The organism is Psychromonas sp., assembly GCF_047632955.1.
Taxonomy (GTDB): Bacteria; Pseudomonadota; Gammaproteobacteria; order Enterobacterales; family Psychromonadaceae; genus Psychromonas.
Genome location: NZ_JBLIED010000023.1, coordinates 1 through 53911, shown reverse-complemented (window position 1 = coordinate 53911; position 53911 = coordinate 1). Strand labels below are relative to the sequence as shown.

47 protein-coding genes are annotated in these 53911 nt (G+C 40.2%); 8 read left to right on the top strand and 39 right to left on the bottom strand.

Annotation, left to right across the window (positions count from 1 at the left end; genetic code table 11):
* Positions 1–1093, bottom strand: a 1093-nt coding sequence (locus tag ACJAZP_RS13585; RefSeq protein WP_415231283.1) for an ethanolamine ammonia-lyase subunit EutB, incomplete at its 3' end; no start/stop codon positions are given.
* A 178-nt stretch (positions 1094–1271) separates the two neighbouring features.
* On the opposite strand from ACJAZP_RS13585, the gene ACJAZP_RS13580 reads away from it, so the two are divergent.
* Positions 1272–2294, top strand: coding sequence for a helix-turn-helix domain-containing protein (locus tag ACJAZP_RS13580; RefSeq protein ID WP_415231282.1), 1023 nt, complete (start codon positions 1272–1274; stop codon positions 2292–2294).
* A 138-nt stretch (positions 2295–2432) separates the two neighbouring features.
* Here the strand turns inward: ACJAZP_RS13580 and ACJAZP_RS13575 are convergent, their stop codons facing one another.
* From ACJAZP_RS13575 to ACJAZP_RS13565, 3 genes are all read right to left on the bottom strand, one after another.
* Complete coding sequence (locus ACJAZP_RS13575; protein ID WP_415231281.1) at positions 2433–2618, bottom strand: hypothetical protein; 186 nt, start codon at positions 2616–2618, stop codon at positions 2433–2435.
* A 451-nt stretch (positions 2619–3069) separates the two neighbouring features.
* A complete protein-coding gene (locus ACJAZP_RS13570) occupies positions 3070–3360 on the bottom strand; it encodes a helix-turn-helix domain-containing protein (RefSeq protein ID WP_415231280.1) in 291 nt (96 codons plus the stop codon).
* Between the two features lie 206 nt (positions 3361–3566).
* Positions 3567–5345: a right-handed parallel beta-helix repeat-containing protein gene (locus ACJAZP_RS13565; RefSeq protein WP_415231279.1), complete on the bottom strand. Its 1779-nt coding sequence runs from the start codon at positions 5343–5345 to the stop codon at positions 3567–3569.
* Positions 5346–5652: 307 nt separating this feature from the next.
* Here ACJAZP_RS13565 and ACJAZP_RS13560 point away from each other — a divergent pair, with 307 nt between their 5' ends.
* Positions 5653–6561, top strand: coding sequence for a DMT family transporter (locus tag ACJAZP_RS13560; protein WP_415231278.1), 909 nt, complete (start codon positions 5653–5655; stop codon positions 6559–6561).
* Between the two features lie 232 nt (positions 6562–6793).
* Here the strand turns inward: ACJAZP_RS13560 and ACJAZP_RS13555 are convergent, their stop codons facing one another.
* The 4 genes from ACJAZP_RS13555 to ACJAZP_RS13540 are packed head-to-tail and all read right to left on the bottom strand — an operon-like array spanning position 6794 to position 9949.
* A complete protein-coding gene (locus tag ACJAZP_RS13555) occupies positions 6794–7600 on the bottom strand; it encodes a hypothetical protein (RefSeq protein ID WP_415231277.1) in 807 nt (268 codons plus the stop codon).
* Positions 7601–7636: 36 nt separating this feature from the next.
* Positions 7637–9088: a PepSY domain-containing protein gene (locus ACJAZP_RS13550; protein ID WP_415231276.1), complete on the bottom strand. Its 1452-nt coding sequence runs from the start codon at positions 9086–9088 to the stop codon at positions 7637–7639.
* A 15-nt stretch (positions 9089–9103) separates the two neighbouring features.
* Positions 9104–9580 (bottom strand): DUF2271 domain-containing protein, encoded by a 477-nt coding sequence (locus ACJAZP_RS13545; RefSeq protein ID WP_415231275.1) that lies wholly within the window; start codon positions 9578–9580, stop codon positions 9104–9106.
* Between the two features lie 21 nt (positions 9581–9601).
* On the bottom strand, positions 9602–9949 hold the full coding sequence (locus ACJAZP_RS13540; RefSeq protein WP_415231274.1) for a PepSY domain-containing protein: 348 nt from the start codon (positions 9947–9949) through the stop codon (positions 9602–9604).
* A 405-nt stretch (positions 9950–10354) separates the two neighbouring features.
* Between ACJAZP_RS13540 and pip the strand changes: the two genes are divergently transcribed.
* On the top strand, positions 10355–11314 hold the full coding sequence (pip, locus tag ACJAZP_RS13535) for a prolyl aminopeptidase (RefSeq protein WP_415231273.1): 960 nt from the start codon (positions 10355–10357) through the stop codon (positions 11312–11314).
* 73 nt (positions 11315–11387) lie between these two features.
* Here the strand turns inward: pip and ACJAZP_RS13530 are convergent, their stop codons facing one another.
* From ACJAZP_RS13530 to ACJAZP_RS13435, 20 genes are all read right to left on the bottom strand, one after another.
* Positions 11388–12110 carry an amino acid ABC transporter ATP-binding protein gene (locus ACJAZP_RS13530; RefSeq protein WP_415231272.1) on the bottom strand — a complete coding sequence of 241 codons (723 nt, stop codon included), beginning with the start codon at positions 12108–12110 and terminating at the stop codon, positions 11388–11390.
* Positions 12107–12757, bottom strand: a complete 651-nt coding sequence (locus tag ACJAZP_RS13525) for an amino acid ABC transporter permease (protein WP_415231271.1) — start codon at positions 12755–12757, stop codon at positions 12107–12109. Before ACJAZP_RS13525 ends, ACJAZP_RS13530 begins: the two co-directional genes overlap by 4 nt.
* Complete coding sequence (locus tag ACJAZP_RS13520) at positions 12757–13428, bottom strand: amino acid ABC transporter permease (protein WP_415231270.1); 672 nt, start codon at positions 13426–13428, stop codon at positions 12757–12759. The genes ACJAZP_RS13525 and ACJAZP_RS13520 overlap by 1 nt, the downstream gene beginning before the upstream one ends.
* 373 nt (positions 13429–13801) lie before the next feature.
* Positions 13802–14629, bottom strand: coding sequence for a transporter substrate-binding domain-containing protein (locus tag ACJAZP_RS13515; RefSeq protein ID WP_415231269.1), 828 nt, complete (start codon positions 14627–14629; stop codon positions 13802–13804).
* 1428 nt (positions 14630–16057) lie between these two features.
* Positions 16058–16744: an exonuclease domain-containing protein gene (locus ACJAZP_RS13510; protein ID WP_415231268.1), complete on the bottom strand. Its 687-nt coding sequence runs from the start codon at positions 16742–16744 to the stop codon at positions 16058–16060.
* Positions 16744–18588, bottom strand: coding sequence for a DUF294 nucleotidyltransferase-like domain-containing protein (locus tag ACJAZP_RS13505; protein WP_415231267.1), 1845 nt, complete (start codon positions 18586–18588; stop codon positions 16744–16746). The genes ACJAZP_RS13510 and ACJAZP_RS13505 overlap by 1 nt, the downstream gene beginning before the upstream one ends.
* A 100-nt stretch (positions 18589–18688) precedes the next feature.
* Positions 18689–20407: a sodium:solute symporter family protein gene (locus ACJAZP_RS13500; protein WP_415231266.1), complete on the bottom strand. Its 1719-nt coding sequence runs from the start codon at positions 20405–20407 to the stop codon at positions 18689–18691.
* A gap of 11 nt (positions 20408–20418) precedes the next feature.
* Positions 20419–20685, bottom strand: coding sequence for a DUF4212 domain-containing protein (locus ACJAZP_RS13495; protein ID WP_415231265.1), 267 nt, complete (start codon positions 20683–20685; stop codon positions 20419–20421).
* Between the two features lie 570 nt (positions 20686–21255).
* Positions 21256–22383, bottom strand: coding sequence for a M14-type cytosolic carboxypeptidase (locus tag ACJAZP_RS13490; RefSeq protein WP_415231264.1), 1128 nt, complete (start codon positions 22381–22383; stop codon positions 21256–21258).
* Between the two features lie 168 nt (positions 22384–22551).
* A complete protein-coding gene (locus ACJAZP_RS13485) occupies positions 22552–23787 on the bottom strand; it encodes an OFA family MFS transporter (RefSeq protein WP_415231263.1) in 1236 nt (411 codons plus the stop codon).
* Positions 23788–23929: 142 nt separating this feature from the next.
* Complete coding sequence (locus ACJAZP_RS13480) at positions 23930–24655, bottom strand: LytR/AlgR family response regulator transcription factor (RefSeq protein WP_415231262.1); 726 nt, start codon at positions 24653–24655, stop codon at positions 23930–23932.
* Positions 24649–26313, bottom strand: coding sequence for a LytS/YhcK type 5TM receptor domain-containing protein (locus ACJAZP_RS13475; RefSeq protein ID WP_415231261.1), 1665 nt, complete (start codon positions 26311–26313; stop codon positions 24649–24651). Before ACJAZP_RS13475 ends, ACJAZP_RS13480 begins: the two co-directional genes overlap by 7 nt.
* A gap of 236 nt (positions 26314–26549) precedes the next feature.
* Positions 26550–26855, bottom strand: coding sequence for a hypothetical protein (locus ACJAZP_RS13470; RefSeq protein WP_415231260.1), 306 nt, complete (start codon positions 26853–26855; stop codon positions 26550–26552).
* 14 nt (positions 26856–26869) lie between these two features.
* Positions 26870–27940 carry a YHYH protein gene (locus ACJAZP_RS13465; RefSeq protein ID WP_415231259.1) on the bottom strand — a complete coding sequence of 357 codons (1071 nt, stop codon included), beginning with the start codon at positions 27938–27940 and terminating at the stop codon, positions 26870–26872.
* Between the two features lie 220 nt (positions 27941–28160).
* Entirely contained in the window at positions 28161–28373 is a 213-nt protein-coding gene (locus ACJAZP_RS13460) for a hypothetical protein (protein WP_415231258.1), read from the bottom strand.
* Positions 28374–28629: 256 nt separating this feature from the next.
* Positions 28630–29109, bottom strand: coding sequence for a hypothetical protein (locus ACJAZP_RS13455; protein ID WP_415231257.1), 480 nt, complete (start codon positions 29107–29109; stop codon positions 28630–28632).
* A 125-nt stretch (positions 29110–29234) separates the two neighbouring features.
* Complete coding sequence (locus ACJAZP_RS13450; protein ID WP_415231256.1) at positions 29235–29555, bottom strand: hypothetical protein; 321 nt, start codon at positions 29553–29555, stop codon at positions 29235–29237.
* Between the two features lie 248 nt (positions 29556–29803).
* On the bottom strand, positions 29804–31213 hold the full coding sequence (locus tag ACJAZP_RS13445) for an amidohydrolase (protein ID WP_415231255.1): 1410 nt from the start codon (positions 31211–31213) through the stop codon (positions 29804–29806).
* 407 nt (positions 31214–31620) lie between these two features.
* Positions 31621–32628 carry a hypothetical protein gene (locus ACJAZP_RS13440; RefSeq protein ID WP_415231254.1) on the bottom strand — a complete coding sequence of 336 codons (1008 nt, stop codon included), beginning with the start codon at positions 32626–32628 and terminating at the stop codon, positions 31621–31623.
* A gap of 416 nt (positions 32629–33044) precedes the next feature.
* Positions 33045–34187, bottom strand: a complete 1143-nt coding sequence (locus tag ACJAZP_RS13435) for an alkene reductase (RefSeq protein WP_415231253.1) — start codon at positions 34185–34187, stop codon at positions 33045–33047.
* A gap of 148 nt (positions 34188–34335) precedes the next feature.
* Here ACJAZP_RS13435 and ACJAZP_RS13430 point away from each other — a divergent pair, with 148 nt between their 5' ends.
* A complete protein-coding gene (locus ACJAZP_RS13430; RefSeq protein WP_415231252.1) occupies positions 34336–35220 on the top strand; it encodes a LysR substrate-binding domain-containing protein in 885 nt (294 codons plus the stop codon).
* 136 nt (positions 35221–35356) lie between these two features.
* Here ACJAZP_RS13430 and ACJAZP_RS13425 read toward each other — a convergent pair whose 3' ends face one another.
* The 3 genes from ACJAZP_RS13425 to ACJAZP_RS13415 all read right to left on the bottom strand — a co-directional run bounded on the left by ACJAZP_RS13425 (position 35357) and on the right by ACJAZP_RS13415 (position 37953).
* The gene (locus tag ACJAZP_RS13425; RefSeq protein ID WP_415231251.1) at positions 35357–35788 is read right to left on the bottom strand and encodes a universal stress protein; all 432 of its coding nucleotides are present in this window, start codon (positions 35786–35788) and stop codon (positions 35357–35359) included.
* Between the two features lie 100 nt (positions 35789–35888).
* A complete protein-coding gene (locus tag ACJAZP_RS13420; protein WP_415231250.1) occupies positions 35889–36617 on the bottom strand; it encodes a c-type cytochrome in 729 nt (242 codons plus the stop codon).
* Between the two features lie 40 nt (positions 36618–36657).
* The gene (locus ACJAZP_RS13415) at positions 36658–37953 is read right to left on the bottom strand and encodes a sulfite oxidase (protein ID WP_415231249.1); all 1296 of its coding nucleotides are present in this window, start codon (positions 37951–37953) and stop codon (positions 36658–36660) included.
* A gap of 1013 nt (positions 37954–38966) precedes the next feature.
* Here ACJAZP_RS13415 and ACJAZP_RS13410 point away from each other — a divergent pair.
* The 4 genes from ACJAZP_RS13410 to ACJAZP_RS13395 all read left to right on the top strand — a co-directional run bounded on the left by ACJAZP_RS13410 (position 38967) and on the right by ACJAZP_RS13395 (position 41785).
* Positions 38967–39272, top strand: a complete 306-nt coding sequence (locus ACJAZP_RS13410) for a type II toxin-antitoxin system RelE/ParE family toxin (RefSeq protein ID WP_415231248.1) — start codon at positions 38967–38969, stop codon at positions 39270–39272.
* 81 nt (positions 39273–39353) lie between these two features.
* Positions 39354–39662 carry a HigA family addiction module antitoxin gene (locus ACJAZP_RS13405; RefSeq protein WP_415231247.1) on the top strand — a complete coding sequence of 103 codons (309 nt, stop codon included), beginning with the start codon at positions 39354–39356 and terminating at the stop codon, positions 39660–39662.
* Between the two features lie 930 nt (positions 39663–40592).
* Positions 40593–40955: a hypothetical protein gene (locus ACJAZP_RS13400; RefSeq protein ID WP_415231246.1), complete on the top strand. Its 363-nt coding sequence runs from the start codon at positions 40593–40595 to the stop codon at positions 40953–40955.
* A gap of 548 nt (positions 40956–41503) precedes the next feature.
* Positions 41504–41785, top strand: a complete 282-nt coding sequence (locus ACJAZP_RS13395; RefSeq protein WP_415231245.1) for a hypothetical protein — start codon at positions 41504–41506, stop codon at positions 41783–41785.
* Positions 41786–42334: 549 nt separating this feature from the next.
* On the opposite strand, the gene ACJAZP_RS13390 is transcribed toward ACJAZP_RS13395, so the two are convergent.
* The 8 genes from ACJAZP_RS13390 to ACJAZP_RS13355 form a co-directional block, all read right to left on the bottom strand.
* Entirely contained in the window at positions 42335–42898 is a 564-nt protein-coding gene (locus ACJAZP_RS13390; RefSeq protein WP_415231244.1) for a histidine phosphatase family protein, read from the bottom strand.
* A gap of 856 nt (positions 42899–43754) precedes the next feature.
* Complete coding sequence (locus ACJAZP_RS13385; RefSeq protein ID WP_415231243.1) at positions 43755–46871, bottom strand: HsdR family type I site-specific deoxyribonuclease; 3117 nt, start codon at positions 46869–46871, stop codon at positions 43755–43757.
* A gap of 2 nt (positions 46872–46873) precedes the next feature.
* Positions 46874–47911, bottom strand: coding sequence for a virulence RhuM family protein (locus tag ACJAZP_RS13380; protein ID WP_415231242.1), 1038 nt, complete (start codon positions 47909–47911; stop codon positions 46874–46876).
* On the bottom strand, positions 47901–49088 hold the full coding sequence (locus ACJAZP_RS13375; RefSeq protein ID WP_415231241.1) for an AAA family ATPase: 1188 nt from the start codon (positions 49086–49088) through the stop codon (positions 47901–47903). Before ACJAZP_RS13375 ends, ACJAZP_RS13380 begins: the two co-directional genes overlap by 11 nt.
* A gap of 1 nt (position 49089) precedes the next feature.
* Positions 49090–50298 carry a restriction endonuclease subunit S gene (locus ACJAZP_RS13370; RefSeq protein WP_415231240.1) on the bottom strand — a complete coding sequence of 403 codons (1209 nt, stop codon included), beginning with the start codon at positions 50296–50298 and terminating at the stop codon, positions 49090–49092.
* Positions 50295–51842, bottom strand: coding sequence for a type I restriction-modification system subunit M (locus ACJAZP_RS13365; RefSeq protein WP_415231239.1), 1548 nt, complete (start codon positions 51840–51842; stop codon positions 50295–50297). Before ACJAZP_RS13365 ends, ACJAZP_RS13370 begins: the two co-directional genes overlap by 4 nt.
* 158 nt (positions 51843–52000) lie before the next feature.
* Entirely contained in the window at positions 52001–52579 is a 579-nt protein-coding gene (locus ACJAZP_RS13360) for a recombinase family protein (protein ID WP_415231238.1), read from the bottom strand.
* Positions 52580–52743: 164 nt separating this feature from the next.
* On the bottom strand, positions 52744–53844 hold the full coding sequence (locus tag ACJAZP_RS13355; RefSeq protein WP_415231237.1) for a tyrosine-type recombinase/integrase: 1101 nt from the start codon (positions 53842–53844) through the stop codon (positions 52744–52746).
* Between the last annotated feature and the right edge of the window lie 67 nt (positions 53845–53911).

The following is a 53911-nucleotide window of genomic DNA, read 5'->3' as shown; positions in this document are numbered from 1 at the left end:
TGTCGCAGCCCATGGGTAAACCGAGTAACTTGCCGCAGAAATGATCTTCCAGGCCGGCGCGAATAATCTGCTTGCCGTCAAACAGATATTCAGGACCAATGAAACCCACCACGGTATTGACCAGTAATGGATTAAACTTACGCGCAACCGCATAGGCACGCGCTTCACAGGTCTGCTGGTCAACACCATGATGGCCATTGGCTGACAGCGCGCTGCCCTGTCCGGTTTCAAAATACATGAGGTTATTACCCACGGTGCCGCGTTTTAATTCCAGTGCGGCCTGGTGCGCTTCATTGAGTATATTAAGGTTGACGCCAAAACCCTGGTTGGCCGCTTCGGTGCCAGCAATAGACTGAAAAACAAGGTCGACGGGAGCACCAAGCTCAATCGCTTCGATGGTATTAGTAATATGGGTTAACACACAGGACTGGGTGGGGATTTCATATTGCTGAATAACATCATCCATTAACTTCATCAGTTTAACCGCCTGCGCTACGCTGTCGGTTGCCGGGTTTATACCGATCACCGCATCACCATTGCCGTACATCAAACCATCAAAAAGTGAGGCTGCGATACCATTGACATCATCGGTCGGATGATTCGGCTGCAGGCGTGTTGAGAGGTGTCCGGACAAACCAATAGTGTTGCGAAATTGGCTGATCACGTGGCATTTTTTAGCCACCAGAATTAAATCTTGATTGCGCATTATTTTACTTACCGCCGCTGCCATCTCCGGAGTAATGCCCGAGCGAATTCGGGTCAGCTCGACTGCAGTGGTTGTTTCTTTTAACAGCCAATTACGAAAGTCGCCAACGGTTAAATGGGCGATTTCAGCGAAAGCGGCAGAATCATGTTCATCAATAATGAGGCGAGTGATTTCATCACTTTCGTAGGGAATAAGGGTTTCCTGAAGAAAATCCTTCAAGGGCAGATCTGCCAACAGCATTTGCGCCACCACGCGCTGCTCAGAGGAAAGTGCAGCAACCCCTGCAAGTTGATCTCCAGACCTTAAAGGAGAAGCTTTTGCCATCAGATCGGCAAGACTGGCAAATTGATAAACGTGGCCACCAAGCTGATAACGATATTTAGACATTTTAAATACCTCGAATATTAAATTGGGCGCAAAATTTGCAAAAAGAATATAAGTAAGTAAATGCGAAGATCATGCCAAGCGAATAGCGTCATTACGCAAACCTAAAAAACAATTTTAAAACAGATAGTTGGTTAAACCATGCCTCAAAGTGATGCATCAATATGGAGCACTAAAGCTAATGCCCTTTTCACAACAGCACAATAAGAGACATGCAATTGCACAGGAAAGGTGCAAGTCATTCACTTTTGATGTTAACCAGCAGGCTGAAAGCCTGGTTAAATGGGAGCAGCGCTATAACCAGCACAGCAGTGGCAGATTTAGCGGTTATTTGGATGAATTAAAATTAGGCGGGATACATCTTTTTGAAGAGTTTACAAACCAAACTCTGTTGCAGCAATGCTGCGTCAAAGAAAACAGTTTGTGGATTGGCTTTTCCCTTCAGCCGCAAAGGCCGAAAATAAATAATAATAACATTGTCGCCGGGCAGTTAATGATCAGGCCCTCGGAGGTGGATTTTGAGTTAATTACGCCGCAAGATTTTCATATTTTTGGATTGGTGCTGGATAAAGAAAGCCTAGAGAACGAAATGGTTGGACTGGATGTCGATCGATGGCAGAGTCAGGCAAATGAAATATTAGTTTCCGAGCCGAACCAATACGTTAGTTATGAACTGGCAAAATTAATTCAGCTACTGCTTGGCAATAACCATAATACTACTTTTCAAAATAGGCTGTCAGACGAAAAATTAAACAAGTTAATGCCGCTGGTGGTCTCTAGAATAGCCGATCTATTGGCACAAACAGAGTCCGGCTTTAAAGAAGTACAAGTGCTGCCTCAAACCAAGCAAAGAGTGATCAGCTCAGTGAGCCGCTACATTAAACAAAGTAATCGTTATCCGCTGACCATCACAGAGTTATGCAAAATAGCCCATGTCAGCCGCAGAGCGCTGCACTATTGCTTTGAGCAAGGACTCGGTGTTTCACCCATTCAGTATATAAGGGATTGCCGACTCAACGAGATAAGACGAATTTTATTAAAAGAGGAAACAGAGGTAAGCATTTCTGATTTGGCGCTTGATTTTGGTTTTTTTCATATCAGCACATTTAATGTGCATTACAAGCAGTTATTCGGGGAAACACCAACACAAACGATACAAAGATCAGCTAACTATCAAAATGCGATAATAAGTTATTCAAGGTAGACAAACAGGAGAAGAGATGATCATTGAGAACAGTTTTACCATTCTCAAAAGTATTTAGCGCTTTAAAGTAACGGGTCTTATACACAAGAGAAAATATACTCGCCTGCGATTAAACATTGACCGATATCTTTTAAACCGCTAGTTATAACCGCGAATAAACTCATCCGTTACAATATCTGTTAATGGCGCTTCATATGACCTATTAAGATTTTGTTGTTTCGGCTTATTTTCCCCACTACACTGCTTAAGTTGGCGGGATAAATGGTTAGTACAATCATTCAGCAGTTGGTCTTTAAACGTGCTGTTGATTATCTTTTTGCTCATGCTTTTTTGCTCCGTTGCTAATAAAATCTTTGTAGCCGGTATAAATATCGGTCATTTTTATGGCCCGCTACTGTGGTTAATTTATGTACCGTATTATTGCATTACTGTTACCTTATCATTGCATTATAAATTAATTAATGACTTATTTTTGATTTTAAAATGAGGTGTGGCTGAATAAACAAAATTTTTAATGGTTTTGTTGTCAGCACGGAGATTCGTTTGTGTCTTATCTGCTAAATATTTCGCTTACTAACTGCCGATTTAACAACAAACTATTCCAAGTCAGGCAAAGGGTCGCTATTAATACGGGGATTTTTGAGGTTAAAGCGCATTACCCAGGATAAAAGCCGATCCATAAGTTTGGCGGTTTGTGTTGTCGAGGTAAAAAACAAAAATCCCGAGATTGTCATTAATGCACTAATTAATGCTTAGAAAATTCATGCATTTAGAATTAGATTGCTACGCTTGGATAAGACAGCACAGCACAGATGTGACTTAAGTTGTTTTTTATCCAACCTTTGTTCACCACGCCCCAATCCGTTACCCGATACTCACCTCTTGCACCTGGCTCTAATGTCACCTCAATTTCGTGCAGGGCTTTGATAGTATCCTGTGCGGTTCTTCGCGGCATTCCCGTCGCAGCGATGATTTTAGGGACTGTATTAAAATCATTGTCAATCAAGTAGGCGACAAGCAATCGGCGCAAAAATGAAGTTTGGGTTTTACTGGGATTAATCGTCATGGTTTAACCTTTCGAAATTAAGAATATTTAACTCACCGCCACTTTGCGAAATTCACGGGGCAGTTGAGCGAGATAAGCGCAGTTTGTAAAGCGGTTCGAATGGACTGTTATATATTTGTCAGGCCGAAAGCCGCTTAAATTTAAAATACCTTGCCAAGCTTGCAGAACAAGGTATTGCTGACAACAGATCAACAACAGGCTACAAATTAATGGTACTCCAATGCACCGAGATCCGGACTCAATCCATTATAACTTAATGCAATGCCATCCCCCCGCTGCCAGGTCAGCGGTTTATTTAATATAATGGCTTGCCTGGCATAGTCTATTTTAACTATCGTAGCGGTCTTTTTATGCCCTTCAATTTGTACTGTATCACCCACTTCCCCGGGAATCGCAAAACCATCAAAAAAGTATTTAACATCCGCTAATTGTAATTGATTACCCGAACCTGACTGACTGATGACGGTACTTAAAAACGCTCCCTTATCAATCATCGGGCTTGTTGCTTGTAAACGATAATCATTTTTCGACTGATCTGCAAACAGTGGATCGGCAGCAATAGTTTGGACAAATTCAGCAACGCCAAAACGCAGATAATAACTCATTAACGAGTGACTTATTGGACTCCCCCAGATCCCCAGAACACCTTCATCAAAATTACTGGCAATATTATTATTAAAAAACTGCCCGCCTGACTTTCGGCCATTACCCAGCAGAATTTGTTTGCCATTTTTTTCTTTACACTGTGATGTTCCAAGTCCTTGATTATTCCAGAGGATATTATTTCGGTATTCGTTATCTGTCATTTTGTTAAGCGGTCTACCAATAGCGAGTGCGACACACCAGTTATCATGAAAAGTATTATTATAAATACGGTTAGCATAATTATAAGTCGCCTCGGTTGCATATGAAGCCATACCAATACCGGCATTCACCCGGTAAAAAACATTTCTGCGAATGATGCCGTTTTGCCCCGCATACTGAATTCCATTACCGCCACTGGTGGAGTAATAGCGTACCGAATCCCTGAATATATTGTTCTCAATCAGGTTGTGTTGTGAGCTGTCGAGAACGGCTTGCTGCTGGCCAAATTGACCATTACCGTGCCAATTCATGGTGCCTGATTCACAATCAAATACAGAGCCCAGTTTCTGATTTTTATTACTAAACTGATTGTCGCGGATAACATTAAAACTGCCGCATTTAATATTCCAAATATCATGTCCCGCAAGATCCATACGGTTACCGGCAACTAAATTATGGTCAGCATGGATAAGTGCAAGTGAATCGGTACCTTTATAAAAGAAGTTATTCACAATCCGGTTGTAATCACTAAAAGCAATATACAAACCACCCCGTTTACTTTTGCCTCTGCCGCCCCGCCATAGTGTCGACTCATAAAATTCACTATTAGTAATAATATTGTAATGGGCATTTAATAACCGCCCAAAACCAATTGAACCGCGCACATCAATACCGTTAATCAGAACATAGGAGACCTGATCAAGCCAGATAGCACCGTACTCTTCGCCGTTATCAACACTGTTTACGTTTAACAGGGTAACCTTTTCCTCGCGGTAAGCGGAATAACCGAGATAGGCATTAGCGCGCCCCGAACGAGTAACATGTAATACCTCGTTATAATCACCACCTCGAATGAGAAATAAAACCCCGGCTGCGGCGGCTTTTTGCGATGCAGCAATACTGTGAAATGCTAACCTGTCACCGCCGCCGCAGGTACGCGAAGCCGGACTGTAATCGCGGCAATCACGGTGCAGATTTGCATCTATATAGATAGACGAAGTAAAAGCAAAAGAATCCATGATTAATTGCGGCTCAATGACCGGCGAGGACGTACTAGGCGGGATTGCTGCCGTGCTGGATATCATCTTCAGGGCAGTAATATTATTCTTAGCAGCACAAGCGGAAATAAAAAATAACAGTAAATAAACAAGATTGTTAAACTTAATCATATTTCTACACATTTTATATTCCCTGCGATTTGCTTATCAATAAACAAACAAAACATTGTTAAATTTAATTCGGCCTGTTATTTTTAATCCGAATATAAAACCATCTTGACAGTAGCAGCAATGCCCGCTAATTACTAAAGCTGTACAGCTAATAGTAGAGGTTGATAAGTTCTTTGATAAAATTTAAATTCAGCAGGGTTAGGAAATGCAACAGGCTGTTGACTGGGCCTTTATTGCTCCTATACTCCGTTATTATTCGAGCGATTTTTCCTGAGCGCTGCTTTACTCTGCCCCCTTTGATTAGGAATAATCTGAAATAATGAAGAACGAAAAACGCGCACTGGGTTTAGGACTTGCGGCCGTACTGCTCTGGTCAACCGTCGCTGTCGCATTTAAGCTGACACTTCAGGAGTTTACTCCGATTCAAATGCTGACCGTAGCGAGCTTTGTCTCCGCGATTGCGTTAACGGCTATCTGCGCCGTGCAGGGCAAGCTTAATCAACTGCGTACCACTTTCTTTTCTAATCCTCGCGATTATCTGATTCTGGGGCTGATAAACCCGCTCGCCTATTACCTGATTCTCTTTAAAGCTTATGACTTACTGCCGGCATCGCAGGCTCAGCCTCTAAACTACAGCTGGGCAATTACGCTGACCTTAATGGCAGCGCTGTTTTTAGGGCAAAAAATTCGCCTGCAGGACTGGATTGCCTGTGCGCTGGGATACGCTGGTGTGGTTGTTATAGCTACTAAGGGAGATCTGCTCGCTTTGGAGTTTGATAGCCCTCTGGGAGTTATTCTGGCGCTTCTTTCAACGCTTATTTGGGCGGGATATTGGATTTTAAACGCAAAAAACAAAGCCGATCCGGTGGTCGGAGTGCTGCTCGGATTCTTAGTGGCTTTACCTTTTGCCGTTGCTCTATCTATTTATGAAGGCGCGCCCTGGCAGCAAAGTTTTCACGGTTGGTTGGCGGTCACCTACGTGGGTTTATTTGAAATGGGTATCACCTTCATACTGTGGTTATCTGCGCTTAAGGCCACGGACAATACGGGGCGGATCAGCACCCTGATTTTCATCTCCCCGTTCATTTCGCTGCTACTGCTTGCTTATATCATTGGAGAAACTATTCCGCCCTCAACCCTCATTGGCCTGGCGATGATCGTCAGCGGACTGATATTCCAACAGGTAATGAAACCATCTCAGATTGACCTTAAAATCGACAAGCAGTGATATCGATCGAAACAGCCCGATAAAATAAAAAACCGAAGACTCTTATTACCATTAACAGCCCGGTGTGTATTTATACCAAAAGAATTAATGAAGTGATCAATGATTGCGAAGTAAAAATCAGCACTAATAAGGCGTGAGTTGCAGGAGATAGTTGTTCTCACTTCAAAACTCACAACGCAATTAGAGATGATTTTAGCCAGCAAGGATGATCACCTTTTTAGTTCTTTTGGTATTAGTAAACATCCTCCAGATAACGCCCCTGCGCCTGCAGATCTTGTAATGTCATCTGCAGCGGTGAAATCACATGAGTAATTGCAGAGCCGACACTCTTACTCATCGCATGCCCGCCACACACCAGTATTTGTGCACCATCGCCAATTAATGCCTGTATTTTCGGCGCATCGGCAAGCACTTTATCCTGAACATAACAGCGCTCTTCACTGCGCGAAAATGCGGTGACTAACTGGGTTAAACGCTTATCCTGCAAATATTGCTCAAGCTCAGCCTGATAGAGAAAATCAGAGCGCGGATCCCGGCCTCCCCAATACAGGCGCATCGGATGACGGCTGTGATTATTTCTTATAAATCCGATCAGCGGCGCGATTCCCGTTCCAGCACCAATTAAAAGAATAGAGCTTTGCTCAAGGCGCGGACGAAAAGCCGGGTTCTGCCGAATAAATCCTTTAATGCAGTCGCCGACCTGCAGCTTATGAAGATAGCTGGAACAGAGCCCCTGTGAATGTTGATGCACACAAATTTCCAGCTGCCGATTTGTCGAGGCACTGGCCAGTGAATAAAAGCGTGCGCTGTCTGACTCGGTCGGTAAAATGCCGATCAGGTCGCCGGCGGAAAATTGTGGTAATCGGGGTTTACGACCTATCTTGTTAAAAAAAGTAGCGGGCTTTTCAATCGCCGGGATAAAACGCAGGACAGTAGTTGGCGCATTAACCTCGACGCCATAATCAACACGATCCGCGAGCTGCAATAATTTCGTATTACTATAAACCGGGCGGTAAATAAGCTCAATATTCAAGCCCATTAACGCTCCCACCACTTTTCCCCAGCGACTAAATGCCTAGCTTGACTGTTTATCAATAATGTCGATGGGCGTGAGGGGATTCCAGCCTTTGTTAAGCAAAGCAGCATTAACATCAAAGGCAAATTGACCATAACGCTGAAAGTTGCGATCGCCAAACCCTAATACGCAAAACTGGAAGTTAGGATTATCGGCAAAGCGCTTTATTTTATTCATAAACAGCTTCGCCGATGCGGGCGCACCACCGTCACCATAGGTTGAGGTTAAAATAAATAGCTGCTTGGCTTTAGGGTAAGCGCCGGCCATGTTATTCATGCTATTACTGTGCACGCGATAACCTGACAAACTCAGAGCATCATGCAGCGTTTTTGCAAATCCCCAGGTACTGTTAGTTTCACTGCCCACTAAAATCACTATATCGGCACCGTTGGCCGTGGCATTATTTTTAATTTTTATAATGCTGCGTCGACGTTTTATAAATATTTGCAGACCGGTCACTGCCAGCAGCGGAACAGTTAATGCAGCAAGACCCAGTGATAAAGCCAGCCACCAGAGCCCTTCTCCGGCGTGTAACATATAAATAAATTCATAAATCTTTTGCGCAGTTCCGTAAACTTGGTAAGAGAGCAACTCTCCGGTTGCCTGATCAATAAACCCCACCCCCTGGTCAGTACGCAGTGAATAAACATCAAGGCTGTCTCCCGGATAGGGATAAACCAGTTCGCGAAGATCCGTTAATGCTATCGCTTGTAATGCCGGTAGCGCGTCAACAGCGGCGGGTTTACCGCCATTAACGGTTTCCGGAAAGCCAGGGTCAACCTGCTGATAGACAGGTATCAGCTCGAAACGGCTCGCGGACATATAAGCGCCGCTAACGGCCGAAAGCATTAATCCCAGCACCGCAAAGCGCGAGAAGTGACCGTGCAGATCCTGCTTAATCGACCCCGGCATTTTTCCTAGCATAGACCCTGGCATAGTACCCGGTATAGTACCCGGTATAGTACCCGGTATAGTACCCGATATAGACCGGAAAATTTTCCGCCAGCCGCCTTGGCGACTACGCAGCATAAACAAGCCGGAAATACTCAAAATAACCATTAATAGCGCAGCGATACCACTGGCAGCACGCCCGGGAGTATCAAGCAGAAAAGAGCGGTGAAAATTTTTCACCCAGCGCTTAAAAGGAGAAAGAGAATAAGACGCTATTTTTTCTCCCGTAAAAGGATCAACAAGATCCGCACCCGCCTTATTTGCATCACTGTAATAAACGACAATGCTGCCCGAAGCCTTACGCTGCAGCTGTTCTGCATGGGGATAAAAACGGGCAATATTAGCCGCCACATCCGCCACACTAATTTGCTCTGTGCCGGATACCTTAGCCTGAGCACGATCCAGAGCAGGATTTATCGCCAAAATAGCGCCGCTGATGGCCAGCAGAACAACCAGAAAGCTGGCCGCCAAGCCTAAATATGAATGCAGTTTACGAAGCAAAATCAGATTCCTAAACTATTCATTAAAGGTATAAGTGAAATTTTCCACATAACCGCGACCGGATACCGCTTTGTCCGCTCCGGCACTACTAAGAGGCACGGCTACATCATTGCGATTTTCACGCATATCTTCAACGGCGCTATCCATGTGCAGCTGATACCCGGAATCGATCAGATTATCGGCAACTTCCACTGTCATAGTGAATGTCTCCCCTTTTTTCTTACTCGCCCCGGTTAAACCGTCGTACGAAAAAACTTTAGTACCGGCGCTGCGTGTCCAGCCTCTTAAATGTTTGTAGTATTTTGACTTCTTCCCGGCGACCCAGAGCGTATCCTGATAGTGACCGTTAGCATCGGTCAGATACAACACCAGATAAGCACCGCTTCCGCCATAGTTTGTTAGTTCAGTGGTAAATTTCATGGTGCGCGCCTGAGACGAGGCCGAAACAATAAATGATGAAACCAAAAATATTAACATTATCACTCTGTTCATTTAATAAGCTCCTGACTGCTTTTATTTTTTAACTTTTATGACAGGCAACAATTGCGCCTGATTGTGATTTTCCAAGAAATTTTCAATTTCCCTGGTACCGACAAACTCCATTTCAAGCGCTAAAATATCCAGTTCAGCAGGTCCGAATTTAGCCTCTATTTTATGCCCGTGATTATCTAATGCTTTCACTTCATAGCAGTGATCATCGACTCTGATGCGTTTAACCTGCCAGCCTTTTTGCTCTAGTTTATGGCGAAGTTGTTGCCGTGGTTGCCACTTGCCAAGAGGATCGTGGCATTCCACCTCAGCCTGAGCCACAGCACTACACAGAGATAATACGGTAAGGATTTTTAACCCTTTTTTATTCATCTAAAACTGTCCTCGGCTAACTTATTTTGTTAATTTAAAATATTGTTTTTTAACAGCTCAAATACCTGCGTGCTGCAGAGAAAGAACTTAAAAAGATGATTAACAATAAACAGATTATATTTGAGGTTACTTAACGTAAGCTTAGTAAAGGTCGGTTTGCAGAAGAAAGGCAGAAACAGAGTCAAATTAGATAGGGAAACTAACCTCAGCAAATAAAGCACAGCATCAAGTCTTTAAACTTGAGCCTGCGGCTTGTGATATTAATATTTATGCGGGTAGAGTATTATTATTTTTTAATGCGATGATTTAAAAAGGCTATAAATGTATGAATGTATTTCCTGTTCTTACTGCATTTTCTTTTTCTTCCTATAAATACGCCAGTAATAAACGGAGTGACATTTTATAATGAACGAATTATATCCTGAGATTGAGCCCTTTAATGACTTCCTTCTGGACGTTGGCCAACAGCACCAGCTCTACGTAGAGCAGTGTGGTAACGTTAACGGCCAGGCTGTTATTTTTATTCACGGCGGGCCTGGAGCGGGTTGCTCCGTGAATGACCGACGATTTTTCGATCCTGAAAAATATCATATTATTTTATTTGATCAACGAGGTTGTGGACGATCGAACCCCTACGGCAGTTTAGCAGACAATACTACCGCACAGTTGGTGGCTGATATTGAGCAAATACGCAAACATCTGCACCTTGAACAATGCCATATATTTGGCGGTTCATGGGGATCAACCTTAGCTTTGGTCTATGCTCAGACTCATCCTGAACAGGTGCGAAGTTTGGTGCTGAGAGGAATATTTTTAGGACGGCCGCAGGATACTGACTGGACTTTTGCTGGCGGTGGTGGCTCGCGTATTTTTGCGGATTATTGGCAGGAATATTTAGAAGCCCTGCCCTTGACGGCACTTGAGCAGCATAATCATGTCAAAGTAGCTTACGATATTATGACTGGCAAGGACCAAAATGCCGCTGAAAAAGTAGCACAGGCCTGGGCTAAATGGGAAATGCGTTGCTGTACTCTAGAGCCCAATGATGAATTTTTCAGGGCAGCAACTTCCGATGATAGTTGCTGGACGCTAGCACGTCATGAAGCCCATTATATGGTCAATAAGTGCTTCTTAACCGATAATCAAATTTTGAACAATTGTGACAAAATAGCGTCTATTCCGACCGTGATTGTTCATGGCCGTTATGACATCGTTTGCCCCTTTGATAACGCCTGGCTTTTGCATCAACAACTGCCTAACGCCCAATTAGTGATCAGTAAAAGCGCAGGTCATGCCTCGGCTGAACCCGAAACCAGGCATCACTTAGTCAATGCCACCAATGATATGCTGCAGTTATTACGTTAAAAATATGCTCTTGGCTATTTACACAGTTAAGCTCACAACCTCCAGCTTAACTGCGTATTTACCTTTAAGATAATTAGAGAACTTTACTTAAGAATTGTTGTGTTCTCTCTCGCTGAGGATTATCCAAAACCTGATCGGGAGATCCCATCTCTTCAATCAATCCTTCATGAAAAAATGCAACTTTATCAGAGACTTCTTTCGCAAAAGATATCTCATGAGTAACACAAATCATGGTCATACCATCATCACGAAGCAATCTTAAGGTATCCAACACTTCACCGACGAGTTCAGGGTCAAGTGCCGAAGTCACCTCATCAAATAACATATAAGCCGGCTCCATTGCTAATGCTCTCGCAATGGCGAGTCGTTGCTGTTGTCCTCCAGACATTCGGGTTGGATACTGATCAAGTTTATCACCAAGGCCAACGTGCTCTAGTTCTTTTCTAGCAATTTCTTCTGCTTCTTTTTTAGTAAATCCTTTTACAATCCGCGGAGCAAGCGCCGCATTTTCCAAGACGGTTAAATGAGGAAAAGAATTCCACTGTTGAAATACCATTCCCAAATTTTGTCTTAGTTTATTTTTATCTGTTTTTTTGCTATGGACATCTATGCCATCAACGATAATCTGGCCACTATTTATCTTCTCAATGGCATTAATACAATATAAAAGTGTAGATTTGCCACTACCGCTGGCTCCGATGATGCTAACAACTTCACCGCTGTTGACCTCTAAATCAATCCCTTTTAAAACTTCCAAATCTCCAAAAGATTTATGAACGCCTTTGATTTCTATCATATTTCCATTTTCCTTTCTATATGTTTACCGTAACGCGACAAGGGGTATGAGATTATAAAATAAAACAACCCTATTCCTATCAGTATCATAAGTGGTTCTTGTGTCCTTGATATCAACTGCTCTCCGGTTCTAAGTAATTCCATATATCCAATCACTGAAACAAGTGCAGAGTCTTTGATAACACTAAGCGCGACACCAATCCAAGATGGGAAAACGGCTCTCATTCCTATCGGCATCCTGATGTACCATACTGTTTGCAGGTAACTCATACCCAGCGATCTTGACGCTGTTCTCATGGAATCTGGAACACTATTGAATCCACTTCTAAAAACTTCACTCATAAATGACATTGTATAAAGAGACAATATAATTGAGCCGGCAATAAAAGGGGATAGTGGGTGTCCCATAGCACCAATAAAAGTACTAAAAAGGATAAGTTGAATGATAAGTGGTACCGATCTTAGAATATCTAAAAACCCACCTAAAAGAACATTGACATATTTATTTGATTCTGCTCTCAAAAATCCGATTAATAGCCCTAAAATTGTTCCGAAAATTATCGCAACGACAGAGATAGAGATGGTATTTAAAATACCGGTTAAGATAAAGCCTGAATCATTCCAGGATAAAGGAGTAAATAAATTCATTATGAAAGATCCCCTTTAAAAACTTTTTTTGCAATCAAACCGGATGCCAACAACACCAATTTTGTTATTACAAAGTACATCGCTGCTGCTACCATGAAAAACTCTAATGTTCTAAATGAGGTAGATTGCAGCCTTTGCGTCTCGCCTGAAAGCTCATTCATACCAACAAGTATGCCAAGAGAGCTCATCAATATTGACCAAACAAATTGATTTGTCATCGGATGATAAATCCTTCTAAACATTTGTGGCAATATCACATAGCGATAAACTTTAAAGCTGCCCATTCCTAGTGATTTTGCCGCACTGTATTGAGTCGTCGGGATTGACTGAAAACCACCCCTGAATGTTTCTGCCAGGTATCCTGCATTGATAAAGACTAACGCAGAAAAAACCGAAAAATAGGGACTGAGATGAATGCCATAGGCACCCAGACCAAAGTACGCCATGTAGATCAGAAAAAGTGCCGGTAAATTTCTTGCTGTCTCTATCCAAATATTGGCAAGATGATAAAAACTTTTCGTACTTGACATCTTCCCTAGCGCTAATAATACCGCAATAACTATTCCGAAAAGCATAGATAAAACAGATACATGTATGGTTGTAAATGCGCCACTTAAAAGTTGCGGAAAGGCGTCAAATACAACATTCCAATGAAATTCATAATTGTCCATATGTCCTCTTTATAAGCTTTTTTGATGAGCCTTAATAGGCAAATACCTCCGGAAAAATAGGAGACTTAATTTTATGAACCGCTCTAAGCGGATTAATTTGCGCAGTTGCTAGCACATATAGTCAGTTCATATCGTCCGCCGTTGAAATATCTGTCCTCTCCCTCCCGGCTTATTACAGGCAAGAGATACGGCACTTTTTGTCCTTATATATCCAATCATTTGAACTGCTGAATATTCGCAAGGGATTAAGGTTAAAATAGTTTAACTTATCAAACCATATGATATTTACAGTATGAAACCGTAAGATTGAAACTTTGTTGAGGTTTGCAAACATTAATACCCTCCAGCAGAGCTGGAGAGTGTCGACAAAAAATTATTTGTTGTCTCTTAATGATTGGACCATATCAGGTGATACGGGCGTTCCGAAATGTTTTATATGTAATTCATTTAATCGGCCATCTCTGATTTGATGAACCAAAAATAGATTTAGATAATCTTTCCAGGCAAGTTCATTTCTTCTTACAATAAGACCTACTACATCATCATAGTTTGGCACATAGGGTCCAGCTACAAAATTATCAAACTGACCTGAGGTCAATTTTGTTGCTATATTGGTATTGGTAGAAATAAGTGCATCTATTTTGCCCTGGTATAATCCTAAAAAGGCATCGTTTTCTGATTTAAAAGAAGTGTAGTTATCTCTTCCCCAGCCTTTTGCATCGGCATAGGCAAAGTACTCTTTTTCATATGTAGTACCCAGCGCGGCGCCAACCTTTGTATCTTTAAGATCTTCAAAAGACACCATTTTCACGCCTTTCTTAGACAAAACCTGAAACTTGAAAACAAAATAGGGATAGGTAAAACCAACAGATTTTGCACGCGCTAATGTGTCTGATGTAGATCCGATAACAACGTCGGTTTTAGCTGAAATCAATGAAGGGATTCGATCGCCCCAGGTCAGATTTATTACATTTGATTTTACGCCTAAAACTTTTGCCAAATCATTACAATAATCAACATCAAAACCAGCGGGTTTATTGTCTTTATCTGTGTATCCCATGGGTGGAAAATCAAGCACAACGCCACAATTTAAAGTACCACTGTTTATAACGTCATCAAGCTTATCTGCACTAGCGGTAGAAAAAGCACCTATTGCTGCCATTGAAGCAACGACTAACGATATTTTTTTGACTAACTTCATATTGTCTCCTTGAGTTTTTTATTTTAAATGAGCTTTATCTTAGGGTATCTACCCGACTCATTACGCATCAGCATCTTGCCTTTTAATAACACCTTCCTATTTACAAAATGTTAATCTTAATAAGTTAATGTTAATGTTTATAACATTCTGATTACTGTAGCAAAGTTTAAAGTAACTACTCAGTACCTTGATCACACTTCCAATAGTTTATTATAGCTCAAAAAACGAGCAACTTATTTGGTCTTTTATGACCACTACACTAACTACCTAGCTTTAAAGTCGTGCAGCTGCGGGATTAGATTTCAATACCACCAGCTTAATGAAGCATATTTTATGCCAATGGTATGGAAATACTTTTACTTCGACTGAAGTTACTTAACTAACTGTTTATATTGTCATTTTTCAAAAAGGAGGGAGAGGGAAAAAATCAACGTCAAGCAGTGTTACGCACCACAATGATGCATTTTATTTAAAAAAGGGCAATTACTGATGAATTTTTTAACTTTATTATTGGTAAGCCATATTATATCTAAGCGGTAAGTCTCTGCTGACGCTAATAAAAATGAACATTATCTCGATGTTAATGAGACCAATTTGACCTCCATTAGGAAATCTACTTAGAGACTGAAAAAAAGAATCAAAGTTATTACACTTTGCCCCTCTAAAGTTGCTTAGGATTTATGAAAAAGTAATTAACTCTTCCTTAAAAAGCAGTTGTTCACCATTCACAAAAACCCTCACTAAATGGATTTTCAGCCCAGTTTGCATAAAAGAGGAACATATTTGTATCCCCACCGAGGTTCGCGGAAGACAAAGAGCCACTCATATATTGAGTAAAGGAATGCTGATGATAATGTTCAGTGCATTCTTTCAAGGAAAACTTATGATGATGGCCGCAAAAAAACAGCATAATGAACGAGCGATGCCGACACGCATTACTGCTAGGTTAGGATTACGATTACGAGCATTTTAACGATTTATTTAATTCAATTATTTGACTGATGTGAAGCCCCCATATATGTCTCGTCTTTTCTTTGTCTCTATACTCCATATAAAAATAAAGTGCTTCCACATAAATATTAACACTATCTATTTTCAAAGGTTTAAAGTTATATTCGCGGCTCTCTTTTGATGTTATAAATTATAAAACCTCTGCAACTACCAGAGGTAAATAAATGTAAACCTACGTTTAGCAAATAAATCCTGCTTCATGCTTTATGTCGACTTTATTATCAACAACGGCTTGCGCAGCTAACGCGCAACCCAGCGCATAAAAGCGTGGTTGTCATTCAAGTGGGGGAGTTAGATCTTTAAATCAGAAGGAAATGGACTTGAGAAAAATTTAAGTTGATGATAGCAGCTGAAACATAACTTTTGAGTGTTAAGAAGACTTTTTATATCTGTCGCTATTTTTATAGATTCTTATCATTATCGCTTACTGAGCAGCTCGACTAAGGTTATTTTGTCCAGGCCGCCCATCTTATTTAATTGCGCTAATAATAATTCAGCGCAAGCTAATGCATCGGTTAATGCATTATGGGCATTATAAATAGGCAAGTTATAACGCTCTCTGCAGGCGTTCAAACGTAAACTCCCGGTTTTTAAAACCTGATGCTTACGCAGTTGGCGCTCCTTTTCAATGATTAGAGTATCAATGGCTAACAATGAAAAAGGGTGTGTGCCGGAGCCTGCTAATGAGTGCTGCAGAAATTTCAAATCTAATTGCGCATGATGGGCGACTAACACTTTATCTGTACATTGCTCAAACAACCATTGCAGGACTTCTTCCAGCGGTAATGCATCGGCCAGATCTTTATCTAATACGCCGTGTATAACCGCACTTTGTCCGACACTGCCCTGTATTTTCATCAATTTATACTGTGCAAACTGCGGTTGGATTCGGGCATTGATAATAGGAATAACGCCAATACTGACCATCTGATCTTTTTTATGATCTAAGCCGGTCATTTCAATGTCTAATGCTAATAACTTGATTTCAGAAATGGGCCGGTTAAGATGCTTTGACAGGTACTCATAATGCGCTTTTAGCGCTGCCAGTTTGCTATTTTTAATCAGCCCTTTTAATCGATACCCTAACCACCATTGCTTAAACATCAAAATTGCCTTAAGAATTTTAGCCTGACGGTACCCTGCGCTTCATGGATAACTTTAAATGCATCCTTTAGCTGGTGACGTACCAATGAAGAGAGGCTGTCGGGTAAAATATAGTTAGAGACGGGCTCGGCATTAATAAATTGCTGGCCCTGATTACTCAGGCGTTTATGGGCGATAAACTCCCAGGCATCTAACAAACTCATGGCAATATCTTTGTCTATCTTAGATTTGGCGATTAAACTTTCAAGGCGTTTGGTGGTGTTTACTTCCGTTATACCTGCAGCTAACGCATAGATCCTGACAATATCATTGATTAATGCGTTACCTTTATGTTTTAGGTCTATTCCTTTGACCTCACTGCCGTCACGTTCAATCACAAAGCTGCGGAAAAAACCCAGTGGTGGTGCTGACTGCAGGGCGTTCTGGCTAAGTGCAGCAATAAATATATCATTACTTTTAGTGTTTTTTAGTACGCTTGACTGCAGAGTATTCAATAATGTTAAATCACCAAATATTCCACGCATATCAAAAAAGATAGTGGCATTTAATAATGCGCTCGGTTGTGGCGTTTTAACCCAGCTTGAAAACTGCTGCTGCCATTGTTGTAAGGTTAATTGCCATTGCGGGTTTTGCGCCATAATATTACCCGGGCAAAATGGAAAGCCGCACTCATTTAAAGCACTGCAGACATACTCCGACAGTTGCTTAAAGTAGTCTTTGTCTGCCGCTGTGGTTTCTCTTTCTAGAATCAATGCGTTATCTTGATCTGATCCGGCCATTTGATCCTGGCGGCCTTGCGACCCAAAGGCTAACCAACAAAATTCCATTGGCGCCGGACCTAACTGTTTCTGTTTTAAGGTAATTAAACGCCGTGTTAATGAATCGGTTACCGAGGTAAGAATACGGCCAATCTCAATGGCTTTTGCATCGCTGCTGATTAAATTGTGTAATAAATCAGGTATCTTTTGGCTGACTTTAAGCAGCGCTTCTAAACTATTTTGACGCTCTATTTGGCCAATTAATAATAGTGGTTGAGAGCTTTGACTGCGGATCAAGTCGGTGCTGGTAATGATCCCGACCGGTTTTTCTTGATCCACCACGGGTAAATGATGGATATTATTTTCGCTCATTTTTAACATGGCTTCAAAGATCAATGCATTAGGTTCGATGGTAACGGGATCCTTAGTCATTACTTGTCCGACTAATAGATCGCCATTAAGTCCTTTTGCTAACACGCGATTGCGTAAATCGCGATCGGTTAGAATACCGCACAGTTTTTCCTGATCGATCACCACCAGAGAGGAAAGACGTTTTTTAGACATTAAAAGTGCTGCTTGATAAATACTGGATGCGGCTGTAATAGTAGTAAGATCTCTGGACATTATATGCGTAATACGCGCAGTGCTAATATCCTTAGATTGCAGTGTGCCTTGATTACGTAAGCGTTTGGCAAAGGCTTGATTAAAGAAACGATCAAATAAATGACTGCTGGCACGTAGTTGGTCAAACATTTTAGCGGGCAGGTGATAAACCAAACCATCTTCTAAAATATAGACTTGGTTAACGACCTTTTCTCCCGATAGCATACCGCTAAATCCAAAGTATTGGCCCTCACCCACTCTGTCAATCAGATCTCCCTGCTCAGTCGTCACCTCAAAAGCACCACTGCGCACAATATAAAGTTGCGGATCGTTACTGTCCACAGGTACTAATTTCTGTTGTTTACTGTAATAGGCAATGGTTAATACCTGGCAGCATTTTTTGATGGTCTGTTCAGGCAATGAATCAAAAGGGGCTAATTTACGCATGAAATCAACAATTGGCTGTAATTCACTGTTATCCATATGCACCTGACTATAGGTTGAGGGTGTTCCGAGTATAGATACGCGGCTAAAAAAGGATTTAAAAAAAGCGCCGAAGCGCTTTTTTAATTAAATCATTATATTAATGAGCGGATGCTTCACCTGATCCTTTAGGGAAACGAATTCCTTCAACCATATCTTGTACATCTTGCGGTACTGCTTTTGTCATGCGACAAACAATGACAGCGACAATGAAGTTAATGCACATACCTAATAAACCGATACCTTCTGGCGAAATACCAAATAGCCAGTTGTCAGGAATGTTCGCAGCTGGATTTACAAATTTAAAATAAACAATATAAGCTATTGAAAATAATAAACCTGCGGCCATACCTGCAATAGCGCCTTGTTTATTCATCTTCTTAGAGAAGATGCCCATTGTTATTGCAGGGAATAAGGACGAGGCGGCCAATCCGAACGCGATGGCAACCACTGCTGCTACAAACCCCGGTGGGTTAACACCAAAGTAACCGGCAATAAGGATACCCACACCGGCTGCTGTTCGTGCATACAGTAACTCTTGCTTATCAGAAATATCCGGCATCAGATTTTTCTTCAGTAAATCATGCGAAACAGAAGAGGAAATTACCAGTAATAATCCGGCTGAAGTTGACAGTGCAGCAGCTAAACCACCGGCAGCGATTAATGCGATAACCCAAGCTGGTAAATTAGTCATTTCAGGTGTTGCTAAGACGATGATATCGCGATCGATCTTCATCTCATTAGTTTCACCGTTAGCATAGTACATTTTACCATCGCCGTTTTTATCATTCCATTCGATCAAACCTGTTTTTTCCCAGCTATTGATCCAACTTGGCGCTTCTGCGTGAGCAACGCCCTGCCCATCGGTGCCGTTGATTGTTTCAATCATATTTACACGGGAGAAAGCGGCTAAGGCAGGAATGGTAGTGTACAAAATAGCAATAAATACTAATGTCCAGCCTGCAGAACTACGTGCATCTTTAACCCGTGGAACGGTAAAGAAACGCACGATAACATGCGGTAAACCAGCAGTACCAAACATTAATGCACCACAGATAAAGAACACATCTATGGTACTTTTTGTGCCGACTGTATATTCAGCAAAACCGAGTTCGGTAGACAATCCATCTAGTTTATCAAGCAGAAATACGCCTGAATTATTACCAGCGGCATCAAGTAATTCAGAGCCGAAACCAATCTGCGGAAACACATGGCCGGTCATCATGATTGATAAGAAAATAGCGGGCACCATAAATGCAAAAATCATCACACAGTATTGCGCAACTTGTGTATAAGTGATGCCTTTCATTCCCCCTAATACAGAGTAGAAGAAAACAACCCCCATACCAATGTAAACACCGGTATTAATGTCTACTTCCAGGAAGCGTGAAAATACAACACCTGTACCACGCATTTGCCCTGCGATATAAGTGAAGCTCACCAAAAGTGCACAAACAACGGCTACGGTACGCGCAGTTTGAGAATAATAGCGGTCACCAACAAAGTCAGGCACAGTAAATTTACCAAATTTACGTAAATAAGGCGCCATTAGTAGTGCGAGTAATACATAACCACCCGTCCACCCCATTATATATACCGAACCATCATAACCAATAAATGAAACGATACCTGCTAATGAGATAAATGATGCTGCAGACATCCAGTCTGCCGCTGTTGCCATGCCGTTAACAACCGGGTGTACACCGCCGCCTGCCACGTAAAATTCTTTAGTAGACCCTGCCCGGCTCCAGATTGCAATGCCAACATAAAGGGCAAAAGTCATGCCCACAATAATATAAGTTAAAGTTTGAACATCCATTATCGTAATCCTTAGTCTTCGTGAACACCGTATTTCTCATCAAGTTTGTTGGTTTTTGCTGCGTACACAAAAATCAATAAAACAAACGTATATATCGCGCCTTGTTGTGCAAACCAGAAACCGAGTTTGAATCCCATAAAGGTGAATTCATTTAATACATCTACCAGTAAAATGCCACAGCCAAAGGAAACGGTTGCCCAAATTACTAATAGTGTAATGACTAATTTAATATTCTCCTGCCAGTATCTATCTGCTTTACTTTTATCTTCAAAACTCACGGTCATTCTCCTTAATGGTCTTAATGATGAAGAGATTCAAAGTAACACTTACTTTTTGTTTTTAATTTGGTCATTTATTAAACAAAAAATAAGTATTCACTTTTAGTCACTTATCTAATTACTTAAAAATAAATTTCTTATCAAATAAGTATGTTGTTAATAATATGTTAATTAAGTTTTTTTAGTACACCGAGACAAAGAGCTGGATCATATTTTATTGAATAAAAATTGAGCAGTTCATCACAGAAGAAACCTATAACATTTTTTTTGTGATTAAAGTTCACTTAGTGAATTGTTGTTACTGGACAATTTCCGCTGCAGAAGTTATTTTAATGAGATGAACAAAATGCAAATTAGTGAGTTTTTATTCACTAATTTGCGCATTAAATTCACATTTGAATGACGAAATTGAGCAATAATATGTAGGCAGAGAAGTATAAAGGCATGATTTGTTTTTATTAAATAAGATAATTAATCAAATTCAATTTCACAATCGCTGAACTTAAAACAAAAAGCCTGACAAGTAATACTTGCCAGGCTTTTTGGTTTTAATATTAAGTGCTTTATCAGTTAACGTAAGTCATCAACCACGGCTAACATCGCAACTAATGAGGCTTCACCTAACTTAAGCGAACGTTCCGGCGACCATCCCATGGTTGGATCGGGTAAATTATTGTTGTCTTTAAAGGGCATTTCTAAGGTATTAGCAAGACAATCAAATTGTTCAGCAACCCAATTTGTTGCCACGGTCATATTCGCTTCACCCGGCATATCAACCTCATAACCAACTTCAGACTGAAAGTCAGCACTCGCTAACATAAGTACTTCTGAAAAGCGCTTACGTAAATCGGCAAGTCTGTTGTTATAACTAGGAGTACCTTCTGAACCCGCCAGAAAAGCAAAGGGTAAGGCCTCATCGCCGTGCACATCATAAAATAAGTCAACCCCCGTCTCTTTCATTTTATTGATCACATGAAAGACTTCAGGGCTTTTTTCTAAACTTGGGTTCAACCATTCACGGTTCAAATTAACGCCAGCGGCATTAGTACGAAGATGTCCGCGCACGCTGCCATCGGGATTCATATTAGGGACAATATAAAAGTTAGCTTTATCTAATAATCGTTTTCCCGTTGAATTATCACTATCCAGTAAACTATGCATTAATCCATCCACTAACCATTCAGCCATGGTTTCACCGGGATGCTGACGAGCCGTGATCCAAATACTACGTTTACCGGTGTCACCATCACCAATTTTAACCAAAGTTAAATCACGTTGATCAAGGGTTTCACCTAAGTGCTCTAAACTCACCAGCGGATGGGTTTGGACAGCCGCAAGTAAATCCTGGTGGCGTTCATAACTATAAGGCGCAAAGTAGGCAATTTGAATGGTTTCACAATCCAACTCGGCAACGATGGTTAATTTTCCCTCTTTATAAAAGGTTGGCAGTCGGAACCAATGCTTTCGATCATAAGAAGCCACCGCTTGATAATTTTCCCAGCCTTCAAGATAGGAAGCTTCACCCGCATTTAGAATATTAAGGATATATTGCTCACCAACCTCACCTTCCAACCGAAAGTTAAACCATTGGAAAAACTCGCCTCCAACGTCCGGACGAATAGCCAGTTGAATATCTTTTTTATCATCTGTATTAATAATTTCGATATTACCCGAGTCAAAATTAGCGGCGATATGCATAACCCTTCCTTTCTAATTAGTTGAATATTTATTTTCACAAAGTAAGACGAGCATAACCGATTGCACAGCAACAGGATAGAAAAACTAACTTGATCATATAAAGTGAAAAAATGGTCTAATAAGAAACGCTGCCAAGCACCACAACGAGAGCTGTGATGCTGCTAAATATTATTGTATCGCAAATTGATTTGTAGCAATGCTGGATGTTTCATCACCCGGTTTTTTTATAACGAGTGTTAATACTAAGGATACAATTAGGAAGGCCAGTATCATGTATAAGGTAGGAATAAAACCGCCAAACACCGATGCCACAATTGACCCTGCGATGCTGCCAATACCGAAACCAAGATATATCACGCCATAGTTTTTGGTTAGATTATTCAAACCAAAGAAGTCGCTAATCAGTGATGGGAATACCGTGATGGTTCCTCCGAAACTAAAGGCGATACAGGCGACAGAGAAATAGAAGGTGTTACTGCTAGGTTCCCAAAAGAGCAAAGAAGCGATGCCAACGAAACTGACTAATACTGCAAAAGAAATCACTTTCATTCTTTCTATTTTGTCTGACAACACGCCTAGTACAAGACGGCCGCCTAAATTTGCGATAGCGATGACAGTAACAGCGGCCGCTGCAGAGGTAACAGACAGGTGGATATAGTTTTCACCGATATCTTTAGCAACACCAATAACGTACAAACCACTCATACAAACAGTCAGAAAAATAGTCACTAACATCCAAAATTGATTGGTTTTAATGGTCTCAGCTAAAGTATATTCACCTGATGTAGCTGGAGATTGTTTCGCTGCTGAATTTGTTGTAGCCGTTTGTTGTTTTGGTGCATCAGTCATTAACAATCCACCGAAAATCACCATTACCATGACAATTGCGCCCCATGCTGCAAAGGTTTGCTCAAGACTGAAGTGGGTAAGCAGGTACATATTAATGAATTTAAAACCCAGACTGCCTAATCCGTATGCTCCGATTGCAACGGCGGATGCTAAACCTTTATGTTGGGGAAAGAATTTCACACAATTTGATAGTGTCATGAGGTAGCCGGTACCATCGGCAAAGCCGACCAATAACCCTGCGCAGACGTAAAGCATGATTAGATTAGAGGCATGGGATGAGAGTAACAAGCTCAGGCCCAGAAGTAGTCCAGCGGCAATAGTGACGTTTCTGACCCCGAAACGTTCCTGTAATTTTCCGGAAATAGCAGAAGCAAAGGCTAAGGATAAACTCAAAATACCAAATGAGAAGGCAACTTGACTGATCGGCTCGCCAAGTTTTTCGGCTAATGGTGAATTAAACAAACTCCAGGTGTAAATTGAGCCAAGGGCAAATTGAGCGATGATGGTGCCCACTAATGTAAACCATTTATTCCGTGGTGATGTTAATGTTTTCATGATTTGATCTCCAGAATGTCAAAGCGCTAAAATTGCTTCCAATGGGATCAAAATACAACAGATATAAAACATTACAATAAGTATGGGTAAGTAAAAAATGAACTGCAATTCTGCGGCATGAACTGCGTTATTTGAGCATGAATTACAGACCCATCATTTTACGAAAGACTTTAATATTACCTCGACTAACGGGAACTTTCTTTTCTTGTTCGCGTATTTTCAGTAAATAAGTACTGTTTGCCCAGGGAATGATTTCTTCAATTCGTTGCAGGTTAACGCAATAGGAACGATGGCAACGAAAGAACTGTTTAACGGGCAGTTTACTGATGAGTTCACTAATATTGTATGGCGCAATATAGATACCATTATCCGTATGTACTTCGGTTATTTTTTCCTGAGCTTCGGCATAAATAATTTCATCAATGGGGGTCACGCGAATGCGATTGTCGCGTGATAAATTAATAGTGCGAGCAGATTCCGGGATTTCCTCCGTTGCTAAAAGAGAAGCCGCATGGGCTTCTAGTTTTATTAATAGTCGCTGTACACGCTTTTCATCAATGGGTTTTAGCAGGTAATCAAAGGCTTCCAGGGCGAATGCTTCGACGGCATGTTCTTTATAGGCGGTGGTAAAAACAATCTGCGGAGGCTGTGCAAATTGATGTATATTGCGCGCCAGCAGCATACCGTTAATTGAAGGGATATTAATATCAAGAAAGACGATATCAACGGTCGTGCTCTGCAGATATTTAAAGGCTTCTAAACCATCATCAAAGGTATCAACCACTTCAATATTGCTGTAGGTGTTGATCAGGTAATTGAGCTCTTCACATGCCAGATATTCATCTTCAACTATGATTGCTTTTAACATGCTTTCTCCTCAATAACACTGGCAAAAAAAGAAACTTCTGTGCCGCTATCACGACGTTTAATATCAAGACCCGCACCATAAAGTAAACTGATTCGTTGGTGAACATTTGTCATGCCGATGTGATTGCTGCCCAGAGATCCTTCATAAATACGCTTAACGACGTCCGGTTCAATGCCCACTCCCGTATCAGAAATAGTTATTTTTACCTTCGCTTCCTGTTGTTTTACCGAAATAGTGACGGTTCCAGGCGTGCGCGCGGGAACAATACCGTGTTGGATCGCATTTTCGACTAAAGGTTGAATTAACAGCGAAGGTATCTTTATATGTACCGGATCGATATCAAACAGGACCGTGAGTTTTTTGCCAAAGCGCGCTTGTTCAATTGCCACGTAATCTTGAACCTGATGGATTTCTTCCTGTATATCGATTAACTCATCGCCTTTTTCCAGGTTAAATCTTAAATAATCAGCGAGATTGGCAATAAGCTGGCGTGCCTGCACAGGTTTAATACGTATTAAAGTTGAAATTGCATTAAGTGCATTAAACAAAAAATGCGGATTGATTTTATTTTGTAATGCTGAAAATTCAGCTTTACTGGTCATAATTTTAAGCTGCTCTATTTTAGACACCTCGATTTGCGTTGAAATCAGGTGCGACAAACCAATCGCCATTTCCCGTAATGCATGACTAATCTGATGCGGCTGGCAGTAAAAAATCTTGAGTGTCCCGGTTACTTTCCTATTTTCCCACAGTGGAATAATTAATAGAGAGTGGAAGTGGTGGACGTTAAGATTATTGCAGATAATCTGTTTGCCTAAATTGACCGCCTGTTGGGTCATCTCGCTGATTTGATGGTGTGAATCAAGATAGTTTTCCTCGCCCATACCGACATAGGCCTCCACATCATTGGTATCTGTGATAGCAACTGCGTCTGCATTGGTTTCTTGGCGAATAATACTGCATACCTTGACCAATGAATCGCGGTCATTTTTGCGGAAATGAGGCAGCGTTTTATTGGCTATTTTAAGTGCTTGCTTAGCCTGCAATGCGGCGATTTTATCTTTTTCATCGTCAACATCCTGAACCAGAATAATGATCAAACCAATACAGACTGTGCCGGTAATCATTGGCATTGATATCTGTTTAACGATGGAAAGCGCTGACTGTAAATCTTCGTTGAGTAATAAAATGAGCAGCATGGTCAGTGCTTCACAAAGCATGCCGGCTGCAATGCCATATTTAGCATAGTTTTTCTTGTCACAGTTTTGATGGATCCAGGTCGCAAGCAGACCCGCTAAAATACTGGTGATAAGACACGCAAGGGATGTCGGCCCATCAATATCTATCCAATACCGGTGTATGCCTGAAATGAGCCCGGAGGCAATCCCGACCCAGGGCCCAAAGAGAATACCACCGCAGATAATAGAGATGATCCTGACATTGACCACTGAGCCATAAACCTCGACGCCGGTGTAAGTACTAAATACCGCGAAACACACAAACAGCATTAAAATTAACGCGGTTTCTTTAGGCGTACGCCTATGTTTAATCACAATTTGTTGAAAAAGATGGGTTCTGGTTAAAAGGAAAAGCGCCATTAACATCAAAGCCGCTCTTTCAAAAACGGCCAGTAGCAGGGTGAATTGTTCTAGGTACAAAAAAGGCCTCACCGAAAGAGATAGGAAATAATTAACTGAATTCTAACGAATAAGTGTGAATTAATTAATGAGAAGAATCAAGTTGAGACCAGAAAATGGTGGAATATCCGCTTTATTGAATGGTTAAAAATCAATTAATTAGCCTGACAGAGCAAAGGGGGTAGCTAAGCAGTGCAATTTGTTAAGTCGTTATCGAGCCCTTAACAAATTGCAAAATCAAAAAACGCTGATCACCATTATCCCTGTTTATGGGAAGTATCGTGCTCTTCCTCGGATTCTGTTTTCGAGGACGTGATCTTTTGGATAGGCTGATTTCTAACGCAGATCAAATCTTTTGACATGTATTGGCATGTCCCTACGTATAAATCACTGTGACCTCCTTCGTACTGACAGGCTTGTGAGCGTGCTTTATGGTCACACGCTTTTACTGCAACACTGTTTAGTGGAGTAGAATGCGCATCAGCATAGCTAGCCGTTAGCAGCAAGGTGACTGCGACTAACAACCCCAACAACCCTCTTTCTAAAGTAGTTTTAAATGTCATTCATTGAACTCCTATTATTTAGCTGCGTCATGATCTGCTTGAGGTCTTTCTGGTCCGCCGGGAGGACCACCGGGAGGGCCGTCTGCAGAACGAACCGTTTCTCCATGAAAGCATCCAATGAACATATTCTCGCTCGGACTAGCCGCATGGTAGTGATAACCTCGAATCTCATCGCTTATACCACGACACTCATCAAGTAATTCAACTTCCTTACCTTCGGCATTTTTCATTGCATAAATACCATAACCATCAGCTGCGTAACCGATTAATGGAGCATGCCCGTCATCGGTCTTAACTGAGGCGTCGGTACACCCCGTGGTAGAGTGATAATGGTAACCTTGGTGTACGTTAATGTGTCCACCGCAGTCATCAAAGGCGGCAATAGTATAAGCGCCGAGAATGACATCAACGGGTGCGGGTCCCGATAGTTCGCTACCGTCCAGTGCAATACCCACAGTATGAACCCGACCTGTCTTAGCGGCTGGAATTGGAGTCGTCGGAATCAGGAAAGTGCGCGAGAAATCATCATCAAGATACGCCAGTTCGCACTCTATGCAGTTTTGCTTATATTGTTCCTCAACATCGGGTCTTGCCGCACCTAAGCAGGCCGCTTTAGTCGCCGTGTAGCGTATTTTTTTGGTTTTTGCATCGTAAAGCAGCCACTTTTCATCACCGTAGTAGTCACCCAGCTTTAAAATGAATTCGCCGGTGATATCCACTAAATCGCCAGAGCCGTCTTTGTTAAACCATCCTCCACCGACATCCGCACCGTCGCTGATTGTTCTCGGACAGAAAGGACCCGGTACACGCCCTGCCGGCGCGCCGGAAGTGAGCAGTTGGTAACAGGTGGTTTTTGTGCCATTCGATGTTTCACAATCAACGATTTTGGGCGCTTCGGTAAACGCATCCTTTACAAACATAGAAAGGTCCATTCCCGCATGAATAGCCGCTTTTGCGATTGCCTCTGCTCCCTTAGAAGTCGTTCCTTGTTCTATAACGTCTTCAGAGGCGCTATTACACCCGCCTAACATTATTGCGCTAAAAGCCATGATACCCATTAGTGATCGGCAATTTGATGAGCTCATGCATTATCTCCTTTATTTATTTGGGTGTACTGTACAAAACAATTGTGTAAAAAATGTGTAGATGTTGGATATCAGAACAAGTTAACAGCAACTAATACTGTAGTAGCATAGTTAATTTGAACATCGATTAATCACCAAAAAAGAAGGTTCATTGAATTGCTCGCTACAGAGTAGAAGCGAGCATGAAGATTATCAGGAAATAAAAAGCACAGGCCGTTTATTACGGATTTGGTCGTAATGCATACTTGCCCGAGCCTAAGAATAAAATAGACAGCGCGGCAAATAAATAGGTGGCCACACTTTCAACAGCCCAGGCACCATTTCTATCCACGGTAAAGAAATCACCCATATGCATGAGACCAATAACAAACAGGCAAGTACCGATAACAAAGGTTGATGCTAAGCGGGTATAAATACCAAAAATAAAAAACATTCTGCTTGGCCACGCCAACTTTATCGAGGAAATTGAAAAAGCGATCAAGGAAGAAGATGTAGATTTGCTAGTCTGCTGTCATCATCACAACTTCTGGCATTCAATGTTCTCATCTGCGGCTGAGCTAATGAAGGAAGTAAATGTGGATCTGTTTGTGGTGTCAATCAAGTGACCCGATCTCAAATGATATGCTTTTTCAGCACACCCAACTCCGGTCAGCCGATTAAATATTTTATAATTGTGATTCTTTAATCTATTATTTTTCTTCTTTATTTAAACGATTAATAGCAGCCTTTAATTCATCATTAATATAATTTAACGACATATTAACGTTGTCATGTTGAGAATTAATAGTAATTTCAGTTGCGCCATCACTGTAGATTGCTGATTTATTACCCACAAATGGATTATCTATACTTATTAAAGTATATGATTTAGAAAATGATTGATTAAGAGAATCAAAATTACTTTTTGGAAGTTTATTTAAAACGGCAACTAAATAGCCTTGCTTATTAAAAATAGCGGTGACTTCAGTTAACCCTCTAAAACTTATCTCTTTAACAGGAATAGAGTAAATGTTCCCACCATTAGCTTCATGGCTTCCAACTGGATTAACTTGGTACATAGCGTTAAGATCTTTCTCTGTCATTTTACCTAATTCCATACCAAAAATGGATGGATCGGCAAAAACAGAAAAACTTAAAATGGTTAATGCTAAAGTTATCATTTTTTTCATCGGTTAATCCTGTCAATTTTATTAAAATTCAACGCCGCGTTCAGCGCTTAATCGTAGTTGGCTAAAATGAACAAGGAAGCTAGCGTAACCATCCGCTAACCATCCCTTTGAACACTTTATTATGTTTATCTTTTTAAGTCGTTATTTATGCAGGTAATGATGTCATCACCTGATTCTACAAACTCTTTTTGAGAATTATATTCCTCTCCCGGAAATTTCTTTTCAGCCTGTGCAGCGCAGGATGTTAAAGATAAAGCATAAGCACTCATACAGGTCTTTTTCGTTATACCATAATCTTTCAACCTGGCATCATTAGAACAGTATTTGTCACTATTATGAGCAAGCCCTTGAACTAACATTTCATCTGTCCACAACTGCATTTTAGAAAAATGATAATACCCAGCCCCTATTATTAAAATCCAAATTAAATACTTCAAATATTTCATTTGTCTTCCTTTCTTGATAAAGACAACACCATAATTGCATATATTGTATCTATTCAGCACTTTTATAGGAAGCAAATATAAAACAAAAAGTGATAAATTTGTATTGGGCAGACAATACCAATTATAAATTTGATTGTATTTCATGGTTTTTTAAGGCGAGATAATTTGCAAAAATTGAAGGGAATGTGCATCTTTTGGCGATGTAAAACGGGCTAAGTGATTATTTAGCCAGCTAGGTTTATTTCTTTTTATTGAACGATTTCACCACTGTCGATGATGATTTTTCTGACGATATCGGTAAATTTAATGGCTTCTTCACGTATTTGGTTTTCGTCTACGGTAAGTATTTTTTTGTCTTGCATCAGTATTTTACCATCAACAATTGAGTGACGGACATTGGTTGGATAAGCGGAGTAAACTAGCGCAGAATAAGGATTATAGATAGGAACCATATTCACAGCTTTTGTGTCAATAACGATAATATCTGCAAGTTTTCCGACTTCAAGTGAACCAATTTTATCTTCCATATGTAATGCCCTTGCCGCGCCCATAGTTGCCATGTCTATGACTTTAATCGGTGGCATGGCTGCTCGGTCGTGGTTGACGAGTTTATGCACTTTGGCTACTTGTCCAAATTCTGCAATGGTACTGAGGTTGTTTCCAGACATTGGGCCATCGGTACCGAGACCAATGCGAACACCTTGGTCGTACATTTTTAATGCGGGTGATACGCCTTTTGCTGATTTGATATTTGCGCTCATGTTATGTGCGACACCCATACCGCTTTCTTTAACTAATTCAATGTCTTTATCATCGACTAATATCATATGGGCACCAATCAGGTGGTTATCTAGTGCGCCGATATCATGCATGTATTGCACAGGGCTTTTTCCGTCGCTTCGTTCTGCTATTTTTTCAGCTTCGCGACTTGATTCTGCAAGATGGATTAGTACAGGTACATCTTTTTCTTTGGCGAGTTTGGCAATTTGCTGTAAGACTTCCGTGGTATTGGTATAGGGTGCGTGTGGCGCAAAGGCTGGTGTGATTCGTGGGTGAGATTTATATTCATCAATAAATTTAAGCGCGTAAGCAATGCCTTCCTGTGCATTTTTTGCATCGGCAACGGGGAATTTTATAACCGTTTCACCTAATACTGCACGCATACCAATTTTATCGACGGTTTTTGCAACTTCATCTTCGAAATAGTACATGTCTGCGTAGGTTGTTACGCCACCTTTAAGCATTTCAACATTACCTAGGTTGGCACCAATGCGGACCATATCACGGGAAACAAGTTTTGCTTCGAGTGGGAATATGTAACGGTGCAGACGATCCGGCACATCATCGGCAAGTGAGCGAAAAACAGTCATTGAAACATGGGTATGGGTATTAATGAGACCGGGCATGACGATATCGCCATCGACGTCGAGGGTTTTATCCGCATGATATTGGTCGGCTAGTGTTTTGTCGCCTACGGCAATGATTTTGTTTCCATCTATGGCCACGGTACCTGATTCGTATACGGTTTTATTTGCATCCATAGTCAGTATGGTGGCATCGGTTAGCAGTAAATCAATATTTTCGGCTGAAAATACCGCCGTGGAAAATAGGGTGGCCGTTGCAATTGCAGTTACGATTAAATTTTTTTTTAAGTTCATAAATCATCCCTTTTTTTGAACATATAAGAAGCGCTATTATAACGTTTCAAAGGCTATTATTTTTAAATTAAACTGTTAAGCAAAAATAACCCGCTTGCATCAAATATTATCAATAAAAGTGCGGGTTTAGCTATTGATTTTATTGTTAAAACAGTAAGTGCACTGTGCAAAGCATTTTTATTTTGTAAGTTTATGCAGTCGAAAAAGTAACCACTAGTTATGTTAATTCCGAAGAATTAATGAGCCGAGGATCAAGTCATTCTTTTTTCTTTTTTTTAAAAAAACTATGAGTTCAGTTCTGGTCAAACTTGTGCGGGATCTGAACGTGGGCTTTGCTACCGGTAACATAAAAATTGATCTGTTCGTCCTGCTGTACGTCAATCCACCTGTTTCAACAGGTCAGTTGTTTAGCCTTTAGTTGCAGTGAGGCATGAGGGATGTAAAACATGTTTTGCATAATAGCCATATTTTTCCTGAGCCGTTAAACAATCTTCAGCGAGGACAGGAAAGGTAAAGTGAGAATCAACATTATTTATTCTTGAGCTTACTTTTTCTTCAATAATCGGGTCTTCGTAGTTATTACGGTTATTCCCTTCGTCCCAAGCTCCATCTACATACTCCAACAAATCAAATTGAGTGTTCTCTTCCCAGGCCTTAACTATTCTTTTGTTTTTGATAGAAGCAATGATTTGAGTTTCACAGGTTACGTAAGGTTTGTTAAAGAAAGAACTAATCGTTCCTTTTAGAGGATCATGCTCTTTGAGCAAGAGTTTATTCCAAAACCGCCAGCCATTGAAGTTGGCTACCAAATCGGCAAAGGAATAAATACCTGTAGTGGTATAGCCAAATTTTCCTGTTTCTTGCTCCTCCCCCCACTTCAGAGCTTGGTCTATATTCTGTTCTTTATACTGGGTTAACTCAAAATATTGCCAGCCTTCAGAAAAAAAATGACCCATTTTATCTAGACCGATAAGATGATCATCAATATTTACAACATCACTCAGGCCCTTCATCTTTAAAGAAAAACCTTCTAAATAATTTATGTCACGGTAAATAGAGCCGTTTAACGGTAAAGAGAAACTTTGCTTGGCCAATAAAATGCGTAACTGTTTGTCTAGGTCATACCCCTTAAGCCCCCAAGATGCGGTGAAGGATTGAAAAATGGCTTTTCTCATTTCTGTATAAAGAATTTCTTCATCACAAAATTCAGTTTTTCCTATATCTGCAATATCACCTTGTTTTGCATTGGCTTTTTCGATCCCCTCCTGCATTCGTTGCTCGAAAATTGTGTTAATACTTTCCAGGCTATTATCAAGGTCAATATTTCTTGGAGTTACACTGTCAATTTCAGCCGCAAAACTACCTTGAAAAACAAAAATAGAGAATAAAATGAGTAAACTAAATAACTTCTTCATATTAATAAATAAACCTAGGACTAGGGTAAGGCCTCGTTAGCTTGATTGAAATAATTTCATCTACTAAGGTTGTAGTTTTAAGTGTAGAGGATTAATCAATTATTATAACACGATGATCATCGGTTGATCCGGTGGATTATTTTGTTATTAAATTTCCAACAAGGAGTCTTTTAATAAGTGAAGAAAGAGGCCGAGGGTATTTTTTTGCGTTTTTAATTCAGCGTATTGCAGCTTAGAAGCTGATAAAGCGACCACTAAACGATAAAAAACACGTTTCAATAGCCGCTGTTATTTAACCACTAACTCAGGACATCCATTGAGATAACCTTTTATGACTACTCACAATAATCTTGGGTGGTTATGTTAATTTGTTAGGTTAATTCCTTAAAAGAAAGGCCCTCGGTGGCCTTATAATATTAACTGTTTTTGTAATATGGGTAGTCACTATAACCAAGTTCAGTGCCGCCATACATAGTTGCTGGATCGGCTTCGTTTAGCGGCCAATTATTAGCAATGCGCTCAGGTAAATCCGGGTTCGCTATAAAAGGACGACCAAAGGCAAATAAATCACCATAGCCTTTAGCTAATATATTAACGGCTTTTTCAACGGTATATTTACCCGCATAAATAATGCGTCCTGAAAACTCTAATCTTACTGCTTTATAAAATAACTCGGGCAAATCAGGGGCATTATCCCAATCCGCTTCAGCAATGGATAAGTAAGCAATGCCAGCTTGCTCAAGCACTTTAACAGCCTCAACATAAGTGTTGTGCGGGTCTGATTCTACTAAACCTAAGTAAACACGCGTTTCGTTGGTACTCGCAAATAAAGGCGCAAAGCGAACACCTAAGCGCTCTGCACCAACAACTTCACTTACTGCTGCAACTATTTCTTTTAAGAAACGCAGACGGTTAGTAAGCGAACCACCATATTGATCATCACGGTTATTGGTATGTTCTGAAATAAACTGATTAACTAAATAACCATTAGCACAATGAAGCTCTACACCATCAAAGCCCGCCTCTAGTGCGTTACGTGCTGCTTGAGCATACATTTTTACCAGTTCACCCACTTCCTCGGTAGTAAGTGCACGTGGCGCACTCGGATCGTCTAACGCGCCTTCACCCGGTCCGGTTTCAACAAATACTTTGACATTGTCAGCCATAATAGCCGAAGGGCCTATAGGCTGAGCTTCGTTTGGTTGTAAGCTAGTGTGAGACACTCGGCCAACATGCCATAACTGAGCAAAAAGAATACCTTTTTTAGCATGCACTGCTTGGGTTACTTTTTTCCAACCTTCAATTTGGGCTTGCGAATGTATACCTGGCGTCCATGCGTAGCCTTGGCCTCGTGGTTCTATTTGTGTGCCTTCGGTAACCATAAAGCCTGCTGAGGCACGCTGTGCATAATAATTTGCCATTAAATCGTTAGGAATATTATTCGGTTGGGTGCTGCGAGAACGTGTTAATGGCGGCATTACAACACGGTTTTTAAGCGTGAAAGGACCCAGCTCTACAGATGAAAATAACGTGCTGGTATTTGGAATAGACTGTTTCATAAAACTCTCTTTTAAAGCAAACTGATGGGCTTATGCTATAAACCACTTAATTGTTTTGATGCTTAAATTAGTTACTTAAGCAATGTTGGTAAGCTTAGAGTTTTAAAGATACAATTTGAAACAACACTTTTTTGTTTGAGATACAATTATGAATGGTATTAGCAGGCTCGATATTAAACAGCTCAGGGTGCTCAATGCTCTGCTTGATTTAAAAAATCTTTCACAAGTTGCACGTAAAATGGGGTTAACCCAACAAGCAATTAGCGAGCAGCTCCGCAAGCTACGTGATTTATTTAATGACCGCTTGTTTATTCGTCAAGGCAATAGCATGGTGGCAACACCCAAAGCCCTATCAATGCAGCAACCTATTAGTCATATATTAAAGCAGCTAGAGACGTTACTTGAGCCCGATCTGTTTATACCTCAAACATATAAAGGCGTCTTTACTATTAGCGCCACCGACTACGCAACACAAGCCTTGTTGCCGCAGCTTTTTAAAATAACCAGGCGAGAGGCTCCGGGTTTAAAGCTGATAGTACGCGACTTTGCCTCGGACAATGTTAATCAGCTAATTAAGGCGGGTGAACTTGATTTATTGATTACTTTTCCCGAATTTATACCGGATAACTTAACCTATGTGACTTTGCTTGAAGAGCAACATTTATGCATTACTGGTTGCGGCAACGAGCTTATAAAAGAACCTTTAACACTTACGCAAATTGCAGCGCATCCACAGCTGGTGGTATCACCTTCGCGCGCAAATTTACGCGGCTCCCATGATAAGTGGTTTGCAACAAGAGATCTTAAACGCAATATTGTTATGTCGGTTCCTAGTTTTTCTGCCGTGCCCGACATTCTTCATACAACCGATATGATTGCGTTCTATCCTTCTCGATTATTACCAAATAGTAAGGTTAAACAATTAAGGGTAGAAGCTTTACCGCCGACATTTAAGGTAATAGCGGCATGGCATCCACGAACAAGTGATAGCGCAATCCACCGCTGGCTAATAGAAACGCTGCAAAATATTTGAAGTAAAATAGATCCTTTTAACCCTTACTTGAAGTGAAGCGAAGGTCTTTTTTTTGCGTTATTGATTCAGTGTGCTTCAGCTTATAAACTGATAAAGCGACCACTAAACGACAATAAACACGTTTCGACAGCCGTTATTATTTAACCACTAGCACCGGACATTCAGCTTTATTGGTAATCGCTTCAGCAACATTTTCATTCAAAAAATGAGAGATTCCTGATCGACCATGGCTGGCGATAACCACCATGCCAATGTCGCCGCTATTGGCCTCTGCCAAAATTTCAGTAATGACATCACCACGTCGAATAACGGTTTCGATCTTTAATTTTGTATTAAGCAGCCCCAATAACTCATGCATTTGGCTAGCTGCGGCTTCTTCCATGCTTTTTGCCAACTCGTCCGGTGTAACCGAAAGAATCATGTAATTCTCATTACCCAAAGGCTGATCCACAACGTGTAAGATACGAATACCAACTTGGTATAGGTTTGCCATTTCAATGGCATATCTTAGAGCATGTGACGCCGTATGAGAAAAGTCCGTAGGCCATAGAATATTACGTGTGCGCATTTTATCTTCCTTAATGAAAAGTGTGTGTTTACCTTACCCCAAGTATCATGTGCCAAAGGGAAGGTCATGACATTCAAGCAAGATCTGTCCCTTCTGATTCCTAACGATTAACCCCAAAATATTCAGAGAGATAGTCTAAAACAAGCTGTTGATTTTCTTCGTCAAGTCTATCCATCTCCTGTTCTTCCACCATCCACTCTAAGGTTTCTTCCCATCTATAACGATCCAGACCTTGTTGCACAACCAATTTAATAGAATGACACACAGAGCAAGTATAAAAGACTTCGTATCGCCCCTTGCCCTCAGGCAGTAAGGCTAAATCAGGATCCTCTTCATCAGTTAAAATGATAGGTGCGGTTTCTCCTTTAAAAGAGCTGGGCGGTAATGCGATTGGATTGTCGGACTGTAATCGTAACCAGGCTATAACAGCCGCACGGTCAGCTTTACTTTTTGTACCAGGAAAAGTCATCGCTGTTCCGGGAATCATTTGCGAAGGGTTTTGTATAAATTGATCGAGCTTGTCAAAACTCCAACTCCCCTTTTGATCAGTGAAAGCAGCGCTATAGTTATAATCCTTTTTCGATCCAATCTCTCGGCCCAAAACACCAAAGAGGTTGGGCCCTATCTTTGCAGGTTCACCTTTACCAATAGAGTGACAAGCCTGGCAGCTAATTGATACTTTACTTCCTCTTTCAATATCTGCTGTCACCAATAAATCATTTAGTTCATTGGCATAATGAAGAGAAGGAAATAGACATAATAGACAGATTAGGGTTAGACGGAGTTTGATTGCTTTCATTGTCGAGAGTAACCTTGTTTGTAGAGTCATTTAAACACTGCCCATATGGCAGTATTTAAATGAAGTTTTCCTATGCGACAACCAGTGAAATACGATGAAAAGTATTATTCAGGTAGCCCTTTGGATTCCAGCTTATGGCGAAAGGTTGGGTAATACCTTCGCTGTCAGTAGCACGCGCCCAAACTTCGTAATAACCGGATAGTGGAAACGATAACTCTGCACTCCAGTGTTGCCATGCCCCTTCATTTGCAGGATCTTCTAGTTTGGCTATTTGCCATGTAGCACCAAAATCATGGGAGACATGCACTTCTTTAACTTTTCGATCTCCCGCCCATGCATGGCCGCGAATACTTAGTTTTTTGTTACTAACCGTTTGCCCGGTTGCAGGGTAAGTAATAAGTGATTTTACGGGCATAGCTTCAATGATGACAAAATCTTTTGTATCCACTTTCTCACCCGGGGCTACCGGACGGTTAGGAATTCGATAAGCTGTTCCGGTCATTTTAGGGCCATCGTGAACAATGTCGCGTAAATAAATTCGAGTCAGCCATTTCTGAGAACAACTGCCCGGCCAGCCAGGAACAACCAAACGAAGCGGCGCGCCATTCATCGGGTGGATAGGTTTTCCATTTTGTTCAAAAGCGATAAGAATATTTGGATCCATTGCTTTTTTAATTGGAACGCCGCGCGAGATGGCAAGCTTACCGGCCTTACCGGACAAATGAGTGTCTGCGCCTTCGTGAGCGGTATAAATGACATTGTCTTTAATACCGGCTTGTTTAAGCACATCAACCAAGCGAACTCCTGTCCATTCAGAGCAAGCAACCGCACCGTAACCCCACTGGTTACCTGAAGCTGGAGGAGTAAAAAATGCGCGGCCATTACCGCCACATTCAATAACAAGCTGCCTAGTTATAACCTCAAACTTACTCTTAAGATCTTTTATTGAAAGCATCATCGGATTATCAACCAACCCATCAATAGTGAGGGTCCAGGTATCAACATCCATAGATGTAGGTGGGTTACCATTATTACGAATAAAGTGGCGACTTTGCGGAGTAATACGGTCATCCAACAAATGTGCGGCGGGCTCTGCGTTAACCGGGCGATCATTGTGGATGGTAAGACCCTCTTTACCCAGAGCAGCATTGCCTTCAGTATCTTCCGCAAGTGCTATAGGTACTAACCCTGCGGCCATGTTTTTGTGAAAGGGAATAGCCGAGACACCAAGCAAGGCCGTTATAGTCGCCAGGCTCGCACCTTGTAAAAACCGTCGCCGCTCATTAGGCTGATCTGCCAAAGTAGCATCTTGTGATTGTTCCGTTAGGGTGAAATCTTGTTCCGGCAGTTGTGAATTATCGTCCATTGTATGCTCCAGAATGTCATGATAAAACCTTATAAATAAGTAAATTTAACCTTAGACCATTATCTTTTTTTTATCTAATAGAAAACGCCAGAGCCTAGTTATACCAAGAGAATTAAATTTATGATCCGCTCTGGTATATTCTTTTAATGAGTCAATAGTCGATTCATGAATTGATTTAGATTTATCAGTGATGTAGCGAGAGTGGAAACACTCTGCTTAAGAGACTGGATAGAAATGGGTGATTCATTTATGGAATTGGTATTACGTTCAGGTGTATCGACAAGCTTATATTATTGAGCTTTTAAATTGGTATTTTTTAATTGAGTATTGATCAAAGGAGGGAGTATATTAGTCATGATACGACATTATTATTAGCAACTTTGATAGGGCTGTATTTACTGGGATTTTGTTGAGGTTTTGGACTTTAAAATACTTAAGGAGAGAAATTGTGGTGCGATAGGTATCTTCGAACCCAAAAAATTAAATCATTAAATACAATCAATTAAGAGTTATTTTTAGCACAAAAAATACAAAGGTTACATTAAATTAAAGCCACCAGCTAATTAAGAAAATTTACATCATGATAAGGGAAAATTCTCAAATCTATTTTCATACCAATTCAAGGAGGTGTAAACGAGATGAAGCAAGTGCATTTCCACTACCCTGAGCGAGTTAGTACTACTAATTATTAAAAAACAAAAAGAAAGACCCTTGCCAGCTCACCTTCGGATCTTTAACAGAAAGATGGGACACCCATACCTTTTTAGGTTAAAAAAGGTATGGGTGTCCCCGACTTTCTTTACTGATCAGAGAATAATAAAAAAAGAATAAGCAACAAAACAAATTGACACCTGCAACGTTACGGGTTGCATTTAAATTGTTGCAACATAATGGCTCTATGTGAAATAAAAAAATTCAATAGTTAGGCATATTTGAAACAACTTTAACTTAAAAGGGCTCAACCATATGAATAACATTATTTTTTTTATTAATCACAAACGGAGGGCCATAATTTGGCTATCAAAAGTTTTTCGCATAAAGGGCTTAAGAAATTCTTTTACAACGGAGATGAAAGTGGGTTAAATCCAAAGCACACAAAAATCATCGGGTTCATACTCGATGCTGTAGAAGCATCTCACCACCCTGCTGATTTGAAGGCAATCTATAGAGATAAGTTTCCTGAAAAAAAAGGGTCTGGTAAAGGGGTTTATAGCTTAGAAGTAAATGGTAATTGGCGAATTACCTTTCAAATAACAGATGATGGGGCAGTTTTTCTTGATTATCTCGATTATCACGGAAAATTAATAAAAGCCCGCTAACTTAATTGGGGCATCAAATTCGATGCCGGTCGCCATGACCTAACTCCTTAATTTTTCTGAGTTAAGGGTTGAGAGGGAAATATGGAAAATATGAAAAAAATGAGAAAACCATCACATCCAGGTGCATTTTTCAAACATACAGTTTTGGATGAAAGAAATATATCAATCACATCAGCTGCTGTGAACTTAGGCGTAACTCGAAAAGCTTTAAGTGAATTTGTAAATGGGAAAGCTAAATGTTCACATTCAATGGCTCGTCGTTTAGCTGAAGCAACAGGCACTGGAGTCGGTATATGGATTATGATGCAAGCAAACCTAGATACTTGGGAAGCTGAAAACATGATCATAGATACTGATGTAACTCCTTTTGAAGTGAGACGATTCGCATAATACAAAATCATCATATGTGATAAATTAAAGGCTACTAATCAGTAGCCTTTTTTATACCTGTCAATGTAGTGATATACTCAATTTGGTCACGATTTCTATAATTTTTTCATTAATATTTTCTATGGCACGTTGTGCAACTTAGAAGACTTAAAATTTGTCGCCAATAAGACTTAGCCACAACATATCAAACACCAGCAACCAAAGCGAAAAGATCCCTTTCTTTATATAATCCATCAACAATTTATTTATCTTGAATATGCTGACTCCACCAACCCATAATTTCTATACGCTGATTTATACTGGAGCCGAGGGTCAGGTCTTTCTTTTTGCCTTTTTTAGCCATTTAGGTATTTAGGTATTGTCTTTTACCTAAAAACGCAAGACCTGATAATCATATAGTAAGTTCCTACGATTCACGTTCAAGCCTAGGCTCTATGTTAAAGAGCCGAGGGTCAGGTCTTTCATTTTGCATTATCTTGTTTTTTACTTGCAGAAAACTAATCAAGCAACCCATTTTTATAAACAATAATGGATCTTCTTTCATCATTCATTGAGATAACCTTTTATGACTACTCACAATAATCTTGGGTGGCCATGTTAATTCTTCAGCCTGCATTGAAAATTGTAATCGCAAAGTGGATTTTATATTTGAAAGGGGCAATTCCAACGCTTCAATTTGTGCTAAACGGGTTAGATCAATTTACCCTGAGAGTTGTGTTGAATAAATAAGTTTACCCGCTTGCAATTGGGCAATAGATTGCTAAATTACTGTATTAAATGGGTTGCTTTGTCATTTCAAGTTAAAACCAATATTAGCCAAGCGTGATTGCAGGCAACAAGCAAACATGTCACAACCAGCTAACAAGGCCATTAAATCGAACATAAAAAAGCTGGTTTTTATGGCTGGCGTTGACTATACAAGGAGTTCCATTGAGCATTATCAAACAATCAAGCCTATTTACCGTGTTTCTGATTATTTTCGGTTTTATTCTTCGTTATTACTCTGTTTATAACTTAGGTATAGAGATTAATTTTCTGAGTATTGCTGTAAATGTATTAATTGCAGGTTTAATTGGCGGTGCTGGTTTTTATTTAGGGCAACTTACAGGTAAAGAGTCTTTAGCTATAAAGCACTTAGCGTTATCAGCAGCCTTAGTATTCTTAATATCTCATACCCTAAGTTATTTATTGGGCTTATACCAGATATCTTGGTTTGCATATGTTGCTGTTGTATTTACTGCCGCATTTATTGCAGCACTTCGAATCCCTAAGATATTCAGCAAAGTAAAGTAAAGTAAAGTACAGCTAACAGTCATTAAACTAGGACAAAAACGCAAGACCTGATAATCATATAGTAAGTTCCTACGATTCACGTTTAAGCCTAGGCTCTATGTTATACGCATAGCTAAAACGAGGGCTTGATTAAAGAATGTGGGGTGCAGTGTGATCAAACCAAGATCTTGGCTGCTAATTTAGGAACTCAAACTAACCCACCTTGCTAGTTGCACCAAAAATAGCCAAAAATGCTGCTGTGTTTTGACGCCTTCTTAAAAATGACGAAGATGCAGACAGGCATGGGTAGTTGCTCCTAGGATTGTGAAAACCGCTGCGGCTACTTATCCATTTTAGATCAGGTAAAAAAAGGATAATTATGAACGCCACGTATAGTTTAAAGCCATTAGGACAGCTTGGTGACTTACTAAAAGCGGCAGCACAGGCACATGTTTGTATGTTATTGCCCGTGTACTAATATATTATTTGGAGTAAGTAGTTATTCGAAGTGAAATAATCACGCCATGAATGATAAATTTACAGTTAACTAATACTGGAGATAGAGAACAATGGATAAGTTATGGGATGACGCACAATTTAAAGTAGAGAACCTAATGGTGATGCTTACCGATGCAACGGGTTCAAAGATCGGCGAAGACCTCATAAACGTTCGTACAGGACGCATTGAGATTGCATTTAAAATAGAAGATGTTTCTATTGAATATGGTGGAGATTTTTATAAATTAATTTTAGGAAGTTTAGGGTACATGGCATCCATAAAATTGTCGAAGACTGAAGCTAACAGGTTGGCTAAGCTATTAGAAATAGATATCACTATGTTAGATGAATAAAGAAAGCTCACTGAGGTCAGGTCTTTCTTTTTGCCTTTTTAACCATTCGGATCTTGTCTTTTACCTAAAAACGCAAGACCTGATAATCATATAGTAAGTTCCTACGATTCACGTTCAAGCCTAGGCTCTATGTTATACGCATAGCTAAAACGAGGGCTTGATTAAAGTAGGTGGGGTGCAGTGTGACCAAACCAAGAGCTGGGCTGCTAATTTAGGAACTCAAACTAACCCACCTTGCTAGTTGCACCAAAAATAGCCAAAAATACTGCTGCGTTTTGACGCCTTCTTAAAAATGACGAAGATGCAGACAGGCATGGGTAGTTGCTAATAGGATCGTGAAAACTGCTGCGGCTACTTATCCATTTTAGATCAGGTAAAAACCTGCTTTGGGGTTTGGCATGTAAATGTCGACTTTGTGATTAGGAAAATTACATCATGGCGCAGGTTATTGATAACCTTCTGAGGCGTCGGATATAAGACAGCAGACTGTTATCTTCATTACCCTGTTGATTATTCCATATTGAAAATACTTTTAACTCACTTAGAGAATCATTCGAGCGCGACTCTCACTGCCTTGCGCGTTCTAGTGTTGTAGGCAACACCCCCTCCAGACGAAACCCCAATCCCAGACACCGCCTGGATCACCACTTGATGCGTAACCATTAGTGTAAGACTATTTTGGTCGAGGTCTGCAAGCTTTTGTTGAAGCAACTTGAGTGTTTGATTGCGATCAGCATGCTCTTCAAAAAATGAGTTAAGTCCAGCGAATTTTTCAACTACGCCAAGTTGTAAAAGTTTGGCGGTTTCGAGGCAACGACACCAATAGCTTGAATAAACTTTATCAATCACGATATTCGACTGCTTTAATTTCTGTCCTAATGCGATAGCTTGACTTCGGCCAACGGCATCCAGATTTCGCTGTGTATTGCACTGGTTAATAACAAAATTATCGGGATCGCCAAAACCTGGAGCAGTAGCATGGCGCAGAAATAATACGTTGGCATCGATTTCCTTTAGCTTATCCATAATGGAGTCAACATTTGTGGTGGCGAAGGCGTTCTGCACGCTACCCGATGACATAACAAAAACTAATAATAAATAACGCACTAGCATGTATTTTGCTCCACTGTTGGTTGAAGATTATGATCAATACAGTCCAAAAATATTCGGTTAACCTTTGAAGCAAGTGGTCATAAACTTAATGCTTTTGGTATTAATGAATATAGCCGAGCGTGGAATATTTTTATCGGTAATGTAGAAACAGAGTGCAAACACTCTGTTCAAGAGTTTAAATCAAAGTGAGAAGTTAATTAATAGAATTGGTGTTTTTTATCTGGGTATTAGTCAAGGGGAAGGTTTTTATTACTGCAGTAACATCGCTTTAGTAACAATTTCACAGTGTTACTATCAGAGTTACTTAAAATCTGGAGATACAAATATGATATAACGCTGAATGGCTCTAGAAGACTGTATTTACTGGGGATTATTTTATATTTTTGGGGGGCAAAAACATTTTAAAACAAGAAATTGGTGCGATAGGCATCTTCGAACCCGATGTTTTTAACAATTAAAATCAAATGGTTAATGACAACAATCAGGATTAAAAAATAAAAAGGTTACATTAGAGGTTACATTAAATTAAAGCCACCAGCTCATGATGTAAAATTATGCTATTCAGAGTTGAATCTGCCCCTACTCAAGTTATGGGCTTATTATTTGAATCCAAGAGGCCATTGAATTCAAATTAATATTTTCTGCAAATAAGAATGATAAACAGAAGCAGGTAATAACTGACTACTTTATCTTGCCTAACTACCGACATATATCATGCCGCCCAATATAATTTATATTATTTGATCTTAAAGGAAATTAAATGTAATTAATTTATTATACCCTTCATGGTACCCTGCGATTGTTGGTACATCGTAATATTTGGACCATCTTTAAAGAACAGGTAAGAAAACCTTGATCAAACCTTTCCACCCACTCCCTTAAACTTCTCAACAAAGGTAGCGATTTTCTGAAATACGTTTTGTTTTTTAGTTTTGTACTGCGGATTGAGAGGACTCATTTTAGGTAATGTCGAATTCAGCTCTGTGCCGTTTTCAGTCGCATATTCTCGTTTTAATGATGATGTGATATAGCGTTTAGCCGCATCTTCATTTAAGTTTTCTTCGCCAATTAACGCTTCCGCTTCACGCTTTTGTTCAGCTTGGGAAAATTTAAAGAATACATCAATGATACTCGCCTTATCGATAATATCGTCTAAGTTGGTTTGATTAATAAAATCAACAATCAAACTTTCTTTGGCTCGGTTACCAAGACTAGCACGAATTAATCGACGTACTTCTTCAATTAGCTCAGCCTTACTTTTATTCTTTTTATGGTGCTCAAAAATTAGCTCAAGAATGTAATCTAAGTTGATCTCTTGAGACTTAAGTAGGTCAATTTCAAAAACCACATCATCCCAATCAATATTGGACTCTTCTTCTTGATTTGCGGCTTTCTTATGTCGTAACCAATCACGCGTATCGTTATAAGTTGAGCGATAGTCTTGAATTATACGATCTGAAGGCACATCGACATCTTGTAAAGCGGCTAAGTCATCATCGTCCAGGTAATGCTTATCTTTAAATATTTCGATTGCCTCTGGGTCATCCATGTCAATATTTTGCAAGGCTTTTAAACCAGCAAATTCATCATAGTTTTGCAGTATATTTTCAACACGTAAATACTCACCAAATAACTTAGCGAAGTCTTTCTTATCTTGCTCTTTTTCAATCTCGTCAGGATTCGGGAAGCGTGTTTGTAGTTCTGCTACCACTTCTAAATAGCCTCTTCGAGCATTCCCTGTTACTAAATCAGTAAAGCCTTCCATGTATTCTTTATAGCTTTTTTCAAGTACTACATTTTTAGTATTTTTATCGCCAAATAAGGTAATAGCATCAACGGTGGCGAGCTCTAAGTCACGGAAGGTAACGATATTACCAAAAGTCTTAGTGGCGTCATATATACGGTTAGTGCGCGAGAATGCCTGCATTAAGCCATGGTAACGCAGGTTCTTATCAACAAACATGGTGTTTAACGTTGGAGCATCAAAACCAGTCAAGAACATACCTACGACAATAAGCAGATCTACTTCTTGTCTTTTTACTCGTTGGGCTAAATCGCGGTAGTAGTTCTGGAACCCCTTACTATCGACACCAAAGTTGGTCTTAAAGCTAACGTTATAATCATCAATGGCACTGCTGAGAAACTCCTTCGCACTGCTATTCATGGCTGAGGTATCAAAGCTTTCATCGAGGATTTCACCAATGGCATCTTGTTCCTCGTTGGCAGCAAAAGAAAAGATGGTAGCTACCTTAAGCGGGTTTTTACTGGCTATGTCTGATTCACTTTCACTTTGTAGTGTACTAAAGCACTCGTAGTAAGCTTTAGCTGCATCGACACTACTAACGGCAAACATAGCGTTAAAGCCTTTACCTCCAGCCTGTGAACGGTGCGTTTTTTGACGGAAGTTATTTAATATGTACTTGGATATTTCACGAATACGATCTTTATGCAAGAAGGCTTTCTTCTTATCGAGTGCGGTCAGTTTTTTCTCATCGGTTTCTGTTTCAATTACTTTAAACTGTGGATGTACATCGTTGTAGTCAACTTTAAACTTCAGTACCTTTTCATCACGAATAGCATCGGTAATGACGTAAGAGTGCAGCTCTCGACCAAATACGCTGCCCGTTGTTTCTGCACCCAGTGCGTTCTCTGGGAAAATTGGTGTGCCAGTAAAACCAAACTGATAATACTTTTTAAATTTCTTCTTAATATTTTTTTGTGCTTCACCAAACTGGCTACGATGGGCCTCATCAAAAATAAATACCACCTGTTTATTGAAAATAGGTAAGTCGCTTTCAGTTTTTATTAAATTATTGAGTTTTTGAATGGTAGTAACAATGATTTTGTTATCATCTTTATCAAGGTTGCGCTTTAACCCTGCGGTACTGTCAGAACCATTTACACTGTCTGGCGAGAAACGTTGGTATTCTTTCATTGTTTGGTAGTCAAGATCTTTACGATCTACAACAAAAAATACTTTATCAACAAAATCAAGATCGGTGGCTAAACGTGCAGCTTTAAAGCTGGTTAGCGTTTTACCTGAACCAGTGGTGTGCCAAATATAACCGCCGCTCTCTGTCTTACTCCATGTTTTGGCTTGATAGGCACTTTTTATCTTCCACAAAATACGCTCAGTAGCGGCGATCTGGTAGGGACGCATCACTAGTAAGGTATTGCTTACATCAAATACTGAATAATGAATAAGCACATTTAACAGTGTGTTTTTTTGAAAAAATGTGGCGGTAAAATCTTTTAAGTCTTTAATCAGCGCATTATCAGACTTTGCCCAATTCATGGTGAAGTCGAAGCTATTTTTATTACGCTGAGTGGTATTAGCAAAATAACGACTGTCAGTCCCGTTTGATATTACAAACAGTTGTAAGTATTTAAATAGTGAGTTGCCGGTATTAAAACTTTCTTTGCTATAGCGATGCACTTGGTTAAAAGCTTCTCGAATTGCCACACCACGCTTTTTGAGCTCTATTTGTACTAATGGTAGACCGTTAACCAAAATCGTCACATCGTAGCGATTCGCCTGTGATCCGGTTTGTGCAAATTGTTTTATAACTTGTAGTTTATTGCGTGTAATATTATTCTTATCTAACAGATAGATGTTTTCAATGTGACCATCATCAAATACAAAATCAAAAATGTAGTCATCATGAATTTTTCGCGTTTTATCTAAGCTATTATCACTTGGCTTATCTAAATATTGCTCAACAAAGCGTAACCATTCACCGTCCAAAAATTCAACGTTATTCAAGGCTTGCAACTGAATTCGCACATTGGTTAGCATTTTTTCGGGCGAGTTTAAGCCTGGCACATAGTCATAGCCTTGGTTTTGTAAGTCTCTGATAAATTCGCGTTCTAAATCATCTTCACTTTGATAGCTTTCGTTTATTTGATCATCTTTGGAATATTTATCCAAGACGATAAAGTTATTTGATTCTGCGATGGTTTTGTAATCTGTCATCCTTAACTATCCTTTTTGCCCAGCAGCTTTTTCACTTCGCGATCAAAGTCTGATTCAATGTGCTGCTGTTTGTTGAATTTTTCATATTCGGCAAAGGCTTTTTGTTCTGCTTGTTTACGTGTCACGTTGCCGTAACCTTCTAACATTTCATACTCATTGAAGCTCAGGAATTTATTGACACTGTCGGCAAAGCCTTCCATGGTGAAGGTGTTACGTCTTTCAATAATGCCTTCGATATAATCAAAAAAGGCCGATACTGCACGTTCTAGCTGTTTGATCTCTTTTTCTGATAGATAGTTTTTGGCCACCTTTGAATCAGACTTTATTACACGGCCATCGGGGGCATTTTTGTACGTGTTCATCCCCATAAGGGGCTTGCTGGCATCAGCTTTGAGAGAGATAAGCTCTGCTGCCGTGTGACCAGTGATGGCAAAATGAAACTTGTCTTGTACATGAGCATAAAACAAACGAGTTGTATTTGATTTAGGATCGTAATCGAAACTACACTCGGAAAAAATATCAGTAATTTGTTGATAGATGCGACGTTCACTGGCGCGAATGGAACGCACTCGCTCCAGCAGCTCTTTAAAGTAATCTTTGCCAAAATAGCGCCCGTTTTTCAGGCGCTCATCATCCATAGCGAAGCCCTTGATGATGTATTCTTTAATTAGCGCTGTGGCCCAAATCCTAAATTGTGTTGCCTGAGTCGAGTTAACCCGATAACCTACTGAGATCACCGCATCAAGGTTGTAGTATTTGATCTTGTTAGTCTGTGTTTTACCAGCGATAGCACCGTGTTCAGTGGTATTTTCCAAAATGGAAACAACCACTTCTTCCTGTAATTCTTCGCTCTCAAAGATATTTTTCAAATGTTTAGAAACTGCTGGCACGCCCACTCCGAACAGCTCCGCCATACGCTTTTGGGTAAGCCATAGGGTTTCATTGTTAAGCAACACTTCGATTTTTACATCGCCATTAGGGGCAGTATAAAATAGGAACTCTGTCGTTTGGTCTTGTAGGGTCAGACTGTTATTGGCCATTTTGCGCCTCCTGCTTCCAGAATCTATATTCATTGCTTAAGAAGTTAACGAGCTCTTCTAGCTTTTCTTTATCGTGTGGCTCGACTTCTCCTGTTTCTTCTCCCGCATGTGCTGAATGACTGGAAAGATTAAGAATTCGATTAGCAAATGGATCTGGGTTGCCGTCATCTGCTTTAGGAAGAAGATCTACCCAACCTTTATAGCCCAAAAATGTTGCGGTTTTCTCCAATATATTTCTTAGAAAGCTAAAGTGATATTTTCTTATTTGGTCAATTTTAATAGCTTCCTTAATCTCGGATAGAAGAAGCAAATGATATGAAAAAGGTGTCTTACTTCCCAGCTCAGTGAATACAAACGTGTCGTCAGCCTTTTTATCCAAACGCAACTTTTGGGACTTATTAGGTTTATAAATCCACTCAATCGTTTCAGCAGTGGGGTCTTTAGCTAGTTTGTTATTAAACTCATTAGAGAGAACATTATAAAACAGAGGGCTATGTGTCGTGATGATGAATTTCAAGTCAGCTGAACTGGATTTCACTAACCTCGCCAAGTCAACTGCAAGCTCAATTAGATGATTGTCATCGAGAGAACTTACAGGATCATCAATGAATACATACTTTAAATTATTAAAATCACTGGTGCTTCTGTTTTCTTCAGAGCTACTGAGCTCTTCTATAATCAGATCTAAAAAGCTGTAAAATATGCTCCAAATGAGATTGCTTTCTTCACCTTTAGAAATCTTAATCGGGGCACCTTGCTCATCACCTAATATTGTAAAGGAGATTTCTGAGAAGTCCGTACTAAATATAGGCTCTATCTTGCTACTCGTTAATCTCTTAAAGTGGTCAATAATTGTTGGACCTTGCCCTTGATCTTCCAGCACCCATTTGGTGAACGCATTAGGATTAATTTTTAACTTCCTATCTTCATCACCAGTTAAATCATTGTCCCAATAAAACAGGTCTTCGGTGAAGGCGTTGTAGTAAAGAATATTCTTGCGAGATAGCTCTGACCCTTCCCCATCATCTTCCTCTTCGGTATCAATATCAGCTTCCAGCAGTTTTTTGAATTCTCCCGAAAGGCGGGTTTTTCCTGTGCCGTTAAAGGCATAGAGCAACTGTACTTTCTTTTGGGAGTCTTTTAGGTCTTGTGCAATTTCGCTTAATTGTTTCCCCATGCTACGCCTCCTCCGTCATTTCTAATTTAGGAAAGTTAAGTAACAGATCACGGTAGTATTCGTACTGCTTTTGACGCAGCTCAATCTCACGAGGAAGACCTTCACTTCTGGAATTGGTGAACGTGTCGAATTTATCTAAGATAGTGACAATGCGAGCTTGTTCAGTAAGTGATTTTTTGGAATCGTTTGGATATGGAATAGGAATTCGTACTTTTGAAATCCCATCGATTAGCAATCTTTTAACTTTCCCTCGACTCACATGCTTAGTTTTCTCCGCAGTAAAGTCTTCGGTTTGTAGGCAATAAGATAAATATTTCGGATTTAATGAGTGACGGATAGCGTAGCTATCATCATGAATAGCTACTTTTTCTTCACCCAACCAAGCAACAGCCTTACCAACATCTTCGATAGTTTCACCTACACTGGCCACAATGACGTCATTAGGCTCTGCATAGCGAAGTGATTCTGCTAAATTAGCTCGAACCTGTGAAATCGCACTTGTAGATGAAGTACCGTAGTGAGTATAAATTTCACCGTAATGGATAACCTTAACACCACCATCTGCCACGTAATCTTTTTTAGTAAATCGTTTTCCTCGAATAAACTCGCCAAGTTCACCTAATGGCTTCCACTCAACTTCCGCTTCCTCAAAACTCAGCAACTGCTCGCGGTAGTAACTGTACTGCTTTTTTCGTGCGTTAAGCTCGGTTGTTAGCTCGATTGTCATTGTGGTGAACAAGTCCAAAATCCGCACGATTTCAGCCTGTATTTTGAGCGACTTTTCTGGGTTTTCTGGGCATGGAATCGGGATTAGCGTTTCTTTTGCAGTCGACCAATGCCGTTTATAGCTAAGTTCTTTTCTGTAAAAATTAAGGAATGCGTAATAGATAAACTTTGTGTTATCAGAGCAACTCTTCAGGATCTTGAGTCCGTCAGCCCCTTGAACAAAGGCAAAATCCACATATTTTATGTGTTCAGAATGATCACCAAAAATCACATATTTATCGCATTCTATTGGACTAACATTTAGGTCAGTAAAACCAGCTATATATCCAGCACCCTGATCAATGATAGGAATGCTTCCTGTTAAGCAGTAATCATTCTTCTTTAGCTTGGATGGAGCCGTTACTGTTGTAACAATTTCGCTTAACTCTTTCCATTCTACTGCAACACCATCCAGCAGCTTTTCCATAAAATTCAAATTGCTCATACTTTAATCTCAGCAATAATGGCATCAATATCTGTACGCAACCCATCAACCTTGGCCACGGTTGTCGCTATTTCGCTGTTGAGTTGAGTGATATTTATATGCTCACGAGTGTCTTTGGCTTTGACGTGAGAACTAACTGAAAGGTTGTAGCCCCCCTCAGAGATCTTGCTGTTATCAATTTGCGCCGCCACATGGTCAACATTGGCTTTGTTGTCGAAGAGCTTCATCACTTCGTCGATGTGCTTGTCGTGCATCACGTTGTTGCTGGTCTCTTTTTTAAAGAAATTCTCACCGCTGGCATCGATAAACTGTGTAGTAGTATCGGTCTTACTTTTAGATAGCACGAGGATGTTCACCGCAATGGTGGTGCCGAAGAACAGGTTAGGTGCAAGCGATATCACTGTTTCTACGTAGTTGTTATCAATAAGATATTGGCGGATTTTTTGTTCCGCACCACCACGATAAAAAATACCAGGGAAGCAGACAATCGCGGCACGACCTTTGCTAGATAGGTAATTTAAAGCATGAAGTACAAAGGCGAAGTCGGCTTTGGATTTTGGCGCTAACACCCCCGCAGGTGCAAAGCGATCATCGTTAATCAAGGTTGGATCATCAGAGCCAATCCACTTAACCGAGTAAGGTGGGTTAGAGACAATAGCGTCAAAGGGTTTGTCATCACCAAAATGTGGTTCTATTAGGGTATTACCCAGCTGCATATTGAATTTGTCGTAATTGATGTTGTGTAAAAACATATTCATACGCGCAAGGTTAAAGGTGGTGTGGTTGATTTCCTGACCAAAAAAACCATCTTCAATGATGTGTGCATCAAAGTGTTTTTTAGCTTGTAACAAGAGAGAACCTGAACCAGCGGCAGGGTCATAAATTTTATTGACGCTAGTTTGCCCATGCATAGCCAACTGAGCAATCAGCTTAGACACATGTTGCGGGGTAAAAAACTCTCCCCCAGATTTTCCCGCATTGGCGGCATAGTTTGAAATGAGAAATTCGTAAGCGTCGCCAAACATGTCATTTTCATTATCTTCAAACTGCTCAATATTAAGCCCTGCTACGCCTTTTAACACTGCGGTCAAACGAGTGTTCTTATCCTTAACCGTGTTACCTAGGCGGTTACTGGTGGTGTCAAAGTCGGCAAACAGACCTTTAATATCCATTTCAGATGGGTAGCCATTAGCGGAGCTTTCAATAGCGGAAAATATAGTGGCTAAATCGGTGTTTAAATTTTCGTTTTTATTAGCGCCTTCTGCAATTTTGGTAAATAACTGGCTTGGGTAAATGAAATAACCCTTGGTTTTAATCGCATCGTCTTTGATTTCAAGAGTGATCACATCATCCGGAAGTTCTGAATAGTTGATACTCTCATCTCCGCCTTCAATGTAGGTTGCAAAGTTTTCACTAATAAAGCGATAGAACAGCGTGCCAAGTACGTACTGTTTAAAGTCCCAGCCGTCTACCGAACCTCGCACATCGTTGGCAATTTTCCAGATTTGGCGTTGAAGATCGGCGCGTTGTTGGGTACTTGTCATTGTGAAATTCCTGTTTTAATTCGTCTGGATAGCGACTAACTTTTTCTGCTTGATATTATAACTAGCTGATGAGCTTCAACCTAATAACTTATCACAAAAATAATAACCATATAGACTTAAGTATTTAGAAAGTATTGGAAAAGTCATCAAACATTGCGTTAGCTAATATCTGCTTTATTCCAATGCCTTTTTATTGTCGCAATCCCCAAACCTAATGCTTCAGCTGCTTTTGATTGAGATAATCCCTCAGCTTTCTTTGCTTGAACTGAACGCGTTGTTGCGTGGGCTTCTGGTCTGCCCAGCTTTTTCCCTTGAGCTTTAGCTCGTTCAAGTCCTTCTTTTGTTCGCTCTCTAATTCGGTTTCTCTCAAATTCAGCAAAAGCCGAAAACATTTGCAACATCAACTTACCCTCAGCACTGGAAAGATCTGCTACGGGGAGATCAAGGCAAGCAATCTTAATGCCTTTATCCGTAAGCATATTGATTGTGTTTTGTACGTCTATGTTATCTCGGCCTAAACGGTCTAGCTTTAAGACAACCAACATATCGCCACGTTCTATCTGGTGATTGATTAGCATCTTAAATTTATCCCGCTTCATTGCTTCAACAGAACCTGAAACCGTTTCGCTGATAACACGAGAATCATTCACCTCATACCCTTTCTGACGGATAGCAATAATTTGATTCTCAGTTGTTTGTTCTGTTGTGGAAACACGACAATAGGAAAATATACGCATTAGTCTCTCACTCTTATATAAGGTATCAAATATGGGGGTATCATATAATTAAAGCATCATAAAGTCCAAACCCTACTTTTTTGATACCATTTTTTAATATGGCTAACTGGTATCAATATACGAGTGTTTATTGATACCAGATAATCAGGCTAATTTAATGGATTTTATTTTTTAGCCGTCATTTCTTGGAATTGCTTAAATTGCTTAAATTGCTCTTCCATATCTGAAGAGGTACTGTCAGCTGGCTCGGCTAATTTACGCAATAGTTCGGCTTGTTTGTAATCTGGCACATCACCATAACTATAAAAGCTGGTCAATACGCTTTCATGCCCTAAGTTTTGGCTCCATGCTTTAAACTCTTCAGGCGTCCGGCAAAGATTTTCACCTAGCCTTACCAAAGTATTACGGAAGCTGTGAGGATTAAAATTAGACAAACCAGCTGCGTCAAAAGCTTGTTTGAAGACCTTGCGGATTGGACTTGCATTACTCCAATGATCTTTAAGTAAACCAACAACTTCAAATTGCTGATTTTTGTTGTGTCCCAACTTGGTTTTTGGAAACAACGGATCATTTTCCTTATACCCAAGATCTTTAATCAAATACTCAATCCATTCCGTAACAATCTTTGATGGCAACTCACCCACAGGAAAAAAGTAAGTGGTGAAGGTTTTGCTAAACTTTGTATTTACTTCCCTTGCATCCTGATAAAAGCTTTGGTCAGCAATATCAATGTGTTTAATCTTGACTGAAGCGACTGCACCATCCCTTGCACCGGTTAGAATAACAAAGGCAACTAAAGCTCGATCACGCATTTCAATCTCAGTTGAGCAAGGCATAACTTCCAAGGTTTGCATGATCTGCTCAATTGTCGCCACATTCCTTTTGCGCTTGGCATTGGCAATGCGAGTATCTTTTTCAGACAAATTGAAATATTCAATATCGCTGTAGTTGATTTTTGCGCGATACCCTTTTTGTGTGCCGAGATATTGGAATAACATTTTTAAGTGGCGAGTTGCAGTAAGCACCGTTGCCTTACTTAACTTTTCCCCAGTCACAATTGATTTTTGAGCAAGAAGGTGTTTCTTAAACCCAATAGCATGCTTTGCCTTAAACTTGTTGAAATCAAGATAACCCGTGTATTCTTCAAAGCGATTAATTGATTTCATTGCACCATCAATTGTTGAATGATCTTGGCGTTTTGCATCCCTCAAATACGTCATGTACTCATGCAAAATACGAACATTATTTGTATTAGTTTTTTTCATCATCAGATACCTTGTTTAAAGGATAATTTAAGAGGGTCTTTTCACTCAGGATTAAGTGCTTTTCAGC

Coding starts and splice junctions, on each gene's coding strand:
- ACJAZP_RS13565 (WP_415231279.1), bottom strand. CDS start 5,345: ATGTGTAGAAATATGATTAAGTTTAACAATCTTGTTTATTTACTGTTA.
- ACJAZP_RS13385 (WP_415231243.1), bottom strand. CDS start 46,871: ATGACAGATTACAAAACCATCGCAGAATCAAATAACTTTATCGTCTTG.
- ACJAZP_RS13485 (WP_415231263.1), bottom strand. CDS start 23,787: ATGAAAACATTAACATCACCACGGAATAAATGGTTTACATTAGTGGGC.
- ACJAZP_RS13460 (WP_415231258.1), bottom strand. CDS start 28,373: ATGTTTTTTATTTTTGGTATTTATACCCGCTTAGCATCAACCTTTGTT.
- ACJAZP_RS13520 (WP_415231270.1), bottom strand. CDS start 13,428: ATGGACAATTATGAATTTCATTGGAATGTTGTATTTGACGCCTTTCCG.
- ACJAZP_RS13445 (WP_415231255.1), bottom strand. CDS start 31,213: ATGAACTTAAAAAAAAATTTAATCGTAACTGCAATTGCAACGGCCACC.
- ACJAZP_RS13570 (WP_415231280.1), bottom strand. CDS start 3,360: ATGACGATTAATCCCAGTAAAACCCAAACTTCATTTTTGCGCCGATTG.
- ACJAZP_RS13395 (WP_415231245.1), top strand. CDS start 41,504: ATGGATAAGTTATGGGATGACGCACAATTTAAAGTAGAGAACCTAATG.
- ACJAZP_RS13500 (WP_415231266.1), bottom strand. CDS start 20,407: ATGGATGTTCAAACTTTAACTTATATTATTGTGGGCATGACTTTTGCC.
- ACJAZP_RS13420 (WP_415231250.1), bottom strand. CDS start 36,617: ATGACTCTACAAACAAGGTTACTCTCGACAATGAAAGCAATCAAACTC.
- ACJAZP_RS13490 (WP_415231264.1), bottom strand. CDS start 22,383: ATGCATATCGCCGCTAATTTTGACTCGGGTAATATCGAAATTATTAAT.
- ACJAZP_RS13545 (WP_415231275.1), bottom strand. CDS start 9,580: ATGAACAGAGTGATAATGTTAATATTTTTGGTTTCATCATTTATTGTT.
- ACJAZP_RS13390 (WP_415231244.1), bottom strand. CDS start 42,898: ATGCTAGTGCGTTATTTATTATTAGTTTTTGTTATGTCATCGGGTAGC.
- pip (WP_415231273.1), top strand. CDS start 10,355: ATGAACGAATTATATCCTGAGATTGAGCCCTTTAATGACTTCCTTCTG.
- ACJAZP_RS13455 (WP_415231257.1), bottom strand. CDS start 29,109: ATGAAAAAAATGATAACTTTAGCATTAACCATTTTAAGTTTTTCTGTT.
- ACJAZP_RS13365 (WP_415231239.1), bottom strand. CDS start 51,842: ATGACAAGTACCCAACAACGCGCCGATCTTCAACGCCAAATCTGGAAA.
- ACJAZP_RS13540 (WP_415231274.1), bottom strand. CDS start 9,949: ATGAATAAAAAAGGGTTAAAAATCCTTACCGTATTATCTCTGTGTAGT.
- ACJAZP_RS13435 (WP_415231253.1), bottom strand. CDS start 34,187: ATGAAACAGTCTATTCCAAATACCAGCACGTTATTTTCATCTGTAGAG.
- ACJAZP_RS13510 (WP_415231268.1), bottom strand. CDS start 16,744: ATGTTTAAGCAATGGTGGTTAGGGTATCGATTAAAAGGGCTGATTAAA.
- ACJAZP_RS13430 (WP_415231252.1), top strand. CDS start 34,336: ATGAATGGTATTAGCAGGCTCGATATTAAACAGCTCAGGGTGCTCAAT.
- ACJAZP_RS13515 (WP_415231269.1), bottom strand. CDS start 14,629: ATGAAGTTAGTCAAAAAAATATCGTTAGTCGTTGCTTCAATGGCAGCA.
- ACJAZP_RS13380 (WP_415231242.1), bottom strand. CDS start 47,911: ATGGCCAATAACAGTCTGACCCTACAAGACCAAACGACAGAGTTCCTA.
- ACJAZP_RS13505 (WP_415231267.1), bottom strand. CDS start 18,588: ATGGATAACAGTGAATTACAGCCAATTGTTGATTTCATGCGTAAATTA.
- ACJAZP_RS13555 (WP_415231277.1), bottom strand. CDS start 7,600: ATGGGCTTGAATATTGAGCTTATTTACCGCCCGGTTTATAGTAATACG.
- ACJAZP_RS13440 (WP_415231254.1), bottom strand. CDS start 32,628: ATGAAGAAGTTATTTAGTTTACTCATTTTATTCTCTATTTTTGTTTTT.
- ACJAZP_RS13370 (WP_415231240.1), bottom strand. CDS start 50,298: ATGAGCAATTTGAATTTTATGGAAAAGCTGCTGGATGGTGTTGCAGTA.
- ACJAZP_RS13575 (WP_415231281.1), bottom strand. CDS start 2,618: ATGAGCAAAAAGATAATCAACAGCACGTTTAAAGACCAACTGCTGAAT.
- ACJAZP_RS13375 (WP_415231241.1), bottom strand. CDS start 49,088: ATGGGGAAACAATTAAGCGAAATTGCACAAGACCTAAAAGACTCCCAA.
- ACJAZP_RS13480 (WP_415231262.1), bottom strand. CDS start 24,655: ATGTTAAAAGCAATCATAGTTGAAGATGAATATCTGGCATGTGAAGAG.
- ACJAZP_RS13465 (WP_415231259.1), bottom strand. CDS start 27,940: ATGAGCTCATCAAATTGCCGATCACTAATGGGTATCATGGCTTTTAGC.
- ACJAZP_RS13405 (WP_415231247.1), top strand. CDS start 39,354: ATGGAAAATATGAAAAAAATGAGAAAACCATCACATCCAGGTGCATTT.
- ACJAZP_RS13450 (WP_415231256.1), bottom strand. CDS start 29,555: ATGAAATATTTGAAGTATTTAATTTGGATTTTAATAATAGGGGCTGGG.
- ACJAZP_RS13355 (WP_415231237.1), bottom strand. CDS start 53,844: ATGAAAAAAACTAATACAAATAATGTTCGTATTTTGCATGAGTACATG.
- ACJAZP_RS13525 (WP_415231271.1), bottom strand. CDS start 12,757: ATGAATTTATTTACTCCTTTATCCTGGAATGATTCAGGCTTTATCTTA.
- ACJAZP_RS13425 (WP_415231251.1), bottom strand. CDS start 35,788: ATGCGCACACGTAATATTCTATGGCCTACGGACTTTTCTCATACGGCG.
- ACJAZP_RS13580 (WP_415231282.1), top strand. CDS start 1,272: ATGCCCTTTTCACAACAGCACAATAAGAGACATGCAATTGCACAGGAA.
- ACJAZP_RS13415 (WP_415231249.1), bottom strand. CDS start 37,953: ATGGACGATAATTCACAACTGCCGGAACAAGATTTCACCCTAACGGAA.
- ACJAZP_RS13470 (WP_415231260.1), bottom strand. CDS start 26,855: ATGACATTTAAAACTACTTTAGAAAGAGGGTTGTTGGGGTTGTTAGTC.
- ACJAZP_RS13530 (WP_415231272.1), bottom strand. CDS start 12,110: ATGATAGAAATCAAAGGCGTTCATAAATCTTTTGGAGATTTGGAAGTT.
- ACJAZP_RS13560 (WP_415231278.1), top strand. CDS start 5,653: ATGAAGAACGAAAAACGCGCACTGGGTTTAGGACTTGCGGCCGTACTG.
- ACJAZP_RS13360 (WP_415231238.1), bottom strand. CDS start 52,579: ATGCGTATATTTTCCTATTGTCGTGTTTCCACAACAGAACAAACAACT.